Raw genomic sequence first — 57,294 nt, forward strand, 5'->3', positions numbered from 1 at the left:
GCGGGCCCCGAAGCGCGCTTCTGCCCGGCCGCGGTGTACGAGTTCATGAAGAACGACGACGGCAGTGACCGTCTGCAGATCAACGCGCAGAACTGCGTGCACTGCAAGACCTGCGATATCAAGGACCCGACGCAGAACATCGTCTGGGTTACGCCCGAAGGCGGCGGCGGACCGAACTATCCGAATATGTAAGTCCGATAGCCGAAAAAAAGCCGCTTCAGGTGTGAGCCTGAAGCGGCTTTTTTGTTGCCAGCGCAACGAGTGCGGCTTGCGCCGCACCGATCGACTTCACTCGTCGCTGGCCGCGATCTTCGGCGTCGTCACGACGACGTCGGCATTCTGCGCGCGATGGCGCAGCGCGTGATCGATCAGCACGAGCGCGAGCATGGCCTCGGCGATCGGCGTCGCGCGAATGCCCACGCACGGGTCGTGGCGGCCGAAGGTCTCGACCGTCGCGGGCTCGCCCGCCTTGTCGATCGAGCGTCGCGGCGTGCGGATGCTCGAAGTCGGCTTGATGGCGATCGAGACGGTAATGTCCTGTCCCGTCGAAATGCCGCCGAGCACGCCGCCAGCGTGATTACCGTGGAACCCGTTGGGCGTGAGTTCGTCGCCGTGCACCGAGCCGCGCTGTGCGACGCTCGCGAAACCCGCGCCGATCTCCACACCCTTCACCGCATTGATGCCCATCATGGCGTGCGCGATGTCGGCATCGAGGCGGTCGAAGAGCGGCTCGCCCCAGCCTACCGGCACCCCGCTCGCCACCACGTTGATGCGCGCGCCGATCGAGTCGCCGTCCTTGCGCAACGCGTCCATGTAGTCCTCGAGCTGCGGCACGACGTCGGCGTTGGGCACGAAGAACGGGTTCTCGTGCACGTGCTCCCAGCTCACGAACGGCACGTCGATCTCGCCGAGCGCGCGCATGTAGCCGCGCACTTCCACGCCGAAGCGCTCGCGCAGCCACTTCTTCGCCACGGCGCCCGCCGCGACCGTGGGCGCCGTGAGGCGCGCCGACGAGCGGCCGCCGCCGCGGTAGTCGCGAATGCCGTACTTCTGCCAGTAGGTGTAGTCGGCGTGGCCCGGGCGGAAGGTCTCGACGATGTTGCCGTAGTCCTTGCTGCGCTGGTCGGTGTTGCGGATCAGAAGCGCGATGGGCGTGCCCGTCGTGCGCCCTTCGAACACGCCCGAGAGGATCTCGACCTTGTCCTCTTCCTGGCGCTGCGTCACGTGACGCGACGTGCCGGGGCGGCGGCGGTCCAGGTCGGTCTGGATGTCGGCTTCGGTGAGCGCCATGCCGGGCGGGCAGCCGTCGATGACGCAGCCAATGGCCGGACCGTGGGATTCGCCGAAGGTGGTGACGGTGAAAAGCGTACCGAGCGTGTTGCCGGACATGGCGGTCGTCCAAAGTGAATCGGGGAATCTAACATTATGCCAGCCCGCGCGCGGCGACGCCCGACCGGGCGTTCGGGCTGTCGGTCTAGAGAAGGCGGCGCAATGCCGGTTTGGGCGGCTCGTGCGCACCGCGCCGCATGGCCCGGCGTCAGCGCCGCGCGCCGCGCAGTTCCGCCACCGTCTCCTGCAAGCGCTCCAGCGTGGCGTCCGCCGCTGCGATCGGCTCGCCCACCGCGAGCGTCAAACGGCTCGTCAGACCGCGTCGCAGTGGCCGCTCCTGACCGGACCCCGCAAAGCGCGAGAACGCACTGCCCCAAAGCCCGCGCAACGCCATCGGCACGACCGGCACGGGCGAGCGCCTCAAGATTTCGCTCACGCCGTGGCGAAACGGGTTCATTTCCCCTGTGCGCGTGAGCTTGCCCTCGGGAAAAATGCAGACGACGTCGCCCTCGGCCAGTGCGGCCGCGCACGCGTCATAGGCAGCGGCGAGCGCGGCCGGGTCCTCGTGCGCGGGCGCAATCGGAATGGCCTTGGCGTGGCGGAATACCCAGCCGAAGAACGGCGAGCGGAAGATCTGCTGATCCATCACGAAGCGGATCGGCCGCGGGCTCTCGGCCATGATGACGATCGCATCGACATAGCTCACGTGATTGCAGACGAGCACCGCCGCGCCCTCGGCGGGAATGCGTTCGGTGTGGACGAGCCGCACGCGGTAGACCGTATGCACGAGCACCCACGCCACGAAGCGCAGCAGGAACTCCGGCACGAGCGTGTAGATATAGGCCGCCACGACGATATTGAGCAGCGCCGTGGTGAGAAAGATGCCGGGAATGCCGACGCCCGCGGACGTGAGCGCCATCGCCATGAGCGCCGAGACGATCATGAAGAGCGAATTGAGGATGTTGTTCGCGGCGATGATGCGCGCGCGGTGGCTAGGCGCGCTGCGGCTCTGGATCAACGCGTAGAGCGGCACGCTGTAGAAGCCGCCGAACATGGCGAGCAGGAACAGATCCGCGAGCACGCGCCAGTGCGCGGCGGTACGCAGGAATTCGCCCACCGAAAGCAGATGCGACGCGGGAGGCAACGCGTGACTCGCAAAGAAGAGATCAATGCCGAACACGCTCATGCCGATCGAGCCGAGCGGCACGAGGCCCACCTCGATGCGCCGCCGCGAGAGCCGCTCGCAGAGCAGCGAACCCGAGCCGATGCCGAGCGAGAACATCGCGAGCAGCACGGTCACGACGTCGGGGTCGGCCGACATCACGTCCTTCGCGAAATTGAAGAACGAGGCGAGAAACGTTGCGCCCACGAACCAGAGCCACGAGATGCCGAGCAGGCTCAGGAACACGGTGCGGTTTCCATGCGCGAGACGCAGGTTGCGCCAGGTCTCGGAAACCGGATTCCAGTTGATACGCAGGTCCGGCTGTGAAGGCTCGCACGGCGGCACGAAGGCCGACGCCACGCGCCCCACGAGCGCAATGACGATGCACATGCCGCCGAGCCACCATGCGCCAAGCGGCGGCCCGAGGTCCGCATGCGCCGACGCGGGATCCATCGCGCCGATACCCGCCGCCACGCCCCCGACGATCGTGCCGAGCAGAATCGCGACGAACGTGCCCATCTCGACGAGCCCGTTGCCGCCAACCAGTTCATCGGGCGCAAGGCGCTGCGGGAGGTACGCGTACTTGACCGGCCCGAACACGGTGGAATGCACGCCCATCAGGAAGGTGCACGCATATAGCAGCGGCGCGCTATGCATCCAGAAACCGGCCGCGCCGATCAGCATGACCGCGATCTCGAAGGTCTTGACCCAGCGCGTGAGCATCGCCTTGTCGTACTTGTCGGCGACCTGGCCCGAGGTCGCGGAAAACAGCACGAACGGCAAAATGAATATGGCCGAAATGAGGAACGCGACCGTCTTCGGATCGACGCCCGAAAAGCGCGCGGCCTGATAGGTGACGAGCGAGGTGAAGCCGATCTTGAAGACGTTGTCGTTCATCGCCCCGAGGAACTGCGTCCAGAAAAACGGGGCGAAACGACGCTGGCGCAGCAGCGCGAACTGCGAAGCGTGGTCACCCTCCTGGCGTAATTTGCGCTTGTCACGCTGCGCCGCGGGCATCGGTCTATCGTTCATCGAGTAGGAATCGCACTGACAGAATTCATGGGGCCCAGACGCGAAAAAGCGCGCATCACGCGCGCTTTTTCATGCTCACCAACCAGGCGTTAGACGGGCTGCGCTCAGCGCGCCGGCTGACGTTCCTCTTCGGGCCAGTCGCGAATATAGGCCTTGAGCAGCTTGTTCTCGAAGCCCTGCGCTTCCACCACGGCCTTCGCCACGTCATAGAACGAGATCACGCCCATCAGCGAGCGGCTTTCCATGACCGGCAGGTAGCGCACGTGGTGCTCGAGCATCATGCGGCGCACTTCGTCGACCTCGGTTTCCGGCGTGCAGGTGATGGGATGATCGTCCATGACCTTGCGGATCGTCGTGGTGCCGACGCTGCCGCCGTTTGCGCGCAGCGTGAGGATGATCTCGCGGAACGTGAGCATGCCGACCAGATCGCCGTACTCCATGACGACGAGCGAGCCGATATCGTGCTCGGCCATGGTGTTGACTGCCTCGTGCAGCGCAGTGTCGGGCGTGACGGTGAAGAGCGTGTTGCCCTTCACCTTGAGGATGTCGCTGACACGCATGATGTGTCTCCAGGAATGCCGCTAGTAATGGGGGAAATGCTGAAAAGATGCCTACCTGATTCGATCCTAGCGGAAAGATTGTTAAAAGGAAAGCCGCGCGGCGGCCGGTCCAAGGCGTACCGAAACATCTGCCGAAAGCCGTGGCGAGGCGTTTTCCGGCGCGAAAACGGCCACGCGGCGCGCGCCCCATCAGGCCCGAAAAACGCCCGGCCGGGCGTCCCCGCGCCCCGCCGCCGGTGTTACGATGCCCTTCACCCTCGACACCAGGCCGGTTCGCGCCGGCCGCGCCGCCTACGATGTCATCCAATCCCGCATCAAATCCCGACAGCCGCTTCGACACGCTCGCGCTGCATGCGGGCGCGGCGCCCGACCCTGCCACCGGCGCCCGCGCGACGCCGATCTATCTCACGACCTCGTTCTCGTTCCGCGACACCGACCACGCCGCCGCGCTCTTCAACATGGAGCGCGCGGGCCACGTGTACTCGCGCATCTCGAACCCGACCGTCGCCGTGTTCGAAGAGCGCGTGGCCGCGCTCGAAGGCGGCGCGGGCGCGATCGGCACCGCGAGCGGCCAGGCGGCGCTGCATCTCGCAATCGCGACGCTCATGGGCGCGGGCTCGCACATCGTCGCCTCGGCGGCGCTCTACGGCGGCTCGCACAACCTGCTGCACTACACGCTCAAGCGCTTCGGCATCGAGACGACCTTCGTGAAGCCCGGCGACCTCGACGCCTGGCGCGCGGCGCTGCGGCCCAACACGCGCCTGCTGTTCGGCGAGACGCTGGGCAACCCGGGCCTCGACGTGCTCGACATCGAAGCCGTCGCACAGATCGCGCACACGCATGGCGTGCCGCTCCTCGTCGATTCGACGTTCACCACGCCTTACCTGCTGCGCCCCTTCGAGCACGGCGCGGATCTCGTCTATCACTCGGCCACCAAGTTCCTCGGCGGCCATGGCACGACCATCGGCGGCGTGCTGGTCGATGGCGGCACGTTCGACTTCGAGGCGTCGGGCCGCTTTCCCGAACTCACGGAGCCTTATGCGGGCTTTCACGACATGGTGTTCAGCGAGGAAAGCTCGGTCGCGCCCTTCCTGCTGCGCGCGCGCCGCGAGGGCCTGCGCGACTTCGGCGCATGCCTGCATCCGCAGGCCGCGTGGCAATTGCTGCAAGGCATAGAAACGCTGCCGCTGCGCATGGAGCGGCACGTGGCAAACGCGCGGCGCATCGTCGAATATCTCGCCGCACACGAGGCGGTCGAATCGGTCGCGTGGCCGGAGCTGCCGAGCCATCCCGATTACGCGCTTGCCAAGCGCCTGCTGCCGCGTGGCGCGGGCGCCGTGTTCAGCTTCAACCTGCGCGGTGGCCGCGCGGCGGGCAAGCGCTTCATCGAATCGCTCACGCTGTTCTCGCATCTGGCCAACGTCGGCGACGCGCGCTCGCTCGTGATCCACCCCGCCTCGACCACGCATTTCCGCATGGACGCCGCCGCGCTGGCCGCCGCCGGCATCGCGGAGGGCACGATCCGCCTCTCGATCGGGCTCGAAGACCCCGCCGATCTGGTCGATGACCTCAAGCGCGCACTGAAGGCGTCGCAAAAAGCGGAAGCATCGAAAGGGAAGTCCGCCGGCAAGGAGGCGTCATGATCGTCGATGTCGCCGGCAAACCGGTCTATGTCTACACGGCCTCGCACGCGTTCGACCACGCGCTGCCGTTCGCGGTGTTCGTCCACGGCGCGCAGCACGACCACAGCGTTTGGGCCCTGCAATCGCGCTATTTCGCCAACCACGGCTTCAACGCGCTGGCCGTCGATCTGCCCGGCCATCTGCGCAGCGCGGGTCCGGCGCTCACGAGCATCGGCGCGCTCGCCGACTGGCTCGCCGCGCTGCTCGACGCGCTGAACGCCCCGCAGGCCTTCGTCGCCGGCCATAGCATGGGCTCGCTCATCGCGCTCGAATTCGCTGCGCGCCATCCCGAACGCGCGCAGCGCATCGCCCTGCTCGCGACCGCGTTTCCGATGACGGTCGCGCCAAGCCTGCTCGAAGCCGCGCGCGAGCGCGAGCCGGAGGCGATCGCGCTCGTCAACGCGTGGTCGCACTCGACGCTCGCCGCCAAGCCTTCGAGCCCCGGGCCGGGCTTCTGGCTGCGCGGCATGAACCAGCGGCTCATGGAGCGCGTCAGCGCGCGCGGCGAGCCGCAGCTTTTCCATACCGATTTCGCGGCGTGCAATGCCTACGCGGACGGCCTCGCCAGCGCCACGAAGGTGCGCTGCCCGGTGCGCCTGATCCTCGGCAAACGCGACGCGATGACGCCCCCGCGCGCAGCGCGCGCCCTCGCCGAGGTGTTAGCGCAAGCGGGCACGCCCGTCGACACGGTCACGCTGGACGCGGGCCACGCGCTGATGACCGAGCAGCCCGATGCCACGCTCGACGCGCTCTACGCTTTTGCAACGCAGCAAACACCGCGCGTGGGCAACGGCTGACGGCTGTGACTCGCCCGGGTTGCACGGTCGTTCGGAACGCTGGAGAATGGTTGCATCAACCATCCCCTGCGTAGCCGCGCAGAAAGGAGGAGACGATGCAACCCACCACGCATACCGAGCACTTTTCGAGCTTCGCGCAGTTCTATCCGTTCTACCTGAGCGAGCACAGCAATATCATGTCGCGGCGGCTGCATTTCATCGGCTCGCTTGGCGTGATCGGCTTCGTCTGCATGGCGATCGCCACCGGCAACTGGCTCTGGCTGCCGCTTGCCATCGTGTGCGGCTACGGCTTCGCGTGGTTCGGACATTTCAAGTTCGAGAAGAACCGCCCAGCCACCTTCCGTCACCCCATCTACAGCTTGATGGGTGACTGGGTCATGTTCGCGGATATCTGCCGCGGCAAGATTTCCCTCTGATTCGACTCTGATGCGACGGCGCGCCTGTCATGGGCCCGCAGCATCGTCACGCCGCCGGATGCGGGAGCACCGGCGGATGCTCCTCCGTGAGCGCCGGGAGACGCCGCGTCGCGAGCAGCGACGCGAGCGAAATCGCGAGCTTGTCGTTGTCAAGCGCACCCAGTAGCAGGTGCGCGTCGATACTGCTCGACTTGAGTTGATACGCCAGTTCCTCGCGATCGATCGCGAAGCGGTCGAAGATGCGCGTCACCGAAATGCGCGCGGGATTGCCGATCAGCAGGAACAGCGTTTTCGCGCGTTCCTCCTGCTCGAGACGCCCCACGAGCTCATCTTCTTCGAGACCGTCGATCAGGCGCGTAACCGTGGCCAGGTCGCGCCGCAATAACTGCGCGAGTTGCTCGGTCGTGCGGCCCGGCTCCCCCGCTTCCCGCGCATCGGCGAGACCCGCGAGCAGTTCGAGCGCGTCGAGCAGATCGCTGCCCGGAAAGCGCGGCTTGTCGAAGCGCCCGGTGCGGATTTCGGGCAGCGCCGAAGTGATCATTGCGCCCACGAGCGTGATGAACCAGCTCAGGTACATCCACAGCAGGAACATCGGTGCGGCCGCGAAGGCACCATAAACAGCCGTATAAGTCGGAATACGCCGCACGTAGTAGCCAAAGCCGCGCTTGGCCGCCTCGAATGCGATCGCCGCGGCGATGCCGCCCACCAAAGCGTCGCGCCACTGCACGCGGCAGTTCGGCAGATACACGTAGAGCATCGTGAACGCGAGCGACGTAAGCGGCAGCGAGGCGCCGATCAGCATCCAGTCGAGGATGCCCGAAACGTGCTGCTCGGTCGCGATCACGGCCGAACGCGTGAACACGTACGAGGAGATCGACAGGCTCACACCGATCAGGATCGGCCCGAGCGTGAGGATGGCCCAGTAGACGAGCACGCGCTGCGCGAACGGGCGCGCCTTGCGCACACGCCAGATCAGATTGAAGGCCGACTCCACGGTCATCATCGTCATGACCGACGTGACGAAGAGCACGATCATGCCCATCGTCGTGAGACCCTTGGCCTTCGAGGCGAACTGGTTCAGGTACTTGAAGATCTGGCTGTTGATCTGCGCCGGCATGAGGTGGTCGGCGAGAAAGGCCTGCAGCGAGTTCTGGAACGAGGCGAAGATCGGGAACGCGGTGAAAAGCGCAAACGCGACCGTGGCCAGCGGCACGAGCGAGAGCAGCGTGGTGAAGGTGAGGCTGCCCGCGACCTGCGGAATGCGATCTTCGCGACTGCGCCGCGCCGCGAAACGCGCGAGGCGCTTCACGATGTCCAGATCGATCTTCACCCTCGACAGCACATCCATTGGCCTGCTTTCCTCGCCACCGTGAACAGTTCGATTGCCGCGCTTTCTGACCACCCATTTCGCGCGCACGCAGTGTACCTATTTGCCGATGATTTGCGCGTGAAATGCGCGTCGCTCGCCGGTGCGCCGCTGCGGCGGCAGACCCAACCCCTATAATATCCCGTCCACCGACGAGGCCCGATGAAACCGATTCTTGTGCTCTATTACAGCCGGCATGGCGCGACGCGCGAACTCGCACGCGCCATCGCCCAGGGTATCGACAGTGTTCCCGGCGCCGAAGCGCGCGTGCGCACGGTGCCGCCCGTCTCGACGGTCTGCGAGGCCACCGCGCCCGATATCCCCTCCGACGGGCCGCCCTACGTCGAGCTGCGCGACCTCGAAGAATGCGCGGGTCTCGCGCTCGGGTCGCCCACGCGCTTCGGCAACATGGCCGCGCCGCTCAAGTACTTTCTCGACGGCACCACGCCGCAGTGGCTTTCGGGTGCGCTCGCGGGCAAGCCCGCTTGCGTGTTCACGTCGACGGGCAGCCTGCACGGCGGCCAGGAGAGCACGCTGCTCTCGATGATGCTGCCGCTGCTCCATCACGGCATGCTGCTCGTAGGCATCCCCTACACGGAAAGCGCGCTCACGACCACGCAGGGAGGCGGCTCGCCCTACGGCGCCTCGCATCACGCGCGCCAGGACGCGCGCGGCCACGGTTTGAGCGCCGATGAAAAGACACTCGCGAGCGCGCTGGGCGTGCGGCTTGCACGCGCGGCGCTCGCACTCGCCGCCACCGAGCAAGGCCAGCGGCTGTGAACACCCGCGTCGAAGGCGTCACCGAGCCCATCGTCCAGCGTCGCGGCGCCGCGCTCGGCGCCTTTGCGATGCTCGCCGCGCTCACGCTGCTGTGCATTGCGTGGGAATGGCGGCTCGCGCCGCTGCGCCCCGGCGGCAGCGCGCTCGTGCTCAAGGCGGTGCCGCTCGCCCTCGCCCTGCCCGGCGTGCTGCGGCGCAGGCTCTACACGCTGCAATGGGCGGCGATGCTCGTGCTGCTCTACTTCGCGGAAGGCATCGTGCGCGGCATGACCGATCCCGCGCCGGGCAACCGGCTTGGCTGGGTGGAAGTCGCGCTGGCTCTTGGCTTCTTCGCGTGTGCGCTTGCCTACGTCGCGCCGTACAAGCGTGCCGCGAAGCGTGCGGCAAAGGCTGCGAAGCGCGAGTCGGCCTAAGCGATTCCCGCCCGGTGCGTATCGGTCGATGCGCATCCGCCCGCTCTGTCCAAGACCGCTGCGTGAAGGCTATCGCCGTGTCAAACTAGATCTTTGAGCCTCGCGATTTCATGACAATCGCGCCGCGAGCCAGCCCAGCTCAGGCGCGAAACTCCGAGACACCATGACCGACTCCACCCCGACTGCCTGCCAAGCCTTTCTCGACGCCTGCGCCGCCGCCATCGGCGCGCAATACGTGCTGACCGACGCGCACGACACCGCGCCCTACCTCGCCGACTGGCGCCGCCGCTACCAGGGCGCGGCCTTCGCCGTGCTCTGCCCGGCCAATACGCAGGAAGTCGCCGCGGTCGTGAAGCTCGCGCATGAGCACCACGTGGCGCTCGTGCCGCAAGGCGGCAACACCGGCCTCGCGGGCGGTGCGACGCCGGACGCGAGCGGCAACCAGGCCGTGCTGAGCCTGCGCCGCCTGAACCGCGTGCGCGAAATCGATCCGCACAACAACACGATCACCGTCGAAGCCGGTGTGATCCTCGCCGAAGTCCAGGCGCGCGCAAAGGATGCGGGCCGCCTCTTCCCGCTTTCGCTCGCGGCCGAAGGCAGTTGCACGATCGGCGGCAATCTCTCGACCAACGCGGGCGGCACTGGCGTGCTGCGCTATGGCAACACGCGCGAGTTGTGTCTCGGCCTCGAAGTCGTCACGCCGCAAGGCGAAATCTGGGACGGTCTGCGCGGGCTGCGCAAGGACAACACCGGCTACGATCTGCGCGATCTCTTCATCGGCGCGGAAGGCACGCTCGGCATCATCACCGCTGCGGTCATGAAGCTGCATCCGCTGCCGGCCGCACGCGTCACGGCGCTCGCCGCGCTCGGCTCGGCACATGCGGCGCTCGACTTCCTCGCGCTCGCGCAGCGCTACGCGGGGCCGCTGCTCACGGGCTTCGAGCTGATGTCGGACTTCTGCATGTCGCTCGTCGGCCATCATTTCCCGCAACTGCGCTATCCGTTCGCGGAGCATCACGCGCAAGTGGTGCTGCTCGAACTGTCGGACAACGAAAGCGAAGAGCACGCGCGCGCGCTCTTCGAGCGGCTCATGGAAGAAGCGCTCGAACAAGGTCTCGTGGAAGACGCCGTGGTCGCGGAAAGCCTGGCGCAGTCGCAGGCGTTCTGGAACATCCGCGAGCACATTCCGCTCGCGCAAGCGCAGGAAGGGTTGAACATCAAGCACGATATCGGCGTGCCGATCTCGCGCATCGGCCATTTCATCGAGGAAACCGATGCCGAAATCGCCCGCGCGGTGCCCGGCGCGCGCATGGTCACCTTCGGCCATCTCGGCGACGGCAATCTGCACTACAACGTGCAGGCGCCCGAAGGCGGCGACCCGAAGCGCTTCCTCGCCGAAAACGAGAAGACGCTGAACCGCATCGTGTACGACAGCGTGGATCGCCATCGCGGCACGATCAGTGCGGAACACGGCCTCGGGCAGTTGAAGATCGACGAGAACATGCACTACAAGAGCGAGGTCGAACTCGCGCTGATGCGCGCGATCAAGACCGCGCTCGATCCGCTGAACCTGATGAATCCGGGGAAAGTGCTGCGCTGAACGCGCAGGACGCAAGGAGCCGACATCGTGTTGAAGATCCGCGTGCTGTCCGACCTGCATCTGGAAAACGACGAGCCCGACACGATCCCGCATGCGCAGGCCGATCTCGTCGTGCTCGCGGGCGACATCCACAATCATGGGCTGGGCTTGCGCTGGGCGGCGGAAACGTTCGATCCGCAGGTGCCGGTGGTGTACGTGCCCGGCAATCACGAGTACTACGACGGCGACCTCGGCGCGCTGGAAACGGCGATGCGCGATGCCGCTTTCACGCTCGACAACGTGCACTTTCTCAACGACGGCGTGTACGTCGATCCCGCGGGCCGCTTTCGCGTGCTCGGCACGACGCTATGGGCCGACTTCGCACTCTTCGGCGCCGACGATGCCACGCGTGAAGCCGCCATTGCGGCAGCGATGCGCGTGATGCTCGACTTTCGCGGATTGATTCAGGTCTCGTGGCCGGACAGCCCGCATGCAGGCGCCCGCGACTTCACGCCGGCCGACTCGCTCGCGCTCCATGCGCGTTCGCGCGCATGGCTCGAAGCGGAACTGGCGAAGCCCTTCGCGGGCGAGACGATCGTCGTCACGCACCACGCGCCGCACAAAGGGAGTCTCGCGCCACGCTACGCGGAGGATCTGGTGTCGGCGGGATTCGTGAGCGATCTCGAGGCGCTGGTGCGCGCGCCTGTCGCGCTATGGATACATGGCCACACGCATACGTGCTTCGACTACACGGTCAACGGCACGCGCGTGGTGTGCAATCCGCGCGGCTATCGAGACCGCCGCACTGGGCAGCCGGAAAATCCGGCCTTTGCGTGGGACAAGGTGGTGGAAATCTAGCGAGGCAAACGTGCCCGCAACTTTAGCGCATGCGTGCGTCGTCGCGGCGCACGCGCAGCGTGACAGGCTGGAGCTGCGCGCGACGCATGCGCAGCAGATCGCGCGATGCCGCGATGCCGATCAGGCCCATCATCACGGCGATGCCGATCATCAGATGCGTATCCATTCGAGTTCCCGGTATTGGCAAAAAGTGGGTTGCGTGAAACAGTCCCGCTACCTTACCAAGTCGCCGCGCCGCCGGGCGTAAGGAAGTGTTGCCATCTGCGCAAGCTGTAACAGGCTGTCACAGCCCGCGCGCGCCTATTGCGCCTATTGACCAGGCGCAAGCGCAGCCGCCTCAGGTGCGCGCGAACTTCCGCAGCTCGTTCTGATCCCGCGCGAGCGTCGCAGGCATGCTCTCGCGCAGCAGTTCGACCCATGTACGGATCTTCGCGTCGAGATACTGGCGCGACGGGTACACCGCAAAGACGTTCATCTCCTGCGACTTGTACTCCGGCAGGATCCATTGCAGCTCGCCGCTGCGCAGACCGCTGATCGCCGAATAGATCGGCAGCAGGCCGACGCCCATGCCCTCGCGCACGGCCACCGCCATCGCCTCGGCCACGTTCACCTGGAAGGTCGCCGGGCCGAGATCGATGTTGGCCTCGCCTTCGGGGCCCGTGAACTGCCACTGCGAGGTCGGGAATACGGGCGTCACCATCTGCAGGCAGGTGTGGCTCGCGAGATCGGCGGGCTTTTGCGGCACGCCGCGCTTTTCCAGATACGCCGGCGACGCAACCGCGATGCTGAACGCGCTCGTCAGCCGCTGCGACACGAAACCGGAATCCGGCAGATCGGTCGCGACCACGAGGGCCACGTCATAACCCTCGTCGAGCAGGTCCGGCATGCGCTGCGCGAGCGTGAGCTCCACGTGCACGTCCGGATAGAGCTGCTGATACTGCCCCACCGCCGGCACCACATAGTGCTGGCCGAAGCTCGTCATCGCATGGACCTTGAGCTTGCCCGAGGGGCGCGCATGCGCGTCGCCGGCTTCCGCTTCGGCCTGATCGACGTAGGCGAGTATCTGCTCGCAGCGCTGCAGGTAGCGCTCACCCGCCTCGGTGAGCGCGATGCGGCGCGTCGTGCGGTTCAGGAGGCGCGTGCGCAGATGCGCCTCCAGATCGGAGACCGCGCGCGAAGCGTAAGCCGTAGTCGTGTTCAGGTATTGCGCCGCGCCCGTGAAGCTGCCCGCCTCCACCACCCGGACGAATACACGCATGTTTTGAAGCGTATCCATACCAATCCTCTATCTGACACACGAATTGTTTCATATTTCGTAAGATCGATTGTCTCACGTTTCGTAAAAATGCCTTGCATCCTTACCGGTTATTCATCAATCGCGCAAAAAATATAATAAGGCACAGTGATTCATAGCCAAGATAAGGAGTAAATCGTGCAGTCTCCGGTACCGAAAGGACTAGCCGCACTCACGGTTCTTACGTTCTCGTTGATAATCGCGGGCTGCGCCAGTACCGGGGGCATCGCACCGCAAGCGAAACAGGCCGAAGCCGCGCAACTCGACGCCGGCTCGGCGATCCGCGCGGCCAACACCGACGCCGACTGGCCCGCCAGCGACTGGTGGCGCGGCTATAACGACCCTCAACTGAACGCCTGGATCGAAGCCTCCGTGGCCGGCAACCCCTCGCTTGCCGCCGCCCAGGCGCGCGTGCGCGAAGCGCGCTCGATGGTGGGCGTGGCCCAGGCCGGGCTCCTGCCGCAAATCAACGGCAGCATGTCCATCCAGCGCCAGCAATGGTCCGACAACGTCTACTACGGGCCGGGCCCGCTCGCGGGCGCGAACACGTGGAACAACACGGCCACGCTCGGCCTGTCGTATCACCTCGACCTCTGGGGCCAGGACAAGAACAATGCCGAGCGCGCGCTGGACGTCGCGCACGCCACCGCCGCCGACGCGCGCGCGGCGCAGCTCGAACTCGAAGTCAATGTCACGCGCACCTACATCGAGATGTCGATGAACTACGCGCTGCTCGACATTGCGAAGCAAACGCTCGGCCAGCAGCAGCGCATTCTCGCGCTCGCGCAAAAGCGCCTTGCGGGCGGCATCGGCACCCAGCTCGAAGTGAGCCAGGCGCAAACGCCGCTGCCCGAGTACGAGCGCCAGATCGACGCGCTCGAAGAATCCATCGCGCTCGGCAAGAACCAGCTCGCGGCGCTCGCGGGCAAGGGCCCGGGCGCGGGTGAAGCGATCCAGCGCCCTGCGCTCTCGCTCGCGGCGCCCGCGGGTCTGCCCTCGGCGTTGCCTGCCCAGTTGATCGGCTATCGCCCCGACGTGGTCGCGGCGCGCTGGCTCGTCGCCGCGCAGGCGCGCGGCATCGACGTCGCGAAGGCCGACTTCTATCCGAACGTGAACCTGCTCGTTTCGATGGGCGGCTACGCGGCGGCCGGCCCGCTGTTCCAGTTCCTCAAGTCGATGAGCGGCAGCTATGCGGCAGGCCCCGCGTTCTCGCTGCCGATTTTCGACGGCGGACGCCTGCGCGCGCAGCTCGGCGCGCAGTCCGCCGCATACGACATCGCCGTCGATCAGTACAACCAGACGATCGTCACCGCGCTCAAGGAAATCGCCGATCAGGTGGTGCGCATGCGCTCGCTCGCGACCCAGGAAGACGACGCGCATCGCTCGGTCGCGGCTGCGCAGCGCAACTACGATCTTGCGCAGGAAGGCTTCCGCCGTGGCTTGACCGATTACGTGAACGTGCTGATTGCGCAAACGCAGTTGTTGCGCGCACAGGAAGGCGTCGCGCACATCCAGGCCGAGCGCCTGGCCGCACATGCCACGCTCGTGGCGGCGCTGGGCGGCGGCATGATCGACGCATCGAGCGATGCCGCAGCGAAAGGCCCGACCGAAGCCGAGCAACTGCCCGCGCACGGCAAGAAGACGCGCGACGTGCCGCTCATGCCCGCGGCGCTGCTCGCGCCGCACGGCTCGCATGCTTCGTCCGGCCCTGACGCCGCCGATGCGAGTGCATCGGGCAACGCCGGCGCAACCGGCGCGGCGCACTGAGGCAGACGACGATGCAAGCGTCCACTTCCTCACCCTCGCAGCCGGGCGGCCAGAGTCTCTACGCCGCGCTCGCCGACTGGGCGCGTACCGACGGCCTCGTCTGGATCTATCTCTTCAAGGCGATCGCCGCTGCGCTGCTCGCGCTCGGCATTGCCATGAAGCTCGATCTGCCGCAGCCGCGCACGGCCATGACCACCGTGTTCATCGTGATGCAGCCGCAAAGCGGTCCCGTGTTCGCCAAGAGCTTCTACCGGCTTTGCGGCACGCTCGTGGGCCTCGTCGTGATGCTCGCGCTGATCGGCCTCTTCGCGCAGCAGCCGGAACTCTTCATCGTCTCGACAGCGCTGTGGGTCGGCCTGTGCACCGCGGGCGCCGCGCGCAACCGCAACTTCCGTTCGTACGGCTTCGTGCTCGCGGGCTATACGGCGGCGCTCATCGGCATTCCGGCCTCGCAGCATCCCGACGGCGCGTTCATGTCGGCAATGACGCGCGTGGGTGAGATCTCGATCGGCATCCTTTGCTCGGGCTTCGTCAGCGCGGTGGTGTTTCCGCAGTTTACGGGCGAGCTGCTGCGCTCGAACGTGCGGCGCCGTTTCTCGTCGTTCGTCGATTACGTTTCGGCGGCGCTTGCCGGGCGTGTCGATCGTTCGCACATCGAAGCGAGCAATGCGCGCTTCGTCGCCGACGTCGTGGGTCTCGAAGCGAACCGCAGCATGGCCGTGTTCGAGTCGCCCGACGCGCGGATGCGCTCGGGGCGCCTCGCGCGCCTGAACACCGAGTTCATGACGGTCTCCACGCGCTTTCACGCGCTGCATCAGTTGATGAACCGTCTGCGCGCGGACGGCTCCTCGGCCACCGTCGATGCGCTCGAGCCGTACTTCCGAGAGATCGCGCCGCTGTTCGCGAAAGCGGGCGAGCCGGTGCTCACGGCCGCCGACGCGACGCACGTCTCGCAGCAACTCGACGAGTACCGCTCGGCGCTGCCGCGGCGCGTGCGCGCCACGCGTGCGGAACTCGAAACACAAGGCGATGCACGCCTGCTCGACTTCGACACCGCCACGGAGCTGTTCTACCGCTTCGTGCACGAAATGACCGAGTACACGGCCACCTACGCCTCACTCGCCGTCGATACGCACTCGCGCGAAAAATGGATTTCGCGCTACGTACCGAAGACCAATCTGATCGCGGCGGGCGTGGCGGGACTGCGCGCGGCCATCGTGATGACGCTGCTCGGCGCGTTCTGGATCGCCACCGCGTGGCCGAGCGGCACGAACCTCGTGCTCAATGCCGCCGCGACCTGCGCGCTCGCCTCGTCCGCGCCGCAACCCTCGCGCATGGCGACGCAGATGGCGCTCGGCACCGTGCTCGCATCGGTCGTCGGCATGATTCTCACGTTCGGCGTGTTTCCGCATATCGACGGCTTCGTCATGCTGTGCGTCGCGCTCGCCCCTGCGCTCGCGTTCGGCGTGTTCCTCACGACGCGCCCGAAGTACGCGGGCTACGGCGTGGGCTACTGCATCTTCCTGTGCTTTCTCGCGGGGCCGGACAACGTCGTGCAGTACAACCCGAGCAGCTATATGAACGACGCGCTCGCGCTCATCGCGTCGATGGCGGTCTCGGCTTTCGCGTTCGCCGTGCTCTTGCCGCCCTCCACGCCGTGGCTGCGCCGGCGTCTGCTCGCCGACCTGCGCGGCGGCGCCGTGCAGGCTTGCCGTGCGCGCCTGAAGGGACTGCGCAACCGCTTCGAAAGCGGTGCGCGCGACCTGATGTTCCAGCTCTCGGCGATCGCCGGCAACGACGATGCACAACGCCGCGACACGATGCGCTGGCTCTTCTCGACGCTCGAAGTGGGCAACGCCGCGCTCGATCTGCGCCACGAACTGGCCACGCTGCCCGCGCATCCGCAGTACGCGCGGGGAACCGCGTGGCACGTGGCAATCGACGCAACGCTCAAGGCCGTGAGCGCGCTCTTCGATCGCCCGAGCGAGGCGCGCTACCGCGACGCGCTCGCGACGACGCAACGCGCCATCGACGCGAGCCAGATCGTGCTGCAGGGCATATGGAAGCCCGATGCAACGAGCGCAGCCGAGCGTGGCGACATGCCTCCTCGCGAAGAGCGCCACCAGTTGCAGCGCATCCAGAGCCATCTGCATTTCATCCGCACCGCGCTCATCGACCCGCAATCGCCGCTCGCGGCGTATGCGGGCAACGAAGGCGCGAATTCTGGCGCGAGCCAAGGAGCTAACCATGCCTCGTGACGTCGCGTTTCTCGACGCCTATATCCCGGCGATCGTGCTGCTCTTCATTCTGGGCGCGGCGATCACCTGGGTGCTCGATTCCGTACTGGCCAGAACCGGACTCTACCGGGTCGTGTGGCACCCGTCCCTCTTTCGCGTGAGCCTGCTCGTGGTCGTGTGCTGCGTGCTCGGTCTCGCGGTCTATCACTAAATGCGTCACTGAATGCATCGCTGAACGAATCAACCGAATCATGACAATCCGCAACCTCATTGGCTTTATCGCGACGGCCATCATCTTCGTCGTCGCCATTCTGGTCGGTCGCGTCCTGTGGGTTCACTACATGGACGAGCCGTGGACCCGCGACGGTCGCGTGCGCGCCGAAGTGGTGAACATCGCTCCCGACGTCTCAGGCGCCGTGGTCGAGCTGCCCGTGAAGGACAACCAGTTCGTGCACAAGGGCGACCTGCTCATGCAGATCGACCCGTCGCACTATCAGATCGCCGTGGAGCAGGCCGAGGCCGCCGTGGCCGCGCGCAAGGCCGAACTGACGATGCGCCAGGACGACGCGCGCCGCCGCGCCGACATGGACAGCGAAGTGGTCTCGGCCGAAAACCGCGAGAACGCGTCGCACACGGCGAACTCGGCACAGGCGCAGTACCAGCAGGCAATCGCTGCGCTCGACGCCGCCAAGCTCAACCTCGAACGCACGCGCGTGGTCTCTCCGGTGGACGGCTACATCACAAACCTGCAGGTGTTCCAGGGCGACTACGCGATCTCGGGCCAGGCCAAGCTTGCCGTGGTGGACAGCCATTCGTTCTGGGTCTACGGCTACTTCGAGGAAACCAAGCTGCCGCACGTGAAGGTGGGCAACAAGGCCGACATCAAACTGATGAGCGGCGGCACGCTCCAGGGCCACGTCGAGAGCATCTCGCGCGGCATCTACGACCGCGACAATCCGCAAAGCCGCGAACTGCTCGCCGACGTGAACCCGACCTTCAACTGGGTGCGTCTCGCGCAGCGCGTGCCGGTGCGCATCCACATCGACAAGGTGCCGGACGACATGGTGCTCGCCGCGGGCACGACCTGCACGGTGGTCGTCAAACCGGGTACGTGATGGAGCACTGACGGCGCGCGAAGGCCGCACGCGCCGCCAGCCGGCTACGCAAAAGGGGAACGCCAGTTTGGCGTTCCCTTTTTTTGTTGCTGCGCGCACACGGAGTGTTAGCGATTGCCGCACGTTGCCCTGACGGCGAATCGATGAGCATTGCAAAACATTGTCTTTATCACGTTAAAGCCTATCTCGATTGATACACATCAACGGAGGTTTATCGAATTACTCGGATTATTCCTATTCGCCCACTTTCCCTACCACCCACAACGTGACCCCTCGCCTCCATCGAATTCACGAAATCGGCGCCATACTGCGGGCAACGCGCGACGACGGCGCGGTGCGCGCCTTGGCGCGCCGGGCGCTGGCAGGTCTCGCGAAGCGCCAGGTCCTCGCGCCGCAACGGGTTGTCGTGCTCGGCCTCGGCAATGTTCAATGGGGCGATGCCGGCGTAGGCGTTCTCGCGCTCGAGCGACTAAAGGCGGCCTGGCAATGCCCCGCACAGGTCGAACTCGTGGAAGGCGGCTCGCGCGGCCGTGCGCTCTTGCCCGTCGTCGCATCCACACAGCGTTTGATCGTGCTCGCCGCAATCGATTTCGGGCTTGCACCGGGCGCGCTGCGCGTCCTCACCGGCGATGCGGCGGCCGAACACCTCTACACGCGCCGTCCGAGCCGGCCTGGAATGGGCTTCGCCGACGCGCTCGCCTGCGCGCAGTTGAGCGGCCGCTCGCCGCGCGAGATCGTGCTGATCGGCGTGCAGCCGCAAGGCTGCGACCGTTACGGCGCGGGCTTGTCGAGCGCGGTGTGCGCGCAGCTCGATGCGACCGTCGAAGCCGCGCGGCTCTGGCTGCGCCGCTGGCGTGTCGCACCGCTGCCGCGTCTCGAACATCCCAATATCGGCGACTGAGCGCCACGCACGCGTTGCGCGAGCCCGGCGGGCGCGCCGCATGCGCCCGTGTCTGGAAGTCTGCGGGGGAACCCGCGGGAGAACCCGCGTTGCCCGCGCGCATTGCACTGCACTATCCTGAAAAACTGCGCCAGATCCGGCCAACGGCTGCACCATCAGCACGGGAGGAAGGTAGTCATGCGTTACCGCGATTTTCACCGCGAGTCGGTCGCGAACCCCGACGACTTCTGGCGCCGCGAGGCCGAGCGCATCCATTGGGAGACGCCGTTCGACCAGGTGCTCGACCGCTCGAACCCGCCGTTCGCGCGCTGGTTCTGCGGCGGCCGCACGAACCTGTGCTTCAACGCCGTGGACCGTCACCTCGCGGCGCGCGCGCAACAGAATGCGCTCGTCTATGTCTCGACCGAGACCGGCATCGAGCGGCGCTACACCTACGCCGACCTGCACGCCGAAGTGAACCGCATGGCCGCCGTGATGCGCTCGCTCGGCGTCGCGCGCGGCGAGCGCGTGCTGATCTATCTGCCGATGATTCCCGAGGCCGTGTTCGCCATGCTCGCCTGCGCGCGCCTGGGCGCGATCCACTCGGTGGTGTTCGGCGGATTCGCCGCGCCGAGCCTCGCCGCGCGCATCGACGACGCGAAGCCCGTGCTGCTCGTGACCGCCGATGCCGGCGCGCGCGGCGGCAAGGTGATCGACTACACGCCGCTCGTCGACGAAGCCATGGCGCGCGCCGAATACGCGCCGCCGAAGGTGCTGCTGATCGACCGCCAGCTCGCGCCCGAGCGGCTGAACGCCCCGTATCTCGTCGACTACGAGCCGCTGCGCGAGCAGCACTACGACGTGCAAATTCCCTGCGAATGGCTCGAATCGAATGAGCCTTCGTACATCCTCTACACCTCGGGCACGACGGGCAAGCCCAAGGGCGTGCAGCGCGACGTGGGCGGCTACGCCGTGGCGCTCGCGGCATCGATGGAATACATCTTCGAGGGACGCGCCGGCGACACCATGTTCACGGCGTCGGACATCGGCTGGGTGGTGGGCCATAGCTACATCATCTATGCGCCGCTGCTCGCGGGCATGACCACGGTGATGTACGAAGGCACGCCGGTGCGCCCCGACGGCGGCATCTGGTGGCGCCTCGTCGAGCAGCACCGCATCAACCTGATGTTCACGGCGCCGACGGCCATTCGCGTGCTCAAGAAGCAGGACCCGGCCCTGCTGCACTGCGCCGATCTGTCGAGCCTGCGCACGCTCTTTCTCGCGGGCGAACCGCTCGACGAGCCTACGGCCGAATGGATCTCCGATGCACTCGGCAAGCCCGTCGTCGACAACTACTGGCAGACCGAGACCGGCTGGCCGATGCTGGCGATCCAGCGCGGCGTCGATCCGCTGCCGCAAAAGCTCGGTTCGCCAGGCGTGCCCTGCTACGGCTACGACCTCGTGCTGCGCAACGAACATACGGGCGAGCCCTGCGCGCAGGGTGAGAAAGGCGTGATCACGCTCAGCTACCCGTTGCCGCCCGGCTGCATGCAGACCGTGTGGGGCGACGACGCGCGCTTCGTGAAGACGTACTGGGAAAGCGTGCCCGGCCAGCAGGTGTATTCGACCTTCGACTGGGGCGTGCAGGACAGCGACGGCTATGTGACGATCCTCGGCCGCACCGACGACGTGATCAATGTGGCGGGCCATCGTCTCGGCACGCGCGAGATCGAAGAGGCGATCTCGTCGCACGTGGCGGTCGCGGAAGTGGCCGTGGTGGGTGTGAACGACGCGGTGAAGGGTCAGGCGGCGCTGGCGTTCGTCGTGCTGCGCGACGCGAACGCGGCCGCCAGTCCCGCCGATGCAGAGAAGCTCGCGGCTTCGCTCGCCGCGACGGTGGACCGCCAGCTCGGCGCGATCGGCCGGCCCGCGCGCGTGCACTTCGTGCCGATGCTGCCCAAGACGCGCTCCGGCAAGCTATTGCGCCGCGCGATTGCGGCGCTCGCCGAAGGGCGCGACCCGGGCGATCTGCCGACCATCGAGGATGCCTCGGCGCTGCAGTCGATTCGCGAGGCAGTAAGCGCAGGCGACAGTTAAGGCCCGCGCGTGCGCCCGCTCAGCGCGCGAGCGGGCGGTACGCGGCCAGAAAGCGCTTGAGGATGCCCGTCGAATACGTGCCCGCGATATCGGTGAGGAAGCTCGAGAACGAGGTGCTCGCGTGTTCATCGGCGGTATCGGAGATCGTGCGCACGATCGCGCAGGGCACGTCGTATTCGTAACAGACCTGGGCGATCGCGGCGCCCTCCATCTCGACGGCCAGCGCATCGGGCAACAGCGAGCGCAGCGCGCCCACGGCCGCGGCGCTCGCCACGAACTGGTCGCCGCTGATCACGAGCCCGCGATGCACCTGCGGCAGCGTGGTCTCCAGGCGCGGCAGCGCGGCCTTGAAGCGCGCGGTCAACTCCGGCCCCTCCTCCGCGATGAAACGCTCGCATGCGGCGGCGAGCGCCTGCGCCAGCGCGTGATCGGCGTCGAAACGCGAGCGGGCAAGCAGCGGGATCTCGTGACGCGGGAACAGCGGCTCGGCGTTCATGTCGTGCTGGAGCAGCGTTTCGCCGACCACCACGTCGCCCACGTGGACGTCCGAACCCACGCCGCCGGCAACGCCCGTAAAGACGATCGCTTCCACGTCGAACGCATGAATCAGCGCGCTCGCGGTCGCGGCCGCCGCCACCTTGCCGACGCGCGCGAGCGTCACCACGCAGGGCGCACCATGCACGGTGCCGAGGTGATAGTCGCGCCGGCCAAACGTGCGCGTCACGACTCCCGATTCGGCCTGCATCGCCGCGATCAGATCGCCGAGTTCCTGGGGCAGCGCGGCGAGCACGCCGAGCGGACGGGCGGCACTGCCGCTCGCTTGGGTCGAGAGGTTCATCTTCGAATAGTTTCCGTCTGGGTCGTCTGAGGCTAAGGTGCGCTCACTCCACCGGCTGCAGCTTGGCCACGGCCAGCGCGAGCCACTTCTCACCGTGCCGCTTGAAGCGCACCTGCGCCTTGGCGTCGGTGCCGCTGCCTTCGAGCGCGGTGATCGTGCCTTCGCCGAACTTCGTGTGGAACACGCCCTGGCCTACGCGGAAGCCCGTCTCGGCGGCGCGCTGCTCGTTGGCGAACGCGGGCGCCGGGCTCTTGTCCGCGATATAGGCGTCGCGCTCGCGACGGCCGCCTTCGCTGCTGCCGCCACTGCCGCCGCCCGGACGCGAGAACCAGTCGCGGCCCCAGCCTGCGTTGTCGGACCGCCCGCCCCAGCGCGAACCCGCCTCGACCTTGGGCGTGAGCCACTTGAGCGATTCCTGCGGCAGTTCGTCGAAAAAGCGCGAGCGCACGTTGTAGCGCGTCTGGCCGTGCAGCAAGCGGCTCTGTGCGAACGAGATATAGAGCCGCTCTTTCGCACGCGTGATCGCCACGTACATCAGGCGGCGCTCTTCTTCGAGGCCGTCGGCTTCCATCGCGCTGTTCTCGTGCGGGAACAAGCCCTCTTCGAGACCCGTGATGAAGACCGCCGTGAATTCGAGGCCCTTCGCCGCGTGCACCGTCATCAGCTGTACGGCGTCCTGGCCTGCCTGCGCCTGGTTGTCGCCGGCTTCGAGCGACGCGTGCGAGAGGAAGCCCGCGAGCGGCGTCATGACGTCGGGGTTCTGCGCGGGGTCGGTGATCGTGGGCGCATCGAGCACTTCGATCTCGCCGTCCTGCGAGACGATCTCGGGCACTGCGCTCGCACCCGGGCGCAGCGGGATCGAGCGCGCGGGCGTGTCGAGGCCATAGCCCTCTTCGCTCACGAACGCCGTGGCCGCGGTCACGAGTTCCTGCAAGTTCTCGAGGCGATCCTGGCCTTCCCGCTCGTTCTGATAGAACTCGGCGAGACCGCTCATGCGCACCGTGTACTCGACCGTTTCCGGCAGGCTCATCTGCGCGGTCTCGGCGCGCATTTTCGCGACCAGATTGGCGAACGAACCGAGGCTCGAGCCCGCCTTGCCCGTGACGTACGGAATGGCCGCGGCCATCGAGCAGTTGTAGAGGCGCGCGGCATCCGCCAGCTGCTCGATCGAGCGCGCGCCGATGCCGCGCGTGGGGAAATTCACGACACGCGCGAACGCCGTGTCGTCGTTCGGATTGTCGATGAGACGCAGATAAGCGAGCGCATGCTTCACCTCCTGACGCTCGAAGAAGCGCAAGCCGCCATACACCTTGTACGGCACGCCCGCGTTCACGAGCGTGTGCTCGATCGTGCGCGACTGCGCGTTGCTGCGATAGAGGATGGCGATCTCGTTGCGCGCGAGCCCCTGGTTGATGAGCGCGCGAATCTCTTCGACGATCCAGCCGGCCTCCTGCGAGTCGGTGGCCGCCTCGTACACGCGCACCGGCTCGCCGTGGCCTGCATCGGTGCGCAGGTTCTTGCCCAGACGCCGCGAGTTATGCGCGATCAGGTAGTTGGCCGCATCGAGAATATGGCCGTGCGAACGATAGTTCTGCTCCAGCTTGATCATGTGCTTCACGCGGAACTCGTTCTCGAAGTCGCGCATGTTGCCGACGTTCGCGCCGCGGAACGCGTAGATCGACTGGTCGTCGTCGCCCACCGCGAAGATCGCGTTGCCAGGCCCCGCGAGCAGCTTGAGCCACGCGTACTGGAGCTTGTTGGTGTCCTGGAACTCGTCCACCAGAATGTCGCGAAAGCGCCCCTGATAATGCGCGCGCAGCGGCGGGTTGTACGCGAGCAGCTCGTAGCAGCGCAGCAGCAGCTCCGCGAAATCGACCACGCCTTCACGCTGGCACTGCTGGTCGTAGGCCTCGTAGAGTTCGACGAACTTGCGGTTGAAGTCGTCGCTTACGTCCACGTCTTTCGGACGCAGGCCCTGCTCCTTCGCGTTGTTGATGAAGTACTGCAGGTTCTTGGGCGGGTACTTCTCGTCGTCGACGTTCAGGCCCTTCATGAGACGCTTGATGGCCGAGAGCTGGTCTGCGGTGTCGAGGATCTGGAAGGTCTGCGGCAGACCGGCGTCGCGGAAATGCGCGCGCAGCATGCGGTTGCACAGGCCGTGGAACGTGCCGATCCACATGCCGCGCGTGTCGATGGGCAAGAGCGCCTGGAGGCGCCCCATCATTTCGCGCGCGGCCTTGTTGGTGAAGGTCACGGCCAGGATGGTCGAAGGCGAGGCCATGCCCTGCTGGATCAGCCACGCAATGCGCGTGATCAGCACGCGCGTCTTGCCGCTGCCGGCCCCGGCCAGAATGAGCGCCGGTTCGTTGGGCAACGTGACGGCGGCGAGTTGTTCGGGGTTCAGGTTCGCGAGCAGTTCGGGCATGGGCTGAAAAGGAGCGTGACCCCAGGGCGGGACCCCGGGGACGTGGCGCGCGGCACAGGCGCGCCGTCGTTGAATGGCAGACCGCCATTATAAGTGCGCACGCACGCTGCGGCTTGGGCAACCCAGGCGGCACGCCTTGCGCAAACAACGCCCGCACGACGGCCCGTGCCATGGGCCGCCCAGCGCCCTAGCTCGGCTGGCGCGTCGGCTCCGGCAGGACTTCCCCTTATAATCGAACGTTTCCGCATCCTTTTTTCGGCAGATTCCACCCATGAGCGACAGCACGCTAGCGAAAAGCTTCGAGCCCCAGACGATCGAGGCCCAATGGGGCCCCGAATGGGAGCGTCGAGGCTACGCCGCCGCGACCTTCGAGCCCGGCCGCAACAATTTCTCGATCCAGTTGCCGCCGCCCAACGTCACCGGCACGCTGCACATGGGGCACGCGTTCAACCAGACGATCATGGACGGCCTCACGCGCTACCACCGCATGCTCGGCGACAACACGCTGTGGGTGCCGGGTACAGACCACGCGGGCATCGCCACGCAGATCGTGGTCGAGCGCCAGCTCGACGCGCAGAAGATCTCGCGCCACGACCTGGGCCGCGAAAAGTTCGTCGAGCGCGTGTGGGAATGGAAGCAGCAGTCGGGCTCGACCATCACGGGCCAGGTGCGCCGTCTGGGCGCCTCGATCGACTGGTCGCGCGAATACTTCACGATGGACGACAAGATGTCGACCGCCGTGCGCGACGTGTTCGTGCGCCTCTATGAACAGGGCCTGATCTACCGCGGCAAGCGCCTCGTGAACTGGGACCCGGTGCTGGGCACCGCCGTTTCGGACCTCGAAGTCGTGAGCGAAGAGGAAAACGGTAACCTGTGGCACCTGCGCTATCCGCTCACGGACGGCTCGGGCCATCTCACGGTCGCGACCACGCGCCCGGAAACCATGCTCGGCGACACGGCCGTGATGGTCCACCCGGAAGACGAGCGCTACGCGCACCTGATCGGCAAGACCGTGAAGCTGCCGCTCGCGGACCGCGAGATCCCGATCATCGCCGACGAATACGTGGACCGCGAGTTCGGCACGGGCGTCGTCAAGGTCACGCCCGCGCACGACTTCAACGACTACCAGGTGGGCCTGCGCCATGGCCTGCCGATGATCGAGATCCTCACGCTCGACGCGAAGGTCAACGACAACGCGCCCGCCAAATACCGCGGCCTCGACCGCTTCGAGGCGCGAAAGCAAGTGGTCGCCGACTTCGAGGCGCTCGGTCTGCTCGACTCGGTGCAGCCGCACAAGCTCATGGTGCCGCGCGGCGACCGCACGGGCGTGGTGATCGAGCCGATGCTCACGGACCAGTGGTTCGTCGCGATGACGAAGCCCGCGCCCGAAGGCACGTTCAACCCCGGCAAGTCGATCACCGAAACCTCGCTCGACGTGGTGCGCAGCGGCCAGATCAAGTTCGTGCCGGAAAACTGGACCACGACCTACTACCAGTGGCTCGAGAACATCCAGGACTGGTGCATCTCGCGCCAACTCTGGTGGGGCCACCAGATCCCGGCGTGGTACGGCGAAAACGGCGAGATCTTCGTTGCGAAGAGCGAGGAAGAAGCGCGCGCGCAGGCCGAAGCGAAGGGCTACACGGGCGCACTGAAGCGCGACGAAGACGTGCTCGACACGTGGTTCTCGTCGGCGCTCGTGCCGTTCTCGTCGCTCGGCTGGCCTGCGGATACGCCTGAACTGAAGGCCTTCCTGCCCTCTTCCGTGCTGGTCACGGGCTTCGACATCATCTTCTTCTGGGTGGCGCGCATGGTCATGATGACCACGCACTTCACCGGCAAGGTGCCGTTCGACACGGTGTACGTGCACGGCCTCGTGCGCGACGCCGAAGGCCAGAAGATGTCGAAGAGCAAGGGCAACACGCTCGACCCGATCGATATCGTCGATGGCATCGACCTCGAAGCGCTGGTCGCCAAGCGCACGACCGGCCTCATGAATCCCAAGCAGGCCGCGACCATCGAAAAGAAGACGCGCAAGGAGTTCCCGGAGGGCATTCCCGCGTTCGGCACCGACGCGCTGCGCTTCACGATGGCTTCCATGGCCACGCTCGGCCGCAACGTCAACTTCGACCTCGCGCGCTGCGAAGGCTATCGCAACTTCTGCAACAAGCTCTGGAACGCCACGCGCTTCGTGCTGATGAACTGCGAAGGCCACGACTGCGGTTTCAGCAAGCCGGGCGCATGCCAGCCCGGCGATTGCGGCCCGGGCGGCTACACGGACTTCTCGCAGGCCGACCGCTGGATCGTCTCGCTCCTGCAACGCGTGGAAGCGGAAGTCGCGAAGGGCTTCGCGGACTATCGCTTCGACAACGTGGCCAACGCCATATACAAGTTCGTCTGGGACGAATACTGTGACTGGTACCTGGAACTTGCCAAGGTGCAGATCCAGACGGGTACGCCGGAGCAGCAGCGCGCCACGCGCCGCACGCTGCTGCGCGTGCTGGAAACGGTGTTGCGCCTCGCGCACCCGGTGATTCCGTTCATCACCGAAGCGCTGTGGCAGAAGGTGGCGCCGCTCACCGACGCGTACCCCGAGGGTGCCGCCGAAGGCGCAGCATCGATCATGGTGCAGCGTTACCCGGTGGCGGAAGCAAAGAAGATCGACGAAGCCGCGGAACAGTGGGCCGCCGACCTGAAGGCCGTGATCGACGCGTGCCGCAACCTGCGTGGCGAAATGGGCCTCTCGCCCGCCACGAAGGTGCCGCTGCTCGCCACGGGCAATGCCGAGCGCCTCGCGACGTTCGCGCCCTATGCGCAGGCGCTTGCAAAGCTTTCGGAGGTCCAGATCATCGCCGACGAAGCAACGCTCGACGCAGCCTCGGCAGGCGCGCCAGTTGCTATCGTTGGGACGGACAAGCTCGTGCTGAAGGTGGAGATCGACGTCGCCGCCGAACGCGAACGACTGTCGAAGGAAATCGCCCGCCTCGGCAATGAGGTAACGAAGTGCAAGGCCAAGCTAGGAAACGAGAGTTTTGTAGCAAAAGCACCGCCCGCAGTCGTTGAGCAGGAGCAGAAAAGACTGGCAGAATACCAGGCAACGCTGGACAAGCTGACCGCGCAACTCACGCGGTTGCCGGCCTGAGCGCCATATCGGCCAAGGGCTGTAACGCGTGACGCCGCACCCGCGGCGTCACACGAGCACCAGGACAGGGACAAAGACATGCTGAAAGTGACAAAAGCGGTATTCCCGGTAGCGGGCCTCGGCACGCGCTTCCTTCCGGCCACGAAAGCCAGCCCGAAGGAAATGCTGCCCGTGGTCGACAAGCCGCTCATCCAGTACGCGGTCGAAGAAGCCGTGGCTGCGGGCATCACTGAAATGATCTTCGTGACCGGGCGCAGCAAGCGCGCGATCGAGGACCATTTCGACAAGTCGTATGAGATCGAAGCCGAGCTCGAAGCACGCGGCAAAGCCAAGCTGCTCGAACTGGTGCGCAACATCAAGCCGAACAACGTCGACTGCTTCTACGTGCGTCAGCCCGAGGCGCTCGGCCTTGGCCACGCCGTGCTGTGCGCGGAAAAGCTCGTGGGCGACAACCCGTTCGCCGTGATTCTCGCGGACGACCTGCTCTACGGCACGCCGCCCGTCATGCAGCAGATGGTCGAGGTGTTCGACCACTACCATAGCTCGGTGCTCGGCGTGGAAGAGATTCCGCCCTCGGAAACGCGCTCGTACGGCATTGTCGACGGCAAGGAGTGGGAAGACTCGATCGTCAAGCTTTCGGGCATCGTCGAGAAGCCGGCGCCGGAAGTCGCACCGTCGAACCTCGGCGTAGTCGGCCGCTACGTGCTCAAGCCGCGCATTTTCGAGCATCTGAAGTCGATCAAGCCGGGCGCGGGCGGCGAGCTGCAGCTCACCGACGCGATCCAGTCGCTGCTCGCCGACGAGCAAGTGCTCGCCTACAAGTACCACGGCACGCGCTTCGACTGCGGCAGCAAGCTCGGCTACCTGAAGGCGACGGTGGAGTTCGCGCTGCGTCACCCGGAAGTCGGCGCGGATTTCGACGAGTATCTGCGTACGCGCAAGCCGGTGCTGGAAGGCTAAAGCGCCCCCGGTTAGGGCCCTTGGCCCTGCGCAAATGAAAATGGCCCGCATTCTCATGCGGGCCATTTTTTTATCCGCCGATGCGTTTAGCGGCGGCGCATCAGGAACACGAACGTCTTGTCCTGCTGCGAGCTTTCCACGATCTCATTGCCGGTTTGCTTCGCGAAGGCGGCGAAATCGCGCTGCGAGCCGGGATCGGTCGCGAGGACCTTGAGGATCTGGCCACTTTCCATATCGGCGAGCGCCTTCTTGGCGCGCAGGATCGGCAGCGGGCAGTTCAGCCCGCGCGCATCCACTTCCTTGTGAACCTGAATCTGCATCGGGGTTGGATCCTTCGGTGGCGCACCGTCGCGGCGTGAGACGGCGCTGGCAATAGCGTCGATTTTACCGCAGCCACGCCAGCCCACGCTTGCGTCCCGATCGCAACACGGCTTACAGCGTGACCGCCGCCCCCGTATGCAGCGACTCCCGCAGCGCCTGACCGATGCGCGTGGCCTCCAGCGCGTCTTCGAGCGTCGCGCCGAGGCTCCCCTTCTCCGCGCCACCGGCCTTGCGCGCCGCGACTTCCGCGACGAACGCCTGCGCTTCGACCAGGAACGCCTCTTCGAAACGGTCGAAGAAGGTGGGTGTGCAAACGCTGCGCACGCCCGTCGAGTCATAGACATCGACGCGATTCGCGCGCGGAATGCGGCCGATCGCAAGCGCCCCCGCCGTGCCGATCACCTCGCTCGATGTGTCATTGCCGTGCGCCATCGTGCGCGAGGCGTAAAACATCGCGAGGCGACCGCCCTCGAACTCGCAGATCGCCACGCCGTTGTCCACGTCGCCCGATTCGCGCAGGCCTTCGTGCAGCGCGATTGCGCCCGCGGCGTACACACGTGTAGCGCGCGGCTTGCCGAGCAGCCAGCGCGCGACGTCGATGTCGTGGACCGTGCAGTCGAGGAAAATGCCGCCCGAAGTAGGCGCGAAGCGCACGAAAAAGCCTTCGGGATCGTTGAGGTCGCAGGTCTGCGAGCGCACCAGAAACGGCTTGCCGATCGCGCCCGCCTGCACTTTTGCGTAGGCATCCTGATAACTCGGATCGAAGCGGCGCATGAAGCCGATGGTCACCTGCCGGTCGGCATGACGACGCGACACGTTCACCACCCGCTCGCATTCGGCCACGTCGAGCGAGAGCGGCTTCTCGCAGAACACGTGCTTGCCCGCTTCGAGCGCCTGCACGATCTGCTCGGCGTGCAATGCCGAAGGCGTGACGAGCCACACCGCATCGACCGATTGATCGGCCAGCAGGTCGGCGTACTCGCCATACAGCCGCGCGGCGGGCAGCGCCTCGCGCGCCCACGCGAGATCCGCTTCCAGCGGACTGCACGCGGCCGCGAGCGTTGCACCCGGCACGCGATACGCCAGGTTCTGCGCATGCCGCCGCCCCAACCTCCCAAGTCCCGCCACGCCCACGCGCAACGGCTGGGCACGATCGATTGCCTGCATCCCTGTTCTCCTCGCTTGATCAGCGCTCGTTTCAGTCGCCCAGCGTCACCACACGGCCCTCGCGCCACGACAGCGAGGCGGCTTCGGCCAGCTCCAGCGCCTTCAGTCCGTCGGCCACCGACGTGCGCACCGGCACGCCCTGCGTCACCGCTTCGTGAAAGTGCGCCATTTCGCGCGCATAGGCCGCGCGATAGCGTTCGAGGAAGAACGCCTCGGGCACGTCCTGCGCGACAGCGGTCTTCGACCACGCCACCACTTCGGTCGGCTTCATGTTGCCGGCCTGCAGCATGCCCTCGCTGCCGAGCACCTCGAAGCGCTGGTCGTAGCCATAGGCCGCGCGCCGCGCCGTGTTGATCTGGCAAAGGCGCCCGCGCTTCGTGCGGATCGTCACCGCCGTCGAATCGATGTCGCCCGCATCGGCAATCGCCGGATCGGACAGGCAGCTGCCTGTGGCGTGCACGCTCACCGCCTCGTCGTCGAGGATCCAGCGGAAGATGTCGAAGTCGTGGATCAGCATGTCCTTGAAGATGCCGCCCGAGTGCTTGATGTATTCGACGGGCGGCGCGCCCGGATCGCGGCTCGTGACGATCAGCATTTCCGGCGTGCCGATCTCGCCTGCGTCGAGGCGCGTCTTGAGCGCGGCGAACGTGGGATCGTAGCGGCGCTGAAAGCCGATCATGGCCACGACGCCCGCGCGCTGAACGGCTTCTGCACAGGCGCGTGCGCGCTCGATGGTCAGGTCGACGGGCTTTTCGCAGAAGATATGCTTGCCCGCCGCGGCCGACTTGAGGATCAGTTCGGAGTGCGTATCGGTGCTCGAGCAGATTACCGTGGCGCCGATCGAAGCGTCGCCGAACGCGGCGTCGACATCCACGACCTGAGCGCCGTGCTGTGCGGCAAGCGCGGCGGCGGCTTCGCGATTGACATCGATCACGTACTTCAGACGCACGCCCGGCTGGCGCGCAAGATTGCCCGCATGAATGCGGCCAATGCGCCCCGCGCCGAATACCGCCACATCCAGCGTTTTCGCTGCGCCGCTTGCTGCACTAGTCATCGTATCCTCCGGTGTCGGTCGATTCTTCCACGTTGAGTTCGAGCCGGTACGCAAGCGCGATGAAGAGCGCCTGGCACAGGCAGAAGGTGCTGGTGAGCGAGCGGAACGCGAACGCGCTCCCCTCCTTCACATAGAGCTGCGCGTTCGCGTGGCGCGCGAGCGGCGAGAGCTGGCTGTCGGTGATGACGAGCGTTTTGGCGTGATGCTGCTGCGCGACGCGCAGGCAGTACTGCGTCTCTTTCCCATAGGGCGCGAAGCTGATGGCGATCACCACGTCGCCCTTCTTCACGCTGCGAATCTGTTCGTGGTACATGCCGCCGAGCCCCGAGACGAGGTGCACGCGTTTGCGCGTGTGCTGCAAGGCATAGGCGATGTAGCTCGCCACCGGAAACGAGCGGCGCACGCCGATCACGTAGATGTTGTCCGCCTGCTCGAGCATCTTCACGGCCTCGTCGAACTGCGCGCCGTCGAGGCCCGCTTCGAGTTCGTCGAGTCCGCTGCGGCACGCGCCGATGAATTCACGCGCCACGGCGCCGCCCATCTCCGGGCTCGCCTCGCCCTCCTTGGCGTCGATCAGCTGGCGAATGCGCTGCTGATAGCTCGTGGCCGAGGCGCCCTGCCCCGCATAGGCCTGACGGAACACCGCCTGCAGATCGGAGAAGCCCGAGAAGCCGAAGCGCTGCGCAAAGCGCACCACCGCCGAAGGATGCACGCCACAGCTCGCGGCAATGTCGCTCGTGCGGTCCATCATCACGCTCGCGCGGTGCTGCTCGATGTAGGTCGCGATGCTTTTCAGCTGACGCGGCAGCGCCTCGTAATCGTGTGCGATGCGCTGCATCAATTCGTCTACGCCTGCTACGGCGTCGGTTGTGTCATCCGCCATGATTGTTTTCCTCGGCTGGTTGCCGCACTGCCGCAAAGCCTTACCAGGCCTCGATTCCACGGCATGCCGACGGAGCCGATTATAGGCAGCGTGTCACACGAATGGAACAGATTTTCCATTTTTATTTGCAATGAAATTTTCGTTGCAAGTCGCGAGGCGATGTCCTACTCTTGTCGATGAGCGCGGCAGCTGGTGCAGGTAACAAGCGGCATGTCAAAAGCGCGGCTGCGGCATTCACCCCAAGAACGAACGACAGACCGAGAAAGGTGGAGACAATGACTCAACGCAAGGGCAAGACCATGCTCCGGAGGTTGGCCGCAGTGCTCGCGCTGGCAGCGGGCATGACTGGTGCGAGCGTGCTCAGCGCACAAACGGCGCAAGCCGCCGACGCGCATTTCGTGCTGATCAGCCACGCGCCCGATTCCGACTCGTGGTGGAACACGATCAAGAACGCCATCAAGCAGGCCGACGAAGACTGGAACGTCGAGACCGACTACCGCAATCCACCCAACGGCGACATCGCCGACATGTCGCGCCTGATCGAACAGGCCGCCGCGCGTAACTACGACGGCGTGATCGTCACCATCGCCGACTACGATGTGCTCAAGAGCTCCATCGGCAAGGTCACGGAAAAGAAGATCCCGCTCGTGACGATCAACTCGGGCACCGAGGAACAGAGCGCGAAGCTCGGCGCGATCATGCACGTGGGTCAGCCTGAATATGTAGCGGGCCACGCAGCCGGCGAAAAGGCCAAGGCCGCCGGCGTGAAGTCGTTCCTGTGCGTGAATCACTTCGCGACCAACGCCGTGTCGTTCGAACGCTGCCGCGGCTTTGCCGATGCGCTCGGCGTGGACTACAAGACCTCGACGATCGACTCCGGCCAGGACCCGACGGAAATCCAGTCGAAGGTGAGCGCGTATCTGCGCAACCATCCGAACACGGGCGCGATCCTCACGCTCGGCCCGGTGCCGGCGGCCGCTACGCTCAAGGCGATCGACCAGATGGGCCTCGCGGGCAAGATCTACTTCTGCACGTTCGACTTCTCGGATGACATCGCCAAGGCGATCCGCGCGGGCACCATCCAGTTCGCGATCGACCAGCAGCCGTACCTGCAGGGCTACATCCCCGTGGCCGTGCTCGCGATCGTGAAGAAGGAGCACACCACCGACCCGCAGAAGATCCGCCAGATCCTCGAAGCGAATCCGAAGTTCAAGCAGCGCCTTGAAACCTATGGCCTGCAACCCTCGTACGGTCCGAAGAATATTCGCTCGGGTCCGGGCTTCATCACGAAGGAGAATCTCGACAAGGTCGTGAAGTACGCAGGTCAGTATCGCTAAGCATTTTTCGTCAGCCACGCGCGGCGGTGGCTAGCATCTTCCGATGCCCATCGCCTCTCGCCAGCCTCGCCGCGCGCCATTCACCGTGTTGCTTCTACTGCAAGGCAGTCGCTTGTAGGGAATGCGCTCGGGTATTTGAGCCAACGCAGACGCGAATACGCCTGCCACGGCCGATCGCCTTGCATAAGACCAGCGTAAGGCGCTAAAGCACCAACTCTGGTCGATATAGGAGACATCATGGGTGTAGCCGGCAAACACTTCCCCTCGCACGCTCCGGAGAGCGGCGCGCAAGACGCGCCCACGCCGCAGCCTGGCGCCAGCGATGAACGCGTGCGCCGCGAATCGTGGTTCGGCCATCTGCTCGGCCGCCCCGAATTCGCTGCGATTTCCGGCACCGTGCTGGTCTTCGCCGTCTTCGCGATCGGCGCGGGCGGCTCGGGCATGTTCGATCTCGACGGTGTGATGAACTGGTCCCAGGTCGCCGCCTACCTCGGCATCCTGAGCGTCGGCGCGTGCCTGCTGATGATCGCCGGCGAGTTCGACCTCTCCATCGGCTCGATGATCGGCTTCGCCGGCATGATGGTGGCGATCCCCACGATGTACTTCCACTGGCCCATCGCGCTTTCCATTCTGTTCGCGTTCGTGGGCTGCACCGCGCTCGGCGCGCTCAACGGCTACCTCGTGATGCGCACGCGGCTGCCTTCGTTCATCGTCACGCTCGCGTTCCTCTTCATCCTGCGCGGCCTGACGCTTGCGCTCTCGATCATGTTCGCCGACCGCACGATCGTCTCGGGCGTGGGCGACGTGGCCAAAGCCGACTTCGTGACCAACCTGCTCTTTCACGGCACGGCGTTCAAAGGCCTGTTCGTGGCGCTCGCGCATATCGGCATCGGCAAGATGCTCGACAACGGCCAGCCGCTCGTGCCGGGCGTCCCCAAGGTGATTCTCTGGTGGTTCGCGCTCGTGGCAATCGGCGCATTCGTGCTCGCCAAGACGCGCTACGGCAACTGGATTCTCGCCGTGGGTGGTGACTCCAACGCCGCGAAGAACGTGGGTGTGCCTGTGAAGCGCGTGAAGATCTCGCTCTTCATGCTCACCGCGTTCTGCTCGTGCCTCTTCGCCGTGCTGCAAGTGTGCGACATCGGTTCGGCCGCTGCCGACCGTGGGCTGCAGAAGGAATTCGAAGCGATCATCGCCGCGGTGATCGGCGGCACGCTGCTCACGGGCGGCTATGGCTCGGTGATCGGTGCGGCATTCGGCGCGCTCATCTTCGGCGTCGTGCAGATCGGCATCACTTACACAAACATCGATTCGGACTGGTTCCGCGTGTTCCTCGGCGTGATGCTGCTCATTGCCGTGCTCTTCAATCACTACGTGCGCCGCCGCGTCGCGCAATCGTAAGCCGGAGGCTCAAATGTCCGACACTCAAAACACCGCAGACGGCGACACGATTCTCGCGCTCGAGAATGTCAGCAAGTACTTCGGCAAGGTCATCGCACTGAACGGCGTCACGCTGCGCTTGAAGCGCGGCGAGGTGCACTGTCTGCTCGGCGACAACGGCGCGGGCAAGTCCACGCTCATCAAGACGCTCGCCGGCGTGCACCAGCCGACCTCCGGCCAGTATTTCGTGGACGGCAAGCCCGTGATGTTCGATTCGCCGAAAGACGCGCTCGATCTCGGCATCGCCACCGTCTACCAGGATCTCGCGCTCGTGCCGCTGCTCTCGGTCGCGCGCAACTTCTTCATGGGCCGCGAGCCACAGAAGAAGCTCTTCGGCTTCATCAACGTGATGGATCTCGATGCGAGCGCAGCGATCGCGAAGGATCGCCTCGCCGGGATGGGCATCAACGTGCGCGACCCGCATCAGGCCATCGGCACGATGTCGGGCGGCGAGAAACAATGTCTCGCGATCGCACGCGCCATTCACTTCGGCGCACGCGTGCTGATTCTCGACGAGCCGACCGCGGCGCTCGGCGTAAAGCAGAGCTTCAACGTGCTCAAGCTGATTCACGCCGCGCGTGCGAAGGGCATTTCGGTGATCTTCATCACCCACAACGTGCACCACGCCTACCCCATCGGCGACTCGTTCACGCTGCTCAATCGCGGTCGCTCGCTCGGGACCTATACGAAGGACACGATCAGCAAGAACGAAGTGCTCGACATGATGGCAGGCGGCGCGGAGATGCAGAAGATGATCGCCGAACTCGACGGCGCGACCATCTGAGCGCGCGCACGGCACAGCACTCAACAGGAATTCACATGGCTCTGACTCGTTCCACTCCAAGCCGCTTCGCCGCCGGACGCACCCGCGACATCGTCTGCCTCGGACGCCTGGGCGTCGATCTCTACGCTCAACAGGTGGGTGCGCGGCTCGAAGACGTCTCCACCTTTGCGAAGTATCTGGGCGGCTCCTCCGCGAACATCGCCTTCGGCTGCGCGCGTCTTGGCCTGAAGTCGGCCATGCTCACGCGCGTGGGCGACGACCATATGGGGCGCTTCCTCGTCGAAACGCTCACGAAGGAAGGCTGCGACACGAGCCATGTGCGCGTGGACCAAGAACGACTCACGGCGCTCGTGCTGCTGGGCCTCAAAGACCGCGACACGTTCCCGCTCATTTTCTACCGCGAGGACTGTGCCGACATGGCCGTCGATTCGGGCGACTTCGACGAAGCCTTCATCGCTTCCTCGAAAGCGCTGCTCATTACCGGCACGCACTTCTCGACCGAGCAGGTGAACCGCACGAGCCTCACCGCGCTCGAGTACGCGCGCCGCAACAACGTGCGCACTGTGCTCGACATCGACTACCGTCCCGTGCTCTGGGGCCTCACGGGGAAGGCGGACGGCGAGACGCGCTTCGTCGCAAGCGAAGGCGTGAGCGCGCATTTGCAGCGCATCCTGCCGCATTTCGATCTCGTGATCGGCACCGAGGAAGAGTTCCGCATTGCAGGCGGCAAGGAATCGCTCGTCGATGCGCTCAAGCGCGTGCGCGAAGTCTCGGGCGCGACGCTGCTCGTCAAACGCGGGCCGCTCGGCTGCCAGATCGTGGAAGGCGCGGTGCCCGTCTCGATGGACGATCTGCCGATGCAGCGCGGCGTCGAAGTCGAAGTGCTCAACGTGCTCGGCGCGGGCGACGCTTTCGCCTCCGGCTTTCTTTCGGGCTGGCTGCGCGACGCCTCGCTCGAGGATTGCGCACGCTCGGCCAACGCGTGCGGCGCCCTCGTCGTCTCGCGGCACGGCTGCGCGCCCGCCATGCCGACGCCCGTGGAACTCGACTACTTCCTGCGCGAAGCGGCCGCGGACCCCGTGCGCATGCGCCGCCCCGACCGCGACGCGACGCTCGCGCGCCTGCATCGCGTGACGCCCGCGCGCAAGCAGCACGACGAAGTGCTCGGCTTCGCGTTCGATCATCGCAACCAGTTCTTCGATCTCGCGCAGCAGACCGGCGTAAGCGAAGCGCGCATTTCGTATCTGAAGAATCTCTTCGTCGAGGCCGTGGCGCAGACCGAGCGCACGCTCGGTTTGCAAGGACGCATCGGTGTCCTGATCGATGACCGCTACGGCCAGGATGCGCTCAACGCCGCGACCGGCCGCGGCTGGTGGATCGGCCGCCCGGTCGAGTTGCCGGGCTCCGTGCCGCTCGTGTTCGACCATGGCCGCTCGATCGGCACGACGCTCGCGTCCTGGCCCATCGACCACACGGTGAAGTGCCTCGTGCAGTTCCATCCGGACGAGCCCATCGAACAGCGTCTCGAACAGGAAGCGCAGCTGCGCGCGCTTTACGACGCCACCCAGGCGAGCGGCCACGAACTGCTGCTCGAAGTGATTCCGCCGAAGCTTAACGGCAAACCGAATGCACCCGATACGGTCTATCGTGCGCTCAAGCGGCTCTACAACATCGGTCTCTACCCGGAGTGGTGGAAGCTAGAGCCGATGGGCGCCGCGCAATGGCGCGAGATCGACGCGCTGATCGCCGAGCGCGACCCGTATTGCCGCGGCGTCGTACTGCTCGGGCTCTCCGCGCCTATCGACCAGCTCGTGGAGGGTTTCCGCGCGGCGGCCGCCTCGAACACGTGCCGGGGCTTCACGGTGGGCCGCTCGATCTTCTACGAGCCGAGCCTCGCCTGGCTCGCAGGTGAAATTGGCGACGACGAAGTGATCGCCCGCGCGCGCCGCGCATTCGAAACGCTGATCGGCGCGTGGCGCGCCGCGCGCACCGATGCTCAGGGCACGCACGACAACCATGAGGAGAAGGCGGCATGAATCAACGCATTGCTCCTGGCGACTACGCCTCGCAGGAAAGCGCGCAGAACGCCGCGCCCGCGAGCACCGTGCGGCTCACGGCGGCGCAGGCGCTCGTGCGCTATCTCGCTGCGCAGCGCGTGGCGAGCGAGGACGGCTCGGGCCGCACTGAGCCGCTATTCGGCGGCGTGTTCGCGATCTTCGGTCACGGCAACGTGGCCGGCATCGGCGAGGCGCTCTACCAGCATCGGCACGAGTTGCCCACGCTGCGCGCGCACAACGAGCAGGCCATGGCGCACAGCGCGATCGCCTACGCCAAGGCGCACTTTCGCCGCCGCATGATGGCAGTGACGACCTCGATTGGGCCGGGCGCGACGAATCTCGTCACGGCGGCCGCGCTTGCGCACGTGAACCGCTTGCCCGTGCTGCTGTTGCCCGGCGACATTTTCGTTTCGCGCGAACCCGATCCGGTGCTGCAGCAGATCGAGGACCTGCACGACGGCGGCATCTCCGCGAACGACGCGCTGCGCCCCGTCTCGCGCTACTTTGACCGCATCGTGCATCCCGCGCAGTTGCTCACGGCGCTGCCGCGCGCGCTGCGCGTGCTCACCGACGCCGCGCTCTGCGGCCCGGTCACGCTCGCGCTGCCGCAGGACGTGCAAGCGATGGCATGGGACTACCCGGCGAGCTTCTTTACGCCGCGCCTAGTGACGTTCCACGCACCCGCGCCTGTGCAGACCGAAATCGACGCGGCGCTGACGCAGCTGCATCGCGCGAAACGCCCGCTCATCGTGGCGGGCGGCGGCGTGCTCTATTCGCGCGCGTCGCAGGCCTTGCAGACGCTCGCGTCCTCGCGCGGCATTCCCGTGGCCGAAACGCAGGCAGGCAAAGGCTCGCTCGCGTGGGACGATCCACTCAACGTCGGCGCGCTCGGCGTGACGGGCTCACCCGCCGCCAACGAACTCGCGCGCGACGCCGACTGCGTGCTCGCCGTAGGCACGCGTTTGCAGGACTTCACGACCGGCTCGAACTCGCTTTTTGCGAACGCGCATGTGATCGGCGTGAACGCCAACGGCTTCGACGCGCTCAAGCACGACGGCCTCGCCGTGCAGGCCGACGCGCGTCAGGCGCTCGCCGCGCTCAACGACGAACTGATCAACTGGCGCGCCGACGCAAACTGGACCGCGCGCGCCCAGCGTCTCGCGGGCGACTGGCGCGCGAGCATCGAGCGTCTTACGCACGCGCCGCAGGAACGCAACCGCCTGCCCTACGACGCCGATGTGATCGGCGCAGTCCAGCGCTCGTCGAGTCGTTCGTACACCGAAGACATCGTCGTCTGCGCGGCCGGCACGCTGCCCGCCGAACTGCACAAGCTCTGGCGCGCGGGCCAGCCCGGTGCCTATCACGTCGAATACGGCTACTCGTGCATGGGCTACGAGATCGCGGGCGGCCTGGGCGCGAAGCTCGCGCGGCCCGATCGCGAGGTCATCGTCATGGTGGGCGACGGCAGCTATCTGATGATGAATAGTGAGATCGCTACCTCAGTCATGCTGGGCGCGAAGCTCATCATCGTCGTGCTCGACAACCGCGGCTACGGCTGCATCAACCGGTTGCAGCAGGCTTGCGGCGGCGCGCCGTTCAACAACCTTTTCGACGATTGCGCGCAAGGGCCGCTCGGCGCGCCGCGTATCGACTTCGCCTCGCATGCGCGCTCGCTCGGCGCGCAGGCCGAACACGTGGCGAACGTTGCGGAACTCGAAGCGGCGATGCAACGCGCGCGTGCTTCGTCGCGCACTTACGTGGTCTCCATCGACACCGACCCCGCGCGCACGACGGAGGAAGGCGGCTGGTGGTGGGAAGTCGCCGTGCCCGAGGTGTCCACGCGCGCTACCGTGCGCGAGGCGCGCGAGCGCTATGAAGAACAGGTCGCGCAGCGCAGCGGACGCGCGCCAGCCGGCGAAGATGCGGCCGCCAGCGACGACGAACCCGGCAACGCCCAACGCGACTGACGACATAGACATCGAGGAGCGCACATGAGCGCATTTGAAGTACGCATCGGCATCAACCCGCTGTCGTGGATGAACGACGACCTGCCCTCGCTCGGCGGCGAGACGCCGCTATCGCAGGCGCTGACCGAGGGCCGCGAGATCGGCTATGAGGGCTTCGAGCTAGGCAACAAGTTTCCGCGCGAGCCGAAGGCGCTCAAGGCGCTCCTTGCGCAATACGATCTGTCGCTCGTCTCCGGCTGGTACTCGGGCATGCTCGCGCGGCGCAGCGTGGAGGAAGAGATCGCCGCAGTCGAGAAGCATCTGGACCTGCTCGCGCAGAACGGCGCAACGGTGATGGTCTACGGCGAGGTCGCCGATTCGATCCAGGGCGCGCCGCGTCCGCTTTATCAGCGCCCGCGCTTTTTCAGCGACAAACAGTGGGACGAATACGCCGCACGCGTGGACGCCTTCGCGCGCCATACGCTCTCGCGCGGCGTGCGGCTCGCGTACCACCATCATATGGGCGCCTATGTCGAAACGCCCGCCGACGTCGACAAGCTCATGGCGCGCACGAGCGACGCCGTGGGCCTGCTGTTCGACGCGGGCCATATGACGTTTGCAGGCGGCGACCCCGTCGCCGAACTCGACAAGCACATTGCACGCGTATGCCACGTGCACTGCAAGGACGTGCGTCCCGCCGTCATGAAACTCGCACGCAACCGCAACTGGAGTTTTCTCGACGCCGTGCTCGCAGGCGCGTTCACCGTGCCGGGCGACGGCGCCATCGATTTTCCCGCGATCATCGCGCGGCTCAAGCGTCACGGCTATCGCGGCTGGCTCGTCGTCGAAGCCGAGCAGGATCCTGTGATCGCACCGTCGTATGAGTATGCGCAAAAGGGCTACCGTACGCTGCGCACGCTCGTCGATGCGACGGACACCCAATCGAAGGAGGCAGCATGACTCTTCTGGTCAAGGCCGCGCGCGAAGGCCAGACGATCGCGCGCGTCACGCCCGACACCGCGGGCTGGCGCTATGTCGGCTTCGCCGCATACCGGCTCGAAGCGGATGAACTCGTCTACGTGAGTGAGCCCGATCGCGAAAGCTGCATCGTCGTGCTCTCGGGCGCGGTGGATATCGAGGCAGGCGGTGAGCGCTGGTCGAGCCTCGGCTCGCGCGACAGCGTCTTCGAAGACGCCGCGCCGTATGCCCTTTATGTGCCGCCCGGCGTGAAAGCGACCGTGCACGCCAAACGCAATGCCGAAGTGGGCGTGGCGAGCGCGCCCGCCAAAGGCACGCTGCCCGTTCGCCTCATCGAGCCGGCGCAGATGAAGCGCTCCACGCGCGGCAAGGGCGCGAATACGCGCTACGTCTGCGATATCCTGCCGCAAGACGCGCCAGCTGAATCGCTGCTCGTGGTCGAGGTGCGCACGCCTTCGGGCCATTCGTCGAGCTACCCGCCGCACAAGCACGACGCCGACCGCTTGCCGCACGAAAGCGCGCTCGAAGAAACCTACTATCACCGGCTCAATCCGCAGCAGGGGTTCGCGTTCCAGCGCGTGTACACCGACGCGCGCGATCTGGACGAAACGATGGCCGTGGAAAATCACGACGTCGTGATGGTGCCGCGCGGCTACCACCCGGTCGTCGTCCCGTATGGCTACGACTCGTACTACCTGAACGTGATGGCGGGCCCGACGCGCGAATGGCACTTCCACAACGACCCGGCACACGAGTGGATCATCGAGCGCGACGCGAAATGACGCGTCCATAAAAAAACGCCGCGTGTCGAATCCACGCGGCGTTTTTCATCGTGCCCGCAACGAGCGACGAACGGCAAGCGCATCAAGCCAGCCGGAATTTCCCGACCAGCCGCTTGAGCACCTTCGCCTGATCGTCGAGCGATTGCGCAGCGGCAGTCGCCTCTTCCACGAGCGCCGCGTTCTGCTGCGTGCCGGCGTCCATCTGTGTGACCGCGCGGCTGATTTCCTCGATGCCGGAGCGCTGCTCGCGCGAAGCCGCCGAAATTTCGCCGATGATGTCGTTCACGCGCCGCACGGCCTTCACGACTTCGTCCATCGTCGAGCCCGCGTCCTGCGCGAGCGTCGAGCCATTCGATACGCGTTCGACCGATGCGCCGATCAGCGCCTTGATCTCCTTGGCCGCCGCCGCGCTGCGCTGCGCGAGGCTGCGCACCTCGCCCGCCACCACGGCGAAGCCGCGCCCATCCTCGCCCGCGCGCGCCGCTTCCACGGCGGCATTGAGCGCAAGGATGTTGGTCTGGAACGCAATGCCCTCGATCACGCCGATGATGTCCGCGATACTCTTCGCGCTGTCGTTGATCTCCTGCATCGTCGCGACCACGCGCCCCACCACCGAGCCGCCCTTCTCCGCGATCGCCGAAGCGTTGCCCGCCAGCGTGCTGGCCTGTTCGGCGTTTTCGGCATTCAGGCGCACCGTTGACGTGAGCTCCTCCATGCTGCTCGCCGTACGCTCGAGCGCCATGGCCTGTTCTTCGGTGCGGCGCGACAGGTCGAGATTACCGGTCGAGATTTCGCCCGAGGCGGAGGCGATCGCCTCGGCGCTGGCCGCGATTTCGGCCACCGTGGTCGAGAGACCTTTCTGCATGTCGCGCAGCGCGCCCAGCATGCTCGCCGCGTCGCGCGCGTGAACCGTGACGGGCTGCGCGAGATCGCCGGCCGCGATACGGGCCGCTATGGCCTTGGCGTGCGCGGGCTCGCCGCCCAGTTGCCGTGCGATGCGGCGCACGACCCATTCGCTCACGAAGAACGCGAGCACGAACATGGCCACGGTCGCCACGGCCATCATCACGAACGACGACTTGAAGATGAACTCGGCCTTTTCGATGGTCGCCTTCGCGGCCGTCCCGCGCTGCGCGACGAGGTCGTTGACGAGCGTTTCGAGCTTGCCGGTCTCCACGAGCAGCGAGACGTCCTGCGTGCCCACCTGCCAGCTCATCTGCGAGAGATCGAGCGGCTGCTGCTTCACGAGCGTCACGAAGTCGCGCAGGTGGCCGCTCCACGCCGTGGTCGCATCGGCGAGCTTCTTTTGCAGGGCGAGCGCGTCGCCGCCCTGCTCCTGCGCGTATTGCTGCAGCTGGCTCATGCCGCGCTCCAGCGCGCCGAGATCCTTGTCGATGTCCTGGCCCAGTTCGTCGCGCTCGCGCGCCGTGGTCGCGGTAAGCAGCATCTTCTGCGCGCGGCTCGCGCGCAGCACGTGGCCGCGTGCTTCCTCGGCGGCGCGGCTCGCGACGTAGCCCTGTTCGTAGATCGATTGCGTCGAGCCGTTGAGACGGCTGATTTGCGCGAGCGAAACGGCGCCGATGGCGAGCGTGCCGATCAGCACGAGCGCGAAGGCGAGGCGCAGCGTGGCCTTCACGGAAAGCCGCGAGCTGCGCGTCGCCGCGCCGGCGCGTCCCATTTTGCGTTGCTGCGCGCTCGCCGCGCCGCCTGCCGGATCCTGCGGCACGAAGCCCGCGTGCCTGCCGCCTTGCGATACTGCTTTCATTTTGGTCTCCAGCATTGTTGTCAGGCTCAGCGCCATCGTTCTGATTTGCGCTACGCCTCAACCCCGGTCTACGGCACACCGCCGCGCATTCTTTAACGCCTTCGCGCGCGGGGGCGGCCCGTATTCCAGCCCCGTTTTGCGCACCTCGTGGGCGCGCATATCGGCGGTTTATACACGGCCAAAATGAGATGCCAAAAATCCCGGAGCAATTTTGAGTATTGGCTCGAGCCCCTTGCGGCATTGGGCCGCAGGGTAACGGCGCGCCGCGCATGTCCGATTCTCGACAAATCTTGTCCGTACAGTTCGAGCAAGACACATTACACTGCGCTCATAACTCTTATACATGTCCTTTCATGCCGCCGCCGCTGCCCGCCCGGAGTGGTGCCCGCTGAATACTCTCTGCTGCTACCGACAACATGGAAACCAGTCTCGACAAGCGCGCCCTGCCGGGCGCCGCCGCGGGTTCGTCTGCGGCCGCTTCTGCCCCCGCCGCGGGCGCGGTGCAACGCACCGTCTACTCGGTGCTGGGTGCGATCAGCTTCTCGCACCTGCTCAACGACATGATCCAGTCGTTGATCCTCGCCATCTACCCGATGCTCAAGGACAACTTCTCGCTGTCGTTCACGCAGATCGGCCTCATCACCCTCACCTACCAGATTACGGCGTCGATGCTGCAGCCGCTGGTGGGCTTCTTCACCGACAAGCGGCCCCTGCCGTACTCGCTGCCCGTCGGCATGGGCTTCACGCTGTGCGGCCTGCTGCTGATGTCGGTCGCGCCGACCTTCGGCGTGCTGCTCGTCGCGGCCGCGCTGGTGGGCTGCGGCTCGTCGGTGTTCCATCCGGAATCGTCGCGCGTGGCGCGCATGGCGTCGGGCGGGCGTCACGGTCTCGCGCAATCGCTCTTCCAGGTGGGCGGCAACGCGGGCACGTCGCTCGGGCCGCTGCTTGCCGCCGCGATCGTCATTCCGCACGGCCAGCGCAGCATCGCGTGGTTCTCGGCGGCGGCGCTCGTGGGCATGGTCGTGCTCACGCAGATCGGCCGCTGGTACAAGGCCCATCCCGCGATGAAGAAAAAGCGCACCGAGGTGCCGCACGTCGCGCTCTCGCGCTCACGCGTGGCGGGCGCCATCGGCGTGCTCGTGCTGCTCGTGTTCTCGAAGTACTTCTATCTCGCGAGCATCAACAGCTATTTCACGTTCTATCTGATCGACCGCTTCCACCTCTCCGTGCAGGCCGCGCAGATCCATCTGTTCGTGTTCCTCGCCGCGGTTGCCGCCGGCACGATCATCGGCGGTCCGGTGGGCGACCGCATCGGCCGCAAGTACGTGATCTGGGTCTCGATTCTCGGCGTGGCGCCGTTCACGCTGCTCCTGCCCTACGCCAACCTGTTCTGGACCGGCGTGCTCACGGTGATCATCGGCGTGGTGCTGGCCTCGGCGTTCTCGGCCATCCTCGTCTACGCGCAGGAGCTGATTCCGGGCAAGGTGGGCATGGTCGCGGGTCTCTTCTTCGGCTTCGCGTTCGGCTTGGGCGGCATTGGCGCAGCGGTGCTCGGCCAGTTGGCGGATGCGACGAGCATCGGCTTCGTCTACAAGGTCTGCTCGTTCCTGCCGCTCATCGGCATCCTCACCGTGCTGCTGCCCGACGTGGAAGGCAAGCGCGCGAAGAAAACCGCATAAGCGCAGCGGCGCACTTTGCCGCTCAGCAAAACGGCCGGACGCCCCTCGGGGCTCCGGCCGTTGTTCGTTGTGCGCCTGCACACGCTTTGCCTCGCCGCGAGTTCGTACTAGGCTTGTTGTTGGCCGCCGCCGCCCGCCAGCGAGCCCCTTCGGCCTGGCGAAAGGCGGCGCTTTCGAGACGCCCGCGCGCGAGGTTCGCCATGCAACTGTCCACGGTAGAGATCGAAAAGCCTGAAGCCACCAACTTCATCCTCGGTCAGACCCACTTCATCAAATCGGTTGAGGATCTGCACGAGGCGCTTTACGGCACCGTGCCGGGCATCCAGTTCGGCCTCGCGTTCTGCGAAGCGTCGGGCAAGCGGCTCGTGCGGCGCTCGGGCACGCAGGACGCACTCATCGAGATGGCGACGCAAAACGCGCTGCGCATCGCGGCGGGCCACAGCTTCATCATCTTTCTCGGCGACGGCTTTTTCCCCATCAACGTGCTCAACACGATCAAGGCCGTGCCCGAGGTCTGCCGCATCTTCTGCGCCACCGCGAACCCCACGCAGGTGCTGATCGCGGAAACGGATCAGGGGCGCGGCATCGTCGGCGTGGTGGACGGCATGCCACCGCTGGGCGTCGAGGCCGAGGACGACGTGCGCTGGCGCAAGGACCTGTTGCGCGCCATCGGCTACAAGGCCTGAGCGCCGATGACAACGCTGCGCGCGGCGATCGAGCGGCAGACGGCGCACGCGCTCGCCTGCGGCGCGCTCCATCCCATCGAGACGGCGCATACCTTCATCGACGATGGCGGCATGCGTTTCTCCGTGCGCGTGGCGGAGAACCTCGCGCGCAAGGAAGCGGCGCGGCTCACGCCGCAGACTTCGACTTCGTCTGTTCCGCAGCCCCCGCGCGATCCGTTCCTGCCTTACGAGCCCGATCTCTTCGTCGGCGACCTCTCGCCCACGCATGTTGCGCTGCTCAACAAGTTCAATGTGATCGACCGGCATCTGCTGATCGTGACGCGCCGGTACGAGCCGCAAGAGGCGCTGCTCGACGCAGCGGACTTCGCCGCGCTGATCGGGGTGCTGCGCGAAATCGACGGACTCGGGTTCTACAACGGCGGCGCAGCCGCAGGTGCGAGTCAGCCGCATAAGCATTTGCAGATGGTGCCGCTGCCGCTCGCGGGTGATGCGCCTCATACGACGCCGCTCGAGGCGCTGCTCGGCGGCGCGCAGGCGGTCCATGGCGCGCGTCCCATAGCGATCGTGCCGGGGCTCGCGTTTCGGCATGCGTTCGCGCGCCTCGATCTCGGCCCCGACTTCGGCACGGCGGAAGATGCCGCACTAGTCGCACTCGGCTGCTATCGCGCGCTGCTGGACGCGGCGGGCGTGCCCGCTATCGACGTGGGCAGCGTCGCGCATCAGGGCGCGCCGTACAACCTGCTCGTGACACGCCGGTGGATGCTGGTGGTGCCCCGCACGACGGAATGTGTCGAAGGAATTTCGGTGAACTCGCTCGGCTTTGCCGGCTCGTTCTTCGTGCGCAATGCGGCGCAGTTGCAGACACTCACGCAGCTCGGCCCGATGACGGCGCTCGAACGCGTAAGCGTGGCGCGCTGAGGCGCTGAGACGCGTTCAGCCGACGACGAGCGGCTCGAGCGCCCCACGCAGCGCGTCGGGCAACGCGCTCACGGGCCGGCGCGTCGCGCGATCGACGTAGACATGCACGAAATGACCCTGCGCCGCGGGCGCATCCTCGCCTTCGCGAAAGAGCCCGACCTCGTAGCGCACGCTCGACGACCCGAGACGCGCAACGCGCAGCCCCGCTTCCACGCGCTCCGGAAACACGAGCGGTGCGAAGTAGTTGCACTGCGTTTCGACGACGAGCCCGATGGTCGTGCCGTGCTCGATGTCGAGCGCGCCCGCGCGAATCAGATACTCGTTCACCACGGTGTCGAAGTAGCTGTAGTAGACGACGTTGTTCACGTGGCCGTAGACATCGTTGTCCATCCAGCGCGTGCCGATCGGCAGGAAATGACGATACCCGGAGCGGGCGACGGTGACGGGTCGGTTCATCGAGGAGATCCAGGGAAGGCGTCGCGGAAAAGCGTCGATCGTTGGGCAGCCATCACTGGCCCGGACGCTCGACGAACTCGAACGGCAGGCCGCGCCGGCGCATCCATTCGCCGAGCGCCTGCCCCGTGCCCGCGCGCCACGGCCGCAGCTTCGCGGGCTCGACGAGGCGGTATTCGAGCAGTTCCGGCGAGAGCGCGATCGTGCCCGACGCCTTCACGTGATACGCGATGATGAGCTCGTTCTTGCGGATGAACTCGTACACGCCAACGAGTTCGACACTCTCGGCGCGCAGCGCGGTTTCTTCATGCACTTCGCGCGCGATGCCCTCTTCGGGCGTCTCGCCGTTTTCGAGAAAGCCGGTGATGAGCGCGAACATGCCCTCGGGCCAGGCCGCGTTACGCGCGAGCAGAATGCGGCCCTCGTACTCGACGATCGCCGCCACGACGGGCAGTGGATTGTTCCAGTGGACGTAGCCACAGGCCTGGTCCGGGCAGGCTAGACGCACGCGCCCGCCTTCGTGGGCGGGATCGGAGCGCTCGGTCAGGCGCGTGGCGCAGCGCGGGCAAAACTGGTAGTCGCTCATGGGGGAAAAGACACGGGTCGATGGCGCTGGGAACCGGCCGCGCGGCCCGGCGGGCACGCTCGCGGCGCCCGCGAAAGCGACCATTCTAGTGTGCTATCGGAGTCCGCGTGCGGCCTCGCGCGTGCGCCAGGCCCGCCAGACGAGCCCGATTGCGCCGGCCACGAGCGCACCCGCCGCAAGCCAGAGCGAATGCGAGAACGAGCCCGTCGACGCCGCGAGCGGCGCGGCCACGAGCGGTCCCGCGATCTGCCCGACGCCATAGGCGGCCGTCGCATAGCCCATCAACGCGGCGGCATGCTCGCCGCGCAGCAGGCGCGCCTCGCGCATCGCAAAGAGCGTGATGGCCGTGAACGGCAGTCCGATCAACACGCTGCCGAACGAGAAGCCCGCGGCGTTGGGCCAGATGATGCCGAGCGCGATGCCCACGGCCTGCAGCACGTAGGCGCCCGCCAGCATCAGGCGGTTGTCCCAATGCAGCGGGAGGCGCGCAGCCAGCAGCGCGCCGGCGATCAGCGCCGCGCCGAACATCGGCCAGAACAGATCGGGCCAGGCCGAGCCGGGCAGCGCGTGGCGCGCGATCACGGGCAGGAACGTCGCCGTGATGATGTAGCCGAAGCCCGGCACGCCGTAGAGCAGCACGAGCCAGAAGGCGTCGGCGCGGCGGCCGTCGCGCTCCACGTGCGCGGCGCTTGCCGCAGCACGCGCGGCGGGACGCGGCGCGAGCGCGCGCATGTCTTCTCCAAACGTCGACCAGACGACGGCGGCGAGCAGCGCGCTGATCAGCCCAAAGCCGATCCACCCCGTGCGCGCGCCGAGACCGCCTGCCGCGCTCACGAACAGCCCGGTCGCGATGATGCCGACGCCGGGACCGGTGTAGATCACGCCGCCCCACTCGTTCGCGCCGAGTTGCGCGAGCCGCCGCAGGCCCCACTGCGAGGCGAATACGAAGGTCCACGCGCTCACCGCGCCCGCCACGAAGCGCACCACGGCCCAGATCCAGAACTGCTGGGTGAGGCCCATCGCGAGCGTGAGAAGCACCGTGGTCACGAGACCCGCGCGCACGATCTTCGCGGGCGCCATGCGCAGCGCGACGCAACTGATCGCGCCAACGAAGTAGCCCGCGTAGTTCAGCGAGGCGAGCCAGCCGCCGTGACGCAGGTCGAGCGCGCCACCGTGCAGCATCAGCGGCAGAAGCGGCGTAAAGGCGAAACGCCCGACGCCGAGCGCGACGGCGAGCGTCACCATACAGGCCCGTGCCGCGCGGCGTCCGGCATGCGGACGTGGCTCGGAAACGTGGACGGTGCCGGGGACGTAGTCGTTCATGAGATCAGCGGATTAAGCAACTGCCTACCATCGTAGGCGATTCTATCGTTCACGAAAAATGAATTATCATGAATCGATGCATTCCGAGGAGAGAACTATGGACCTCGCCGAACTGGCGATTTTCCGGGCGGTCGTGCGGGAAAACGGCGTGACGCGGGCCGCAGCCAAGCTCAACCGCGTGCAGTCGAACGTGACCACGCGCATCAAGCAGCTCGAAGATCAACTCGGCACCCCGCTTTTCACGCGCGAGGGCCGCCGCCTCATTCTCACGCCCGCTGGCGAAACCCTGCTGCCCTACGCCGAGCGGCTGCTCGCGCTCGCCGACGAAGCGCGCCATGCGCTGAAGGCCGGGCAGCCAGCAGGACGCCTGCGGCTCGGCACCATGGAGAGCGCTGCAGCAAGCCGTCTGCCCGGGCTGCTCGCGCACTACCACCAGACATGGCCCGAGGTCACGCTCGAACTGGAAACCGGCACGACCGGCAAGCTGATCGAGCGCCTGCACGAATACGAAATCGATGCTGCGCTGATCGCCACGCCGCTCGACGGCGTACCGGACTCCGAGGTCTTCGAGCTCGTGCCGGTCTATCGCGAAGAACTCGTGATGCTCACGCCGCGCGGCCACCGGCCGATCCGCCAGCCCGGCGACATCGCGCTGTCCACGCTCGTCGCGTTCGAGCGCGGCTGCGCGTATCGCGCCTATGTCGAGCGCTGGTATCTGGAACACGGCATCCGGCCTTCGCGCGTGCTGGAACTGGGCTCGTATCACGCGATCGTCGCGTGTGTGGCGGCGGGTGCGGGCGTGGCCGTCGCGCCGCGCTCGGTGCTCGAACTGCAACGCGGCGCCGACGAGGTCACGATGCATTCGCTCGGCAAGCTCGGTCAGATCGACACGCTGCTCGCCTGGCGGCGCGGCCACTTTTCGCCCGCACTCGGCGCGTTGAAGGATGCGCTGCTGGAGCATGCGCAACGCACGGGCAGCGCGGCGTTGTCAATCGCGGCTGAGACTGCAGCCGCAACCGCAGGCCTTCACGTCATCTAAGCCGCACGGGAAACAAAAAGGGCTGCCCTCACGGACAGCCCTTCTTCGTCGCAAAGCGGCGTTCAAGCCGCGACGCGCGTATTACAGCTTCGCTTCGACCCAGCCCTTCACGCCGGCGAGCGCGGCCGGCAGGTTGGCCGGCTCGGTGCCGCCTGCCTGCGCCATGTCGGGACGGCCACCGCCCTTGCCGCCGACCTGCTGGGCGACGAAGTTCACGAGTTCGCCGGCCTTGACCTTCTTGCTCGCCTCGGCGGTCACGCCCGCGATCAGGCTGACCTTGCCGCCGTCGACAGCCGCCAGCACGATGGCCGCGCTCTTGAGCTTGTCCTTGAGCTTGTCCACGGTCTCGCGCAGCGTCTTCGAATCGGCGCCATCGAGCGTCGCGGCCAGCACGTGCACGCCGTTCACTTCGATGGCCTGCCCGACGAGCTCGTCGCCCTGGCTCGAAGCGAGCTTCGACTTGAGCGCGCCCAGTTCCTTCTCGAGCGACTTCACCTGGTCCTGCACCTGCGCGATACGCTGCGTCAGTTCCGAAGGTTGCGCCTTGAGCGCCGCCGCGGCCGCATTCACGCGCGCGTCGAGTTCCTGCACGAAGCGCACGGCGTTGTCGCCCGTGATCGCTTCCACGCGGCGGATGCCTGCGGCCACGCCGCCTTCCATCACGATCTTGAAGAAACCGATGTCGCCGCTGCGCGTGACGTGCGTGCCGCCGCACAGCTCGCGCGAGAAGCCGAGGTCGAGCACGCGCACTTCGTCGCCGTACTTCTCGCCGAACAGCGCCATCGCGCCGCCCTTCACCGCGTCGTCGTAGGACATCACGCGCACGATGCCGGGCGCGTTCGCGAGCACTTCCGCGTTCACGATCTGTTCGACGCGGCGGATTTCGTCGTCCGTCATCGGCGCGTTGTGCGCGAAGTCGAAGCGGGTTTTATCCGCGTCGACGAGCGAGCCCTTCTGCTGCACGTGCGAACCGAGCACTTCGCGCAGCGCCTTGTGCATCAAGTGCGTAGCCGAGTGATTGCGCGCGGTGCGGGCGCGGAGGATGGCGTCGATTTCCGCCTTCACGACGTCGCCCACCTTCAGCGTGCCCTGCTCGAGGGTGCCGTGGTGGCCGCTCACGTCAGCCTGGACCTTCAGCGTGTCGGCCACGGCGAAACGGATGCTCGCGTTCGAGATCACGCCCTGGTCGCCCACCTGGCCGCCCGATTCCGCGTAGAACGGCGTGTGGTCGAGCACGACCACGGCGTCCTGGCCCGTCTTCACTTCGGTGACCGATGCGCCGTCCACGTAGAGCGCGACGACCTTCGCGTCGTCGAACGCGATTTCCTCGTAGCCGTGGAACGTCGTCTTTGCGCCCGAGTATTCGAGGCCCTGCGTCATCTTGAACTTGCCTGCCGCGCGCGCCTGCTCGCGCTGACGCGCCATCGCTTCGTCGAACGCCGGTTCGTCGACCGTGACGTTGCGCTCGCGGCAAACGTCGGCCGTGAGGTCGAGCGGGAAGCCGTACGTGTCGTGCAGCTTGAATGCGAGTTCGCCCGAGAGCGTCTTGCCGCCCTTGGCTTCGAGGTCGGCCAGTTCGGCTTCGAGAATCGACATGCCGTGCTCGATGGTCTCGAAGAAACGCTCTTCTTCCTGACGCAGAACGTCCGTCACGCGTTGCTGCGCTTCGGCGAGTTCCGGGTAGGCAGCGCCCATTTCAGCGACGAGATCCGCCACCAGCTTGTGGAAGAACGCGCCCTTCTTGCCGAGCTTGTAGCCGTGGCGGATCGCGCGGCGCACGATACGGCGCAGCACGTAGCCGCGGCCTTCGTTGCCGGGAATCACGCCGTCGACGATCAGGAACGAGCACGCGCGGATATGGTCGGCAATGACCTTCAGCGAGTTGTTCGTGAGGTCAGGCGTGTTCGTTTCGCGCGAAGCCGCCTTGATGAGATTCTGGAACAGGTCGATCTCGTAGTTGCTGTGCACGTGCTGCAGCACCGCGGCGAGACGTTCGAGGCCCATGCCCGTGTCGACGCACTGCTTGGGCAGCGGCGTCATGTTGCCCTGGGCGTCGCGGTTGAACTGCATGAACACGAGATTCCAGATCTCGATGAAGCGGTCGCCGTCTTCTTCAGGCGATCCCGGGGGGCCGCCCCAGATTTCCGGGCCGTGGTCGTAGAACACTTCCGAGCACGGACCGCAGGGACCGGTGTCGGCCATCTGCCAGAAGTTGTCCGAGGCGTAGCGCGCGCCCTTGTTGTCGCCGATACGGATGATGCGCTCGACCGGCACGCCGATTTCCTTCGCCCAGATGTCGAAGGCTTCGTCGTCTTCCTTGTAGACGGTGACCGTGAGCTTTTCCGCCGGCAGTGCGTAGACCTTGGTCAGCAGTTCCCAGCAGTAGTGGATCGCGTCGCGCTTGAAGTAGTCGCCGAACGAGAAGTTGCCGAGCATCTCGAAGAACGTGTGGTGACGCGCCGTGTAGCCGACGTTCTCGAGGTCGTTGTGCTTGCCGCCTGCGCGCACGCTGCGCTGCGCGGTCGTGGCGCGCGAGTACGGGCGCTTTTCGGTGCCGAGGAACACGTCCTTGAACTGCACCATGCCCGAGTTGGTGAAGAGCAGTGTCGGGTCGTTGCCCGGCACGAGGCTCGACGAGCGCACGATCGTGTGGCCCTTCGATTCGAAGAACTTGAGGAATTTCTCGCGGATGTCGGCGGCTTTCATGGCGTGCGTTGGGTCCTTCCTGGGGCGTACGGTGCTGAGACTTTGTCGTGGTCGCGCTCGGGGCCTATCTTGCTCACGAAAACCCCGATGCTGAATCGAACGATTATACGGGATCGTCGCGCGCTCGCGGCGGCGCGTCCGGCGTGGTTTGCATGGGCGCGACAGGGCCCGCGGCGACACGATGCGTCGAGCGATTTTGTTCCGCACTGCGGAACCTTGTACCGAATATTGGCGCATGCTGCGCCTTTTCGCTTACTATGGGCGGCATCGGCCAGCGCACAACCCGCGCTCTTGGCCTGCCTTAGAACGACATCGGAAGACATAGCATGGGCGCTCTCAGCCATATCCGCGTACTCGATCTCACCCGCGTCCTCGCCGGACCGTGGTGTGCACAGACTCTCGCCGACTTCGGCGCCGACGTGATCAAGGTGGAGCGCCCCGGCGCCGGCGACGACACCCGCCACTGGGGCCCTCCGTACCTGAAGACCCCCGATGGCGCGGACACGGCCGAGGCCGCCTACTACCTCGCTGCGAACCGCAACAAGCGCTCGGTGACGGTGGATATCGCCACGCCCGAGGGACAGCGCATCGTGCGCGAGCTGGCTGCGCAAAGCGATGTCGTGCTGGAGAACTACAAGGCGGGCCAGTTGAAGAAATACGGCCTCGACTACGAGTCACTGCGCGAGGTGAAGCCCGACCTCGTCTACTGCTCGGTCACCGGTTTCGGCCAGACCGGGCCCTACGCCTCGCGCGCGGGCTATGACTTCATCGTGCAGGGCATGGGCGGCTTCATGAGCATCACCGGCGAGCGCGACGCGCTGCCAGGTGGCGGCCCGCAAAAGGCCGGCGTCGCGATCGCCGACCTCATGACCGGCATGTATTCGACCATTGCCGTGCTGACGGCGCTCGCGCACCGCGACCGCACGGGCGTGGGCCAGTACATCGACATGGCGCTGCTCGACGTGCAGGTCGCGATGCTCGCGAACATGAATTCGAACTACCTGGCGAGCGGCACTCCGCCCGCGCGCTGGGGCAACGCGCATCCCAACATCGTGCCCTATCAGTCGTTCCAGACGAGCGATAGCTGGATCATCCTCGCCGTCGGCAACGACGGGCAGTTCCGCAAGTTCGTCGAGGTGGCGGGCCAGCCCGCGCTTGCCGACGACGAGCGCTTCGCGACCAATCCGGCGCGCGTGCGCCATCGCGATACGCTCGTGCCGATCGTCGCCGATCTGATCCGCACGCGCACGAAAGCCGACTGGATCGGCGCGCTCGAAGCGGCAGGCGTGCCGTGCGGGCCGATCAACAACCTTGCGGAAGTGTTCGAGAACGAGCAGGTGATCGCGCGCGGGCTGCAGGTGGACGTGCCGCACCCTTCGGGCGGCACGGCGCGGCTGGTGGGCAACCCCATCCGCATGAGCGAAACGCCGCCGCGCGTGGCGAGCCATCCGCCCACGCTCGGCGAGCATACCGATGCGGTACTGCGCGACGTGCTCGGCTACGGCGACGAGCACGTGGCGGCGTTGCGCAGCAAGGGCGTGGTGTAACGCAAGGCCCGCGCGGGCGGCCGCTCAGCCGCCCTCTTTCCCCATCGACGTCAGCCACGCGAGCCCCTGCGGCCAGTCGTCGAGCCCGCTGTCCGCATTGATGTGCCCGCGCGCGCCGATCTCAATCCAGCGGCTGCCCCACGCCTGCGCGCAGCGCTGCGAAAACGCGACGCCGCCATACGGATCGTCGCTGCTGGCGACTACAACGCTCGCAAATGGCAACGCTTGCAGCGGAACCGGATCGAAGCCCCGCGCATCGCGCGGAAATTCGGGACCGTGCGGATCGGGTAGCGCCACCAGCAGCGCGCCGGCCACCTTCGCGCGCGTCGCCGCGCTCGCGTGATGCGCGGCCCAGTGCGCCACGGTCAGGCAGCCAAGGCTGTGAGCGGCGAAGCGCACGCCAGCCGGCGCGCGTTGTACGGCAGCCTCCAGCGCCGCGCACCACGCCTCGCAGTCCGGGTGCATCCAGTCGGGCATCTGCACCCGTGCAAAGCCCGCGTGCGCGGCTTCCCAGCGCGTCTGCCAGTGCCCCGGCCCCGAATCCATGTAGCCCGGCAGCACCAGCACAGCCGTTTCGCTCGATGTCACGTTTTCCCCTCGCTTGTTGTGGTCCGCGCGACGATCCGGCACCGGGACTGGCACGGCGGGTCGCGTCAGGTAGAATGGAAGACACCATCGGGTGCCCAGTTACGCGCTTTTATCCTTTTGACGGGCGCCCTCGAACGACTCCCTTTTCGCATGAATACCGAACGTAAAGACGCCGACCGCACGGACGCGCCTGCGGCATCCAATTTCATCCGCAACATCATCGACGACGACAACCGCTCGGGCAAGTGGGCGCAGCGCGTCGAAACGCGCTTCCCGCCGGAGCCGAATGGCTACCTTCACATCGGCCACGCGAAGAGCATCTGCCTGAACTTCGGCGTCGCGAAAAGCTACGGCGGCGTGTGCCACCTGCGCTTCGACGACACGAACCCGGAGAAGGAAGATGTCGAATACGTCAACTCGATCATCGACGCCGTCGAATGGCTCGGCTTCGAGTGGAAGAAAGAAGATCAGGAATACCTCTTCTACGCGAGCGACTACTACGACAAGCTCTACGAGTTCGCCGAGCTGCTGATCCAGCGCGGCAAGGCGTATGTCGATAGCCAGTCGCCGGAAGAGATGCGCGCGAACCGCGGCTCGGCCACCGAAGCCGGCAAGAACTCGCCGTTCCGCGATCGCTCCGTCGACGAAAACCTCGACCTCTTCCGCCGCATGAAGGCGGGCGAATTCGAGGAAGGTGCACATGTGCTGCGCGCGAAGATCGACATGGCGTCGCCGAACTTCAATATGCGCGATCCGGTGATCTACCGCATCCGCTTCGCGCATCACTACCGCACCGGCGACAAGTGGTGCGTGTACCCGATGTACGACTACACGCACTGCATCTCGGACGCGCTGGAAAACATCACGCATTCGCTGTGCACGCTCGAGTTCGAAGACCATCGCCCGCTGTATGACTGGGTTCTCAATGAGCTGGCCGACGCCGGCGTGTTCACGCGCCCGCTGCCGCAGCAAATCGAATTTTCGCGCCTGAACCTCACCTACGCGATCACGAGCAAGCGCAAGCTGCTGCAACTGGTGACCGAAGGCCACGTTGAAGGCTGGGACGACCCGCGTATGCCGACCATCGTCGGCGTGCGCCGCCGCGGCTTCACGCCCGAAGCGATCCAGCTCTTCTGCGAGCGCATCGGCGTGACGAAGGTCGATTCGTGGATCGACATGAGCGTGTTCGAAGGCGCGCTGCGCGACGACCTCGACGACAAGGCGCCGCGGACGGCCGCCGTGCTCGACCCGCTCAAGCTCATCATCGACAACTATCCGGAAGGTCAGAGCGAGGACTGCACGGCCCCCGTGCACCCGCATCATCCGGAGCGCGGCCTGCGCACGTTCCCGATCTCGCGCGAGCTGTGGATCGAGCGCGAGGACTTCAACGAAACGCCGCCGAAGGGCTATTTCCGCCTGTTCCCGGGCAACAAGGTGCGTCTGCGCTATGGCTTCGTGATCGAATGCACGGGTGCGGACAAGGACGAGAACGGCAACGTGATCGCCGTGCACTGCAACTACTTCCCGGACAGCAAATCGGGCACGGAAGGCGCGAACAACTACAAGGTCAAGGGCAACATTCACTGGGTCAGCGCAGCGCACGCGTGCCCGGCGGAAGTGCGCCTCTACGATCGCCTGTTCCGCGAAGAGCAGCCCGACGCGGGTGGCCGCGACTTCCTCGAAGCGCTCAATCCGGATTCGAAGCGCGTGGTGCAAGCGTATCTGGAACCGGGCGCACGCGACGCCGCGCCGGAAGACCGCTATCAATTCGAGCGCCATGGCTACTTCGTCGCCGACCGCTACGATTCGAAGCCGGGCGCGCCGGTATTCAACCGCATCGTCGGTTTGCGCGACAGCTGGGGCAAGTAAGGCTCGCGCCGCGCCTGCCCGCAAACAAAAAGCCCACACGGATTCGTGCGGGCTTTTTTCATTTCGGCGGCTAGCAGGGTCGCCTCAAAGTCTGCGATGCAGTTCCGCAAGCGAGAGCGACATGCTGAAGAGCCGCGCGAGACTGCGGCTCGCGTAGCGATCCACTTCGCCGGGCACCGTCCAGCGCCAGGCGTCCATTTCCGGAATCATCACGCCGTCCTCGCGTCGAGGAAAGAGCGACACGCAAACGCAACGCGAGAGGTCGAGTTCATCGGCGCTCGCGCGCGCGGCAAAGAGATGCAGATCCTTGTCGCGCCGGTACAGGTAGCGCCCGAGATCGACGAGGCGCGACGCCGCGACTTCGATGCCGGTCTCCTCGACCATCTCGCGACGCGCGCTCTGCGATTCGGTCTCGCCGGGATCGCCCTGCCCCTTCGGAATGTCCCAGTGATTCGTGCCGGTTGCGTGCGCGAGCAGCACGCGGCCTTCAGGATCGAGCAGCACAATGCCGCACGAAACGATCTTGCCGTTCACCGCGCGCTCAGTGCTGCTTCTGGAAAACCCAGGCGCCTTCGCCCGTGCGGCAGAAGTGCGGACGCAGCGTCATCGACTGGCCCTTCGCGTTGATGACGACCTCCGTATCGCGGCACGTCTTGTCGC

49 protein-coding genes (2 of these 49 running past the window's edge) are annotated in these 57,294 nt (G+C 66.2%); 29 read left to right on the plus strand and 20 right to left on the minus strand.

The features are described 5' to 3' along the window. Positions 1-192 carry the end of an electron transfer flavoprotein-ubiquinone oxidoreductase gene (locus E1N52_RS07590; RefSeq protein ID WP_133181604.1) on the plus strand. Its footprint begins 1,482 nt before the window's first position, so the window shows 192 of its 1,674 coding nt (coding positions 1,483-1,674); its start codon lies off the left edge, out of view; the stop codon is at positions 190-192. A 96-nt stretch (positions 193-288) separates the two neighbouring features. Here E1N52_RS07590 and aroC read toward each other — a convergent pair whose 3' ends face one another. The 3 genes from aroC to E1N52_RS07605 all read right to left on the minus strand — a co-directional run bounded on the left by aroC (position 289) and on the right by E1N52_RS07605 (position 4,083). Beyond that, complete coding sequence (gene aroC / locus E1N52_RS07595) at positions 289-1,389, minus strand: chorismate synthase (RefSeq protein WP_133181606.1); 1,101 nt, start codon at positions 1,387-1,389, stop codon at positions 289-291. 148 nt (positions 1,390-1,537) lie between these two features. After that, positions 1,538-3,523 (minus strand): MFS transporter, encoded by a 1,986-nt coding sequence (locus tag E1N52_RS07600; protein ID WP_133181608.1) that lies wholly within the window; start codon positions 3,521-3,523, stop codon positions 1,538-1,540. 104 nt (positions 3,524-3,627) lie between these two features. Further along, positions 3,628-4,083, minus strand: coding sequence for a CBS domain-containing protein (locus E1N52_RS07605; protein WP_028214657.1), 456 nt, complete (start codon positions 4,081-4,083; stop codon positions 3,628-3,630). A 296-nt stretch (positions 4,084-4,379) separates the two neighbouring features. Between E1N52_RS07605 and E1N52_RS07610 the strand changes: the two genes are divergently transcribed. The 3 genes from E1N52_RS07610 to E1N52_RS07620 all read left to right on the plus strand — a co-directional run bounded on the left by E1N52_RS07610 (position 4,380) and on the right by E1N52_RS07620 (position 6,978). Next, positions 4,380-5,726: an O-acetylhomoserine aminocarboxypropyltransferase gene (locus tag E1N52_RS07610; RefSeq protein WP_133181610.1), complete on the plus strand. Its 1,347-nt coding sequence runs from the start codon at positions 4,380-4,382 to the stop codon at positions 5,724-5,726. Next, on the plus strand, positions 5,723-6,562 hold the full coding sequence (locus E1N52_RS07615; RefSeq protein ID WP_133181612.1) for an alpha/beta fold hydrolase: 840 nt from the start codon (positions 5,723-5,725) through the stop codon (positions 6,560-6,562). Before E1N52_RS07610 ends, E1N52_RS07615 begins: the two co-directional genes overlap by 4 nt. 95 nt (positions 6,563-6,657) lie before the next feature. Continuing rightward, positions 6,658-6,978, plus strand: coding sequence for an Mpo1-like protein (locus E1N52_RS07620; protein ID WP_133181613.1), 321 nt, complete (start codon positions 6,658-6,660; stop codon positions 6,976-6,978). A gap of 46 nt (positions 6,979-7,024) precedes the next feature. Here E1N52_RS07620 and E1N52_RS07625 read toward each other — a convergent pair whose 3' ends face one another. Further along, complete coding sequence (locus tag E1N52_RS07625) at positions 7,025-8,326, minus strand: YihY family inner membrane protein (RefSeq protein WP_205965587.1); 1,302 nt, start codon at positions 8,324-8,326, stop codon at positions 7,025-7,027. Positions 8,327-8,506: 180 nt separating this feature from the next. Between E1N52_RS07625 and wrbA the strand changes: the two genes are divergently transcribed. The 4 genes from wrbA (at position 8,507) to E1N52_RS07645 (ending at position 11,974) form a co-directional block, all read left to right on the plus strand. Continuing rightward, positions 8,507-9,124 (plus strand): NAD(P)H:quinone oxidoreductase, encoded by a 618-nt coding sequence (gene wrbA / locus E1N52_RS07630; protein ID WP_133181615.1) that lies wholly within the window; start codon positions 8,507-8,509, stop codon positions 9,122-9,124. 68 nt (positions 9,125-9,192) lie between these two features. Beyond that, positions 9,193-9,537, plus strand: a complete 345-nt coding sequence (locus E1N52_RS07635; RefSeq protein WP_133181696.1) for a DUF2069 domain-containing protein — start codon at positions 9,193-9,195, stop codon at positions 9,535-9,537. 163 nt (positions 9,538-9,700) lie between these two features. Continuing rightward, complete coding sequence (locus tag E1N52_RS07640; protein WP_133181617.1) at positions 9,701-11,137, plus strand: FAD-binding oxidoreductase; 1,437 nt, start codon at positions 9,701-9,703, stop codon at positions 11,135-11,137. Between the two features lie 30 nt (positions 11,138-11,167). Next, positions 11,168-11,974, plus strand: coding sequence for a metallophosphoesterase (locus E1N52_RS07645; protein ID WP_133181698.1), 807 nt, complete (start codon positions 11,168-11,170; stop codon positions 11,972-11,974). 22 nt (positions 11,975-11,996) lie between these two features. On the opposite strand, the gene E1N52_RS44005 is transcribed toward E1N52_RS07645, so the two are convergent. Both E1N52_RS44005 and E1N52_RS07650 read right to left on the minus strand, forming a co-directional pair. Further along, positions 11,997-12,140, minus strand: coding sequence for a hypothetical protein (locus E1N52_RS44005; protein ID WP_165979346.1), 144 nt, complete (start codon positions 12,138-12,140; stop codon positions 11,997-11,999). A 171-nt stretch (positions 12,141-12,311) separates the two neighbouring features. Further along, the gene (locus E1N52_RS07650) at positions 12,312-13,250 is read right to left on the minus strand and encodes a LysR family transcriptional regulator (protein WP_133181619.1); all 939 of its coding nucleotides are present in this window, start codon (positions 13,248-13,250) and stop codon (positions 12,312-12,314) included. 156 nt (positions 13,251-13,406) lie between these two features. On the opposite strand from E1N52_RS07650, the gene E1N52_RS07655 reads away from it, so the two are divergent. The 6 genes from E1N52_RS07655 (at position 13,407) to E1N52_RS07680 (ending at position 21,364) form a co-directional block, all read left to right on the plus strand. Beyond that, positions 13,407-15,035 carry an efflux transporter outer membrane subunit gene (locus E1N52_RS07655; RefSeq protein WP_133181620.1) on the plus strand — a complete coding sequence of 543 codons (1,629 nt, stop codon included), beginning with the start codon at positions 13,407-13,409 and terminating at the stop codon, positions 15,033-15,035. Positions 15,036-15,046: 11 nt separating this feature from the next. Next, positions 15,047-17,293, plus strand: a complete 2,247-nt coding sequence (locus E1N52_RS07660; protein ID WP_133181622.1) for an FUSC family protein — start codon at positions 15,047-15,049, stop codon at positions 17,291-17,293. Further along, the gene (locus E1N52_RS07665; protein ID WP_028208049.1) at positions 17,283-17,483 is read left to right on the plus strand and encodes a DUF1656 domain-containing protein; all 201 of its coding nucleotides are present in this window, start codon (positions 17,283-17,285) and stop codon (positions 17,481-17,483) included. The genes E1N52_RS07660 and E1N52_RS07665 overlap by 11 nt, the downstream gene beginning before the upstream one ends. 40 nt (positions 17,484-17,523) lie before the next feature. Further along, positions 17,524-18,387 carry an efflux RND transporter periplasmic adaptor subunit gene (locus E1N52_RS07670; protein WP_069268663.1) on the plus strand — a complete coding sequence of 288 codons (864 nt, stop codon included), beginning with the start codon at positions 17,524-17,526 and terminating at the stop codon, positions 18,385-18,387. 265 nt (positions 18,388-18,652) lie between these two features. After that, complete coding sequence (locus E1N52_RS07675) at positions 18,653-19,288, plus strand: hydrogenase maturation protease (RefSeq protein WP_165979347.1); 636 nt, start codon at positions 18,653-18,655, stop codon at positions 19,286-19,288. A gap of 177 nt (positions 19,289-19,465) precedes the next feature. Further along, positions 19,466-21,364: a propionate--CoA ligase gene (locus tag E1N52_RS07680; protein WP_133181626.1), complete on the plus strand. Its 1,899-nt coding sequence runs from the start codon at positions 19,466-19,468 to the stop codon at positions 21,362-21,364. A 19-nt stretch (positions 21,365-21,383) separates the two neighbouring features. Here E1N52_RS07680 and E1N52_RS07685 read toward each other — a convergent pair whose 3' ends face one another. Next, positions 21,384-22,202: a 5'-methylthioadenosine/adenosylhomocysteine nucleosidase gene (locus tag E1N52_RS07685; protein ID WP_133181628.1), complete on the minus strand. Its 819-nt coding sequence runs from the start codon at positions 22,200-22,202 to the stop codon at positions 21,384-21,386. A gap of 43 nt (positions 22,203-22,245) precedes the next feature. Continuing rightward, positions 22,246-24,627, minus strand: a complete 2,382-nt coding sequence (locus E1N52_RS07690; protein WP_133181630.1) for a UvrD-helicase domain-containing protein — start codon at positions 24,625-24,627, stop codon at positions 22,246-22,248. 271 nt (positions 24,628-24,898) lie between these two features. Here E1N52_RS07690 and E1N52_RS07695 point away from each other — a divergent pair, with 271 nt between their 5' ends. Both E1N52_RS07695 and galU read left to right on the plus strand, forming a co-directional pair. Next, positions 24,899-27,766 (plus strand): valine--tRNA ligase, encoded by a 2,868-nt coding sequence (locus E1N52_RS07695; protein ID WP_133181632.1) that lies wholly within the window; start codon positions 24,899-24,901, stop codon positions 27,764-27,766. Positions 27,767-27,844: 78 nt separating this feature from the next. Then, entirely contained in the window at positions 27,845-28,726 is an 882-nt protein-coding gene (gene galU, locus E1N52_RS07700) for a UTP--glucose-1-phosphate uridylyltransferase GalU (RefSeq protein ID WP_028208043.1), read from the plus strand. An 86-nt stretch (positions 28,727-28,812) separates the two neighbouring features. Here the strand turns inward: galU and E1N52_RS07705 are convergent, their stop codons facing one another. The 4 genes from E1N52_RS07705 to E1N52_RS07720 form a co-directional block, all read right to left on the minus strand. Next, positions 28,813-29,040 carry a sulfurtransferase TusA family protein gene (locus E1N52_RS07705; RefSeq protein ID WP_028208042.1) on the minus strand — a complete coding sequence of 76 codons (228 nt, stop codon included), beginning with the start codon at positions 29,038-29,040 and terminating at the stop codon, positions 28,813-28,815. A 118-nt stretch (positions 29,041-29,158) separates the two neighbouring features. After that, on the minus strand, positions 29,159-30,214 hold the full coding sequence (locus E1N52_RS07710; protein WP_133181634.1) for a Gfo/Idh/MocA family oxidoreductase: 1,056 nt from the start codon (positions 30,212-30,214) through the stop codon (positions 29,159-29,161). A 31-nt stretch (positions 30,215-30,245) separates the two neighbouring features. Then, positions 30,246-31,268: an inositol 2-dehydrogenase gene (iolG, locus tag E1N52_RS07715; RefSeq protein ID WP_133181636.1), complete on the minus strand. Its 1,023-nt coding sequence runs from the start codon at positions 31,266-31,268 to the stop codon at positions 30,246-30,248. Further along, positions 31,261-32,151, minus strand: a complete 891-nt coding sequence (locus E1N52_RS07720) for a MurR/RpiR family transcriptional regulator (RefSeq protein ID WP_133181638.1) — start codon at positions 32,149-32,151, stop codon at positions 31,261-31,263. The genes iolG and E1N52_RS07720 overlap by 8 nt, the downstream gene beginning before the upstream one ends. A 275-nt stretch (positions 32,152-32,426) precedes the next feature. On the opposite strand from E1N52_RS07720, the gene E1N52_RS07725 reads away from it, so the two are divergent. The 7 genes from E1N52_RS07725 (at position 32,427) to iolB (ending at position 41,475) form a co-directional block, all read left to right on the plus strand. Further along, entirely contained in the window at positions 32,427-33,488 is a 1,062-nt protein-coding gene (locus tag E1N52_RS07725; RefSeq protein ID WP_133181639.1) for a sugar ABC transporter substrate-binding protein, read from the plus strand. A gap of 237 nt (positions 33,489-33,725) precedes the next feature. After that, the gene (locus E1N52_RS07730) at positions 33,726-34,889 is read left to right on the plus strand and encodes an ABC transporter permease (protein ID WP_133181641.1); all 1,164 of its coding nucleotides are present in this window, start codon (positions 33,726-33,728) and stop codon (positions 34,887-34,889) included. A 13-nt stretch (positions 34,890-34,902) separates the two neighbouring features. Continuing rightward, positions 34,903-35,712, plus strand: a complete 810-nt coding sequence (locus E1N52_RS07735; protein ID WP_133181643.1) for an ATP-binding cassette domain-containing protein — start codon at positions 34,903-34,905, stop codon at positions 35,710-35,712. Positions 35,713-35,747: 35 nt separating this feature from the next. Beyond that, positions 35,748-37,748, plus strand: a complete 2,001-nt coding sequence (locus tag E1N52_RS07740; protein WP_133181645.1) for a bifunctional 5-dehydro-2-deoxygluconokinase/5-dehydro-2-deoxyphosphogluconate aldolase — start codon at positions 35,748-35,750, stop codon at positions 37,746-37,748. After that, the gene (gene iolD, locus E1N52_RS07745) at positions 37,745-39,736 is read left to right on the plus strand and encodes a 3D-(3,5/4)-trihydroxycyclohexane-1,2-dione acylhydrolase (decyclizing) (protein ID WP_133181647.1); all 1,992 of its coding nucleotides are present in this window, start codon (positions 37,745-37,747) and stop codon (positions 39,734-39,736) included. The genes E1N52_RS07740 and iolD overlap by 4 nt, the downstream gene beginning before the upstream one ends. A gap of 24 nt (positions 39,737-39,760) precedes the next feature. Beyond that, on the plus strand, positions 39,761-40,675 hold the full coding sequence (gene iolE, locus E1N52_RS07750; RefSeq protein WP_133181649.1) for a myo-inosose-2 dehydratase: 915 nt from the start codon (positions 39,761-39,763) through the stop codon (positions 40,673-40,675). Continuing rightward, positions 40,672-41,475, plus strand: a complete 804-nt coding sequence (gene iolB / locus E1N52_RS07755; protein WP_133181651.1) for a 5-deoxy-glucuronate isomerase — start codon at positions 40,672-40,674, stop codon at positions 41,473-41,475. The genes iolE and iolB overlap by 4 nt, the downstream gene beginning before the upstream one ends. An 82-nt stretch (positions 41,476-41,557) precedes the next feature. On the opposite strand, the gene E1N52_RS07760 is transcribed toward iolB, so the two are convergent. Next, a complete protein-coding gene (locus tag E1N52_RS07760) occupies positions 41,558-43,240 on the minus strand; it encodes a methyl-accepting chemotaxis protein (RefSeq protein WP_133181652.1) in 1,683 nt (560 codons plus the stop codon). Positions 43,241-43,656: 416 nt separating this feature from the next. Between E1N52_RS07760 and E1N52_RS07765 the strand changes: the two genes are divergently transcribed. The 3 genes from E1N52_RS07765 (at position 43,657) to E1N52_RS07775 (ending at position 46,523) form a co-directional block, all read left to right on the plus strand. Then, a complete protein-coding gene (locus E1N52_RS07765) occupies positions 43,657-44,919 on the plus strand; it encodes an MFS transporter (RefSeq protein WP_133181654.1) in 1,263 nt (420 codons plus the stop codon). Positions 44,920-45,119: 200 nt separating this feature from the next. Then, on the plus strand, positions 45,120-45,605 hold the full coding sequence (locus tag E1N52_RS07770) for an adenosine-specific kinase (protein WP_133181656.1): 486 nt from the start codon (positions 45,120-45,122) through the stop codon (positions 45,603-45,605). A gap of 6 nt (positions 45,606-45,611) precedes the next feature. Continuing rightward, a complete protein-coding gene (locus tag E1N52_RS07775; RefSeq protein WP_133181658.1) occupies positions 45,612-46,523 on the plus strand; it encodes an ATP adenylyltransferase family protein in 912 nt (303 codons plus the stop codon). 15 nt (positions 46,524-46,538) lie between these two features. Here E1N52_RS07775 and E1N52_RS07780 read toward each other — a convergent pair whose 3' ends face one another. From E1N52_RS07780 to E1N52_RS07790, 3 genes are all read right to left on the minus strand, one after another. After that, complete coding sequence (locus tag E1N52_RS07780; protein ID WP_133181660.1) at positions 46,539-46,979, minus strand: acyl-CoA thioesterase; 441 nt, start codon at positions 46,977-46,979, stop codon at positions 46,539-46,541. Positions 46,980-47,031: 52 nt separating this feature from the next. Continuing rightward, positions 47,032-47,562 (minus strand): NUDIX domain-containing protein, encoded by a 531-nt coding sequence (locus tag E1N52_RS07785; RefSeq protein WP_133181662.1) that lies wholly within the window; start codon positions 47,560-47,562, stop codon positions 47,032-47,034. Positions 47,563-47,655: 93 nt separating this feature from the next. Continuing rightward, positions 47,656-48,885 (minus strand): YbfB/YjiJ family MFS transporter, encoded by a 1,230-nt coding sequence (locus E1N52_RS07790; protein WP_425468028.1) that lies wholly within the window; start codon positions 48,883-48,885, stop codon positions 47,656-47,658. A gap of 97 nt (positions 48,886-48,982) precedes the next feature. On the opposite strand from E1N52_RS07790, the gene E1N52_RS07795 reads away from it, so the two are divergent. Continuing rightward, complete coding sequence (locus E1N52_RS07795; protein WP_133181664.1) at positions 48,983-49,924, plus strand: LysR substrate-binding domain-containing protein; 942 nt, start codon at positions 48,983-48,985, stop codon at positions 49,922-49,924. Positions 49,925-50,005: 81 nt separating this feature from the next. Here the strand turns inward: E1N52_RS07795 and alaS are convergent, their stop codons facing one another. Then, the gene (alaS, locus tag E1N52_RS07800; protein ID WP_133181666.1) at positions 50,006-52,630 is read right to left on the minus strand and encodes an alanine--tRNA ligase; all 2,625 of its coding nucleotides are present in this window, start codon (positions 52,628-52,630) and stop codon (positions 50,006-50,008) included. 326 nt (positions 52,631-52,956) lie between these two features. On the opposite strand from alaS, the gene E1N52_RS07805 reads away from it, so the two are divergent. Continuing rightward, positions 52,957-54,177 carry a CaiB/BaiF CoA transferase family protein gene (locus E1N52_RS07805; protein WP_133181668.1) on the plus strand — a complete coding sequence of 407 codons (1,221 nt, stop codon included), beginning with the start codon at positions 52,957-52,959 and terminating at the stop codon, positions 54,175-54,177. A gap of 24 nt (positions 54,178-54,201) precedes the next feature. Here E1N52_RS07805 and E1N52_RS07810 read toward each other — a convergent pair whose 3' ends face one another. Next, the gene (locus E1N52_RS07810) at positions 54,202-54,765 is read right to left on the minus strand and encodes an RBBP9/YdeN family alpha/beta hydrolase (RefSeq protein WP_133181670.1); all 564 of its coding nucleotides are present in this window, start codon (positions 54,763-54,765) and stop codon (positions 54,202-54,204) included. A 150-nt stretch (positions 54,766-54,915) separates the two neighbouring features. Between E1N52_RS07810 and E1N52_RS07815 the strand changes: the two genes are divergently transcribed. Continuing rightward, positions 54,916-56,634 carry a glutamine--tRNA ligase/YqeY domain fusion protein gene (locus tag E1N52_RS07815; RefSeq protein ID WP_069268689.1) on the plus strand — a complete coding sequence of 573 codons (1,719 nt, stop codon included), beginning with the start codon at positions 54,916-54,918 and terminating at the stop codon, positions 56,632-56,634. Positions 56,635-56,718: 84 nt separating this feature from the next. On the opposite strand, the gene E1N52_RS07820 is transcribed toward E1N52_RS07815, so the two are convergent. After that, a complete protein-coding gene (locus tag E1N52_RS07820; protein ID WP_133181671.1) occupies positions 56,719-57,168 on the minus strand; it encodes an NUDIX domain-containing protein in 450 nt (149 codons plus the stop codon). Between the two features lie 7 nt (positions 57,169-57,175). Continuing rightward, on the minus strand, positions 57,176-57,294 hold the end of the coding sequence (locus tag E1N52_RS07825; protein WP_133181673.1) for an RT0821/Lpp0805 family surface protein. Its footprint extends 280 nt past the window's final position; the window shows 119 of its 399 coding nt (coding positions 281-399); the start codon falls outside the window, past its right edge; it ends in the stop codon at positions 57,176-57,178.

The organism is Paraburkholderia guartelaensis, assembly GCF_004353905.1.
Taxonomy (GTDB): Bacteria; Pseudomonadota; Gammaproteobacteria; order Burkholderiales; family Burkholderiaceae; genus Paraburkholderia; species Paraburkholderia guartelaensis.

Coding starts and splice junctions, on each gene's coding strand:
- E1N52_RS07625 (WP_205965587.1), bottom strand. CDS start 8,326: ATGGATGTGCTGTCGAGGGTGAAGATCGATCTGGACATCGTGAAGCGC.
- E1N52_RS07795 (WP_133181664.1), top strand. CDS start 48,983: ATGGACCTCGCCGAACTGGCGATTTTCCGGGCGGTCGTGCGGGAAAAC.
- E1N52_RS07765 (WP_133181654.1), top strand. CDS start 43,657: ATGGAAACCAGTCTCGACAAGCGCGCCCTGCCGGGCGCCGCCGCGGGT.
- E1N52_RS07720 (WP_133181638.1), bottom strand. CDS start 32,151: ATGGCGGATGACACAACCGACGCCGTAGCAGGCGTAGACGAATTGATG.
- iolE (WP_133181649.1), top strand. CDS start 39,761: ATGAGCGCATTTGAAGTACGCATCGGCATCAACCCGCTGTCGTGGATG.
- E1N52_RS07770 (WP_133181656.1), top strand. CDS start 45,120: ATGCAACTGTCCACGGTAGAGATCGAAAAGCCTGAAGCCACCAACTTC.
- E1N52_RS07670 (WP_069268663.1), top strand. CDS start 17,524: ATGACAATCCGCAACCTCATTGGCTTTATCGCGACGGCCATCATCTTC.
- E1N52_RS07735 (WP_133181643.1), top strand. CDS start 34,903: ATGTCCGACACTCAAAACACCGCAGACGGCGACACGATTCTCGCGCTC.
- E1N52_RS07815 (WP_069268689.1), top strand. CDS start 54,916: ATGAATACCGAACGTAAAGACGCCGACCGCACGGACGCGCCTGCGGCA.
- E1N52_RS07690 (WP_133181630.1), bottom strand. CDS start 24,627: ATGCCCGAACTGCTCGCGAACCTGAACCCCGAACAACTCGCCGCCGTC.
- wrbA (WP_133181615.1), top strand. CDS start 8,507: ATGAAACCGATTCTTGTGCTCTATTACAGCCGGCATGGCGCGACGCGC.
- E1N52_RS07635 (WP_133181696.1), top strand. CDS start 9,193: ATGCTCGCCGCGCTCACGCTGCTGTGCATTGCGTGGGAATGGCGGCTC.
- iolD (WP_133181647.1), top strand. CDS start 37,745: ATGAATCAACGCATTGCTCCTGGCGACTACGCCTCGCAGGAAAGCGCG.
- E1N52_RS07680 (WP_133181626.1), top strand. CDS start 19,466: ATGCGTTACCGCGATTTTCACCGCGAGTCGGTCGCGAACCCCGACGAC.
- E1N52_RS07685 (WP_133181628.1), bottom strand. CDS start 22,202: ATGAACCTCTCGACCCAAGCGAGCGGCAGTGCCGCCCGTCCGCTCGGC.
- E1N52_RS07785 (WP_133181662.1), bottom strand. CDS start 47,562: ATGAGCGACTACCAGTTTTGCCCGCGCTGCGCCACGCGCCTGACCGAG.
- E1N52_RS07600 (WP_133181608.1), bottom strand. CDS start 3,523: ATGAACGATAGACCGATGCCCGCGGCGCAGCGTGACAAGCGCAAATTA.
- E1N52_RS07790 (WP_425468028.1), bottom strand. CDS start 48,885: ATGAACGACTACGTCCCCGGCACCGTCCACGTTTCCGAGCCACGTCCG.
- E1N52_RS07660 (WP_133181622.1), top strand. CDS start 15,047: ATGCAAGCGTCCACTTCCTCACCCTCGCAGCCGGGCGGCCAGAGTCTC.
- E1N52_RS07610 (WP_133181610.1), top strand. CDS start 4,380: ATGTCATCCAATCCCGCATCAAATCCCGACAGCCGCTTCGACACGCTC.
- E1N52_RS07650 (WP_133181619.1), bottom strand. CDS start 13,250: ATGGATACGCTTCAAAACATGCGTGTATTCGTCCGGGTGGTGGAGGCG.
- iolG (WP_133181636.1), bottom strand. CDS start 31,268: ATGACTAGTGCAGCAAGCGGCGCAGCGAAAACGCTGGATGTGGCGGTA.
- E1N52_RS07730 (WP_133181641.1), top strand. CDS start 33,726: ATGGGTGTAGCCGGCAAACACTTCCCCTCGCACGCTCCGGAGAGCGGC.
- E1N52_RS07615 (WP_133181612.1), top strand. CDS start 5,723: ATGATCGTCGATGTCGCCGGCAAACCGGTCTATGTCTACACGGCCTCG.
- E1N52_RS07780 (WP_133181660.1), bottom strand. CDS start 46,979: ATGAACCGACCCGTCACCGTCGCCCGCTCCGGGTATCGTCATTTCCTG.
- aroC (WP_133181606.1), bottom strand. CDS start 1,389: ATGTCCGGCAACACGCTCGGTACGCTTTTCACCGTCACCACCTTCGGC.
- E1N52_RS07760 (WP_133181652.1), bottom strand. CDS start 43,240: ATGAAAGCAGTATCGCAAGGCGGCAGGCACGCGGGCTTCGTGCCGCAG.
- E1N52_RS07805 (WP_133181668.1), top strand. CDS start 52,957: ATGGGCGCTCTCAGCCATATCCGCGTACTCGATCTCACCCGCGTCCTC.
- galU (WP_028208043.1), top strand. CDS start 27,845: ATGCTGAAAGTGACAAAAGCGGTATTCCCGGTAGCGGGCCTCGGCACG.
- E1N52_RS07640 (WP_133181617.1), top strand. CDS start 9,701: ATGACCGACTCCACCCCGACTGCCTGCCAAGCCTTTCTCGACGCCTGC.
- E1N52_RS07710 (WP_133181634.1), bottom strand. CDS start 30,214: ATGCAGGCAATCGATCGTGCCCAGCCGTTGCGCGTGGGCGTGGCGGGA.
- iolB (WP_133181651.1), top strand. CDS start 40,672: ATGACTCTTCTGGTCAAGGCCGCGCGCGAAGGCCAGACGATCGCGCGC.
- E1N52_RS07620 (WP_133181613.1), top strand. CDS start 6,658: ATGCAACCCACCACGCATACCGAGCACTTTTCGAGCTTCGCGCAGTTC.
- alaS (WP_133181666.1), bottom strand. CDS start 52,630: ATGAAAGCCGCCGACATCCGCGAGAAATTCCTCAAGTTCTTCGAATCG.
- E1N52_RS07775 (WP_133181658.1), top strand. CDS start 45,612: ATGACAACGCTGCGCGCGGCGATCGAGCGGCAGACGGCGCACGCGCTC.
- E1N52_RS07740 (WP_133181645.1), top strand. CDS start 35,748: ATGGCTCTGACTCGTTCCACTCCAAGCCGCTTCGCCGCCGGACGCACC.
- E1N52_RS07695 (WP_133181632.1), top strand. CDS start 24,899: ATGAGCGACAGCACGCTAGCGAAAAGCTTCGAGCCCCAGACGATCGAG.
- E1N52_RS07725 (WP_133181639.1), top strand. CDS start 32,427: ATGACTCAACGCAAGGGCAAGACCATGCTCCGGAGGTTGGCCGCAGTG.
- E1N52_RS44005 (WP_165979346.1), bottom strand. CDS start 12,140: ATGGATACGCATCTGATGATCGGCATCGCCGTGATGATGGGCCTGATC.
- E1N52_RS07605 (WP_028214657.1), bottom strand. CDS start 4,083: ATGCGTGTCAGCGACATCCTCAAGGTGAAGGGCAACACGCTCTTCACC.
- E1N52_RS07665 (WP_028208049.1), top strand. CDS start 17,283: ATGCCTCGTGACGTCGCGTTTCTCGACGCCTATATCCCGGCGATCGTG.